At 67.1% G+C, this 55,473-nt stretch carries 52 protein-coding genes (1 of these 52 only partly in view); 30 read left to right on the top strand and 22 right to left on the bottom strand.

The window, feature by feature from the left end; all coding sequences use genetic code 11:
* The 3 genes in view from plsY to WG898_RS15080 are tightly spaced (at most 37 nt apart) and all read left to right on the top strand, a layout consistent with a single transcriptional unit that may run on beyond the window.
* A protein-coding gene (plsY, locus tag WG898_RS15090; protein ID WP_339603625.1) for a glycerol-3-phosphate 1-O-acyltransferase PlsY crosses the window boundary here: on the top strand, positions 1-326 show its 3' portion. Its footprint begins 421 nt before the window's first position; 326 of the gene's 747 nt are visible here — the last part of the coding sequence; its start codon lies beyond the left edge, outside the window; its stop codon occupies positions 324-326.
* A complete protein-coding gene (locus WG898_RS15085) occupies positions 323-667 on the top strand; it encodes a RidA family protein (protein WP_339603624.1) in 345 nt (114 codons plus the stop codon). Before plsY ends, WG898_RS15085 begins: the two co-directional genes overlap by 4 nt.
* A 37-nt stretch (positions 668-704) precedes the next feature.
* Entirely contained in the window at positions 705-1,085 is a 381-nt protein-coding gene (locus WG898_RS15080; protein WP_339603623.1) for a glutaredoxin family protein, read from the top strand.
* Here the strand turns inward: WG898_RS15080 and WG898_RS15075 are convergent, their stop codons facing one another.
* The 6 genes from WG898_RS15075 to WG898_RS15050 all read right to left on the bottom strand — a co-directional run bounded on the left by WG898_RS15075 (position 1,086) and on the right by WG898_RS15050 (position 7,329).
* On the bottom strand, positions 1,086-1,424 hold the full coding sequence (locus WG898_RS15075; protein ID WP_339603622.1) for a TonB family protein: 339 nt from the start codon (positions 1,422-1,424) through the stop codon (positions 1,086-1,088).
* Between the two features lie 40 nt (positions 1,425-1,464).
* Positions 1,465-3,012, bottom strand: a complete 1,548-nt coding sequence (locus WG898_RS15070; RefSeq protein WP_339603621.1) for a methyl-accepting chemotaxis protein — start codon at positions 3,010-3,012, stop codon at positions 1,465-1,467.
* A 126-nt stretch (positions 3,013-3,138) separates the two neighbouring features.
* Positions 3,139-3,774, bottom strand: coding sequence for an L-threonylcarbamoyladenylate synthase (locus WG898_RS15065; protein WP_339603620.1), 636 nt, complete (start codon positions 3,772-3,774; stop codon positions 3,139-3,141).
* Between the two features lie 3 nt (positions 3,775-3,777).
* Positions 3,778-4,653 (bottom strand): 3',5'-nucleoside bisphosphate phosphatase, encoded by an 876-nt coding sequence (locus tag WG898_RS15060; protein WP_444718957.1) that lies wholly within the window; start codon positions 4,651-4,653, stop codon positions 3,778-3,780.
* 31 nt (positions 4,654-4,684) lie between these two features.
* Positions 4,685-6,406: a single-stranded-DNA-specific exonuclease RecJ gene (gene recJ, locus WG898_RS15055; protein WP_339603618.1), complete on the bottom strand. Its 1,722-nt coding sequence runs from the start codon at positions 6,404-6,406 to the stop codon at positions 4,685-4,687.
* Positions 6,403-7,329: a hypothetical protein gene (locus WG898_RS15050; protein WP_339603617.1), complete on the bottom strand. Its 927-nt coding sequence runs from the start codon at positions 7,327-7,329 to the stop codon at positions 6,403-6,405. The genes recJ and WG898_RS15050 overlap by 4 nt, the downstream gene beginning before the upstream one ends.
* Before the next feature lie 78 nt (positions 7,330-7,407).
* Here WG898_RS15050 and WG898_RS15045 point away from each other — a divergent pair, with 78 nt between their 5' ends.
* Together WG898_RS15045 and ppk1 are read left to right on the top strand one after the other, a co-directional pair.
* Complete coding sequence (locus tag WG898_RS15045; RefSeq protein ID WP_339603616.1) at positions 7,408-8,274, top strand: UDP-2,3-diacylglucosamine diphosphatase; 867 nt, start codon at positions 7,408-7,410, stop codon at positions 8,272-8,274.
* On the top strand, positions 8,271-10,331 hold the full coding sequence (ppk1, locus tag WG898_RS15040; RefSeq protein WP_339603615.1) for a polyphosphate kinase 1: 2,061 nt from the start codon (positions 8,271-8,273) through the stop codon (positions 10,329-10,331). Before WG898_RS15045 ends, ppk1 begins: the two co-directional genes overlap by 4 nt.
* A gap of 13 nt (positions 10,332-10,344) precedes the next feature.
* Here ppk1 and WG898_RS15035 read toward each other — a convergent pair whose 3' ends face one another.
* Positions 10,345-11,859 (bottom strand): Ppx/GppA phosphatase family protein, encoded by a 1,515-nt coding sequence (locus WG898_RS15035; protein ID WP_339603614.1) that lies wholly within the window; start codon positions 11,857-11,859, stop codon positions 10,345-10,347.
* A gap of 141 nt (positions 11,860-12,000) precedes the next feature.
* On the opposite strand from WG898_RS15035, the gene WG898_RS15030 reads away from it, so the two are divergent.
* Positions 12,001-12,771 (top strand): ZIP family metal transporter, encoded by a 771-nt coding sequence (locus tag WG898_RS15030; protein WP_339603613.1) that lies wholly within the window; start codon positions 12,001-12,003, stop codon positions 12,769-12,771.
* 60 nt (positions 12,772-12,831) lie between these two features.
* Here WG898_RS15030 and WG898_RS15025 read toward each other — a convergent pair whose 3' ends face one another.
* From WG898_RS15025 to WG898_RS15015, 3 genes are all read right to left on the bottom strand, one after another.
* On the bottom strand, positions 12,832-13,266 hold the full coding sequence (locus WG898_RS15025; protein ID WP_339603612.1) for a universal stress protein: 435 nt from the start codon (positions 13,264-13,266) through the stop codon (positions 12,832-12,834).
* A gap of 82 nt (positions 13,267-13,348) precedes the next feature.
* On the bottom strand, positions 13,349-14,206 hold the full coding sequence (locus WG898_RS15020) for a sulfurtransferase (RefSeq protein WP_339603611.1): 858 nt from the start codon (positions 14,204-14,206) through the stop codon (positions 13,349-13,351).
* Between the two features lie 5 nt (positions 14,207-14,211).
* The gene (locus WG898_RS15015) at positions 14,212-15,318 is read right to left on the bottom strand and encodes an aromatic ring-hydroxylating oxygenase subunit alpha (RefSeq protein ID WP_339603610.1); all 1,107 of its coding nucleotides are present in this window, start codon (positions 15,316-15,318) and stop codon (positions 14,212-14,214) included.
* A 354-nt stretch (positions 15,319-15,672) separates the two neighbouring features.
* On the opposite strand from WG898_RS15015, the gene xseB reads away from it, so the two are divergent.
* The 4 genes from xseB to folE2 are packed head-to-tail and all read left to right on the top strand — an operon-like array spanning position 15,673 to position 19,579.
* Positions 15,673-15,912: an exodeoxyribonuclease VII small subunit gene (gene xseB, locus WG898_RS15010; protein WP_339603609.1), complete on the top strand. Its 240-nt coding sequence runs from the start codon at positions 15,673-15,675 to the stop codon at positions 15,910-15,912.
* 29 nt (positions 15,913-15,941) lie between these two features.
* Entirely contained in the window at positions 15,942-16,802 is an 861-nt protein-coding gene (locus tag WG898_RS15005) for a polyprenyl synthetase family protein (RefSeq protein ID WP_285235604.1), read from the top strand.
* 20 nt (positions 16,803-16,822) lie between these two features.
* Positions 16,823-18,739: a 1-deoxy-D-xylulose-5-phosphate synthase gene (gene dxs / locus WG898_RS15000; protein ID WP_339603608.1), complete on the top strand. Its 1,917-nt coding sequence runs from the start codon at positions 16,823-16,825 to the stop codon at positions 18,737-18,739.
* A 45-nt stretch (positions 18,740-18,784) separates the two neighbouring features.
* Positions 18,785-19,579: a GTP cyclohydrolase FolE2 gene (gene folE2 / locus WG898_RS14995; protein WP_339603607.1), complete on the top strand. Its 795-nt coding sequence runs from the start codon at positions 18,785-18,787 to the stop codon at positions 19,577-19,579.
* On the opposite strand, the gene WG898_RS14990 is transcribed toward folE2, so the two are convergent.
* On the bottom strand, positions 19,580-20,488 hold the full coding sequence (locus WG898_RS14990; RefSeq protein WP_339603606.1) for a LysR family transcriptional regulator: 909 nt from the start codon (positions 20,486-20,488) through the stop codon (positions 19,580-19,582).
* Positions 20,489-20,568: 80 nt separating this feature from the next.
* Here WG898_RS14990 and lysA point away from each other — a divergent pair, with 80 nt between their 5' ends.
* The 3 genes from lysA to ahpF all read left to right on the top strand — a co-directional run bounded on the left by lysA (position 20,569) and on the right by ahpF (position 24,189).
* A complete protein-coding gene (gene lysA / locus WG898_RS14985; protein WP_339603605.1) occupies positions 20,569-21,813 on the top strand; it encodes a diaminopimelate decarboxylase in 1,245 nt (414 codons plus the stop codon).
* Positions 21,814-21,915: 102 nt separating this feature from the next.
* A complete protein-coding gene (gene ahpC, locus WG898_RS14980; protein ID WP_339603604.1) occupies positions 21,916-22,482 on the top strand; it encodes an alkyl hydroperoxide reductase subunit C in 567 nt (188 codons plus the stop codon).
* A gap of 144 nt (positions 22,483-22,626) precedes the next feature.
* Positions 22,627-24,189, top strand: a complete 1,563-nt coding sequence (ahpF, locus tag WG898_RS14975; protein ID WP_339603603.1) for an alkyl hydroperoxide reductase subunit F — start codon at positions 22,627-22,629, stop codon at positions 24,187-24,189.
* A 4-nt stretch (positions 24,190-24,193) separates the two neighbouring features.
* Here the strand turns inward: ahpF and rarD are convergent, their stop codons facing one another.
* The 3 genes from rarD to WG898_RS14960 all read right to left on the bottom strand — a co-directional run bounded on the left by rarD (position 24,194) and on the right by WG898_RS14960 (position 26,280).
* Positions 24,194-25,075 (bottom strand): EamA family transporter RarD, encoded by an 882-nt coding sequence (rarD, locus tag WG898_RS14970; protein WP_339603602.1) that lies wholly within the window; start codon positions 25,073-25,075, stop codon positions 24,194-24,196.
* Between the two features lie 87 nt (positions 25,076-25,162).
* Positions 25,163-25,873, bottom strand: coding sequence for a pseudouridine synthase (locus WG898_RS14965; RefSeq protein WP_339603601.1), 711 nt, complete (start codon positions 25,871-25,873; stop codon positions 25,163-25,165).
* Between the two features lie 8 nt (positions 25,874-25,881).
* Positions 25,882-26,280, bottom strand: coding sequence for a YchJ family protein (locus tag WG898_RS14960; RefSeq protein ID WP_339603600.1), 399 nt, complete (start codon positions 26,278-26,280; stop codon positions 25,882-25,884).
* Positions 26,281-26,312: 32 nt separating this feature from the next.
* Here WG898_RS14960 and WG898_RS14955 point away from each other — a divergent pair, with 32 nt between their 5' ends.
* Positions 26,313-28,733, top strand: coding sequence for a UvrD-helicase domain-containing protein (locus tag WG898_RS14955; protein WP_339603599.1), 2,421 nt, complete (start codon positions 26,313-26,315; stop codon positions 28,731-28,733).
* 24 nt (positions 28,734-28,757) lie between these two features.
* Here WG898_RS14955 and WG898_RS14950 read toward each other — a convergent pair whose 3' ends face one another.
* The 8 genes from WG898_RS14950 to WG898_RS14915 form a co-directional block, all read right to left on the bottom strand.
* Positions 28,758-29,183, bottom strand: a complete 426-nt coding sequence (locus WG898_RS14950) for a PilZ domain-containing protein (protein WP_339603598.1) — start codon at positions 29,181-29,183, stop codon at positions 28,758-28,760.
* Between the two features lie 630 nt (positions 29,184-29,813).
* Entirely contained in the window at positions 29,814-30,182 is a 369-nt protein-coding gene (locus WG898_RS14945; protein ID WP_339603597.1) for a hypothetical protein, read from the bottom strand.
* Complete coding sequence (locus tag WG898_RS14940; protein WP_339603596.1) at positions 30,182-32,116, bottom strand: M30 family zinc metallopeptidase; 1,935 nt, start codon at positions 32,114-32,116, stop codon at positions 30,182-30,184. The genes WG898_RS14945 and WG898_RS14940 overlap by 1 nt, the downstream gene beginning before the upstream one ends.
* A gap of 220 nt (positions 32,117-32,336) precedes the next feature.
* A complete protein-coding gene (locus tag WG898_RS14935) occupies positions 32,337-32,552 on the bottom strand; it encodes a hypothetical protein (protein ID WP_339603595.1) in 216 nt (71 codons plus the stop codon).
* A gap of 75 nt (positions 32,553-32,627) precedes the next feature.
* Positions 32,628-34,601, bottom strand: coding sequence for a PhoX family protein (locus WG898_RS14930; protein ID WP_339603594.1), 1,974 nt, complete (start codon positions 34,599-34,601; stop codon positions 32,628-32,630).
* A gap of 161 nt (positions 34,602-34,762) precedes the next feature.
* Entirely contained in the window at positions 34,763-35,608 is an 846-nt protein-coding gene (locus tag WG898_RS14925) for a BPSS1780 family membrane protein (RefSeq protein ID WP_339603593.1), read from the bottom strand.
* 5 nt (positions 35,609-35,613) lie between these two features.
* On the bottom strand, positions 35,614-36,585 hold the full coding sequence (locus tag WG898_RS14920) for a homoserine kinase (RefSeq protein ID WP_339603592.1): 972 nt from the start codon (positions 36,583-36,585) through the stop codon (positions 35,614-35,616).
* A gap of 46 nt (positions 36,586-36,631) precedes the next feature.
* Complete coding sequence (locus WG898_RS14915) at positions 36,632-36,997, bottom strand: hypothetical protein (RefSeq protein ID WP_339603591.1); 366 nt, start codon at positions 36,995-36,997, stop codon at positions 36,632-36,634.
* A gap of 35 nt (positions 36,998-37,032) precedes the next feature.
* Here WG898_RS14915 and polA point away from each other — a divergent pair, with 35 nt between their 5' ends.
* The 16 genes from polA to WG898_RS14835 all read left to right on the top strand — a co-directional run bounded on the left by polA (position 37,033) and on the right by WG898_RS14835 (position 55,416).
* A complete protein-coding gene (gene polA, locus WG898_RS14910; protein WP_339603590.1) occupies positions 37,033-39,798 on the top strand; it encodes a DNA polymerase I in 2,766 nt (921 codons plus the stop codon).
* 24 nt (positions 39,799-39,822) lie between these two features.
* Positions 39,823-41,091: a lipoprotein-releasing ABC transporter permease subunit gene (locus tag WG898_RS14905; protein WP_339603589.1), complete on the top strand. Its 1,269-nt coding sequence runs from the start codon at positions 39,823-39,825 to the stop codon at positions 41,089-41,091.
* On the top strand, positions 41,084-41,773 hold the full coding sequence (locus tag WG898_RS14900) for an ABC transporter ATP-binding protein (RefSeq protein ID WP_339603588.1): 690 nt from the start codon (positions 41,084-41,086) through the stop codon (positions 41,771-41,773). Before WG898_RS14905 ends, WG898_RS14900 begins: the two co-directional genes overlap by 8 nt.
* 9 nt (positions 41,774-41,782) lie before the next feature.
* Entirely contained in the window at positions 41,783-42,646 is an 864-nt protein-coding gene (gene purU, locus WG898_RS14895; RefSeq protein WP_339603587.1) for a formyltetrahydrofolate deformylase, read from the top strand.
* Entirely contained in the window at positions 42,646-43,464 is an 819-nt protein-coding gene (locus tag WG898_RS14890; protein WP_339603586.1) for a TatD family hydrolase, read from the top strand. Before purU ends, WG898_RS14890 begins: the two co-directional genes overlap by 1 nt.
* A gap of 6 nt (positions 43,465-43,470) precedes the next feature.
* Complete coding sequence (locus WG898_RS14885) at positions 43,471-43,977, top strand: DNA-deoxyinosine glycosylase (protein ID WP_339603585.1); 507 nt, start codon at positions 43,471-43,473, stop codon at positions 43,975-43,977.
* The gene (locus WG898_RS14880; RefSeq protein WP_339603584.1) at positions 43,974-44,771 is read left to right on the top strand and encodes a class I SAM-dependent methyltransferase; all 798 of its coding nucleotides are present in this window, start codon (positions 43,974-43,976) and stop codon (positions 44,769-44,771) included. The genes WG898_RS14885 and WG898_RS14880 overlap by 4 nt, the downstream gene beginning before the upstream one ends.
* Positions 44,772-44,779: 8 nt before the next feature.
* Positions 44,780-46,597 (top strand): type IV pilus assembly ATPase TfpB, encoded by a 1,818-nt coding sequence (gene tfpB, locus WG898_RS14875; protein WP_339603583.1) that lies wholly within the window; start codon positions 44,780-44,782, stop codon positions 46,595-46,597.
* Positions 46,598-46,689: 92 nt separating this feature from the next.
* Positions 46,690-47,154, top strand: coding sequence for a tripartite tricarboxylate transporter TctB family protein (locus WG898_RS14870; RefSeq protein ID WP_339603582.1), 465 nt, complete (start codon positions 46,690-46,692; stop codon positions 47,152-47,154).
* A gap of 10 nt (positions 47,155-47,164) precedes the next feature.
* Entirely contained in the window at positions 47,165-48,673 is a 1,509-nt protein-coding gene (locus tag WG898_RS14865) for a tripartite tricarboxylate transporter permease (RefSeq protein WP_339603581.1), read from the top strand.
* Between the two features lie 85 nt (positions 48,674-48,758).
* Complete coding sequence (locus WG898_RS14860) at positions 48,759-49,634, top strand: branched-chain amino acid ABC transporter permease (RefSeq protein WP_339603580.1); 876 nt, start codon at positions 48,759-48,761, stop codon at positions 49,632-49,634.
* A 12-nt stretch (positions 49,635-49,646) separates the two neighbouring features.
* The gene (locus tag WG898_RS14855; RefSeq protein WP_339603579.1) at positions 49,647-50,735 is read left to right on the top strand and encodes a branched-chain amino acid ABC transporter permease; all 1,089 of its coding nucleotides are present in this window, start codon (positions 49,647-49,649) and stop codon (positions 50,733-50,735) included.
* Entirely contained in the window at positions 50,732-51,547 is an 816-nt protein-coding gene (locus WG898_RS14850) for an ABC transporter ATP-binding protein (RefSeq protein WP_339603578.1), read from the top strand. Before WG898_RS14855 ends, WG898_RS14850 begins: the two co-directional genes overlap by 4 nt.
* On the top strand, positions 51,544-52,329 hold the full coding sequence (locus WG898_RS14845; RefSeq protein ID WP_339603577.1) for an ABC transporter ATP-binding protein: 786 nt from the start codon (positions 51,544-51,546) through the stop codon (positions 52,327-52,329). Before WG898_RS14850 ends, WG898_RS14845 begins: the two co-directional genes overlap by 4 nt.
* 27 nt (positions 52,330-52,356) lie before the next feature.
* Positions 52,357-54,216 carry an AMP-dependent synthetase/ligase gene (locus tag WG898_RS14840; protein WP_339603576.1) on the top strand — a complete coding sequence of 620 codons (1,860 nt, stop codon included), beginning with the start codon at positions 52,357-52,359 and terminating at the stop codon, positions 54,214-54,216.
* Between the two features lie 42 nt (positions 54,217-54,258).
* Positions 54,259-55,416, top strand: a complete 1,158-nt coding sequence (locus WG898_RS14835; protein WP_339603575.1) for an ABC transporter substrate-binding protein — start codon at positions 54,259-54,261, stop codon at positions 55,414-55,416.
* Positions 55,417-55,473 lie beyond the last annotated feature (57 nt).

Below are 55,473 nucleotides of genomic sequence, written 5' to 3'. Positions count from 1 at the left end.
ACTTCTTCCGCTACTCATCGCTGGCCGCCATCGTGGCCGCGCTGTTCGCGCCCTTCTACCAGATGCTGATCTGGGGTTCGAGCCCGGTGGTGCTGAGCATTGCGCTGATGAGCCTGCTGCTGGTGTGGCGCCATGAGGCCAATATCAAGAAGCTGCTCAATGGCACCGAGAGCAAGCTGGGCCAGAAGGCGGCCGCGCCCAAGCCTGCCGAGGGCAGCAGCAAGAAGCACCCGCATGGCGAGGGCTACCAGGCCCATGGCCATTCCCACCATCACGGTGCATCGCATTCCCACAGAGCTGCCAAGAAGGGCAGGAAATCATCATGATCGAACGTTTTGAAGTCGGCGCGCGCATGTCCGAGATGGCCGTGCACAACGGCGTGGTCTACCTGGCGGGCCAGGTGGCCTCGGACGCGAGTCTGGACATCACCGGCCAGACGGCGGATGTGCTGGCCCAGATCGACCGCCTGCTCAAGCTCGCCGGCAGCGACAAGACCAAGATCCTGCGCGCCCAGATCTATATCGCCGACGTCGCCGAATTCGCCGGCATGAACAAGGCCTGGGATGCCTGGGTCGCGGCCGGCCATACACCGCCGCGTGCCACCGTCGAGGCCAAGCTGGCCAAGCCCGAGTGGAAGGTCGAGATCGTCGTTACCGCGGCGGTCTGAGGCTGCGCGCCGGGCCCGACCGGCATAGCATGGCGGCATGAGCGCGCGCATTTCGGCCCTGATGCAGGGCCCTGTCGGTCTGGTGCTGCTGGTTCTGCTGTTGCTGAGCCTGAGCCAGGCTGCGCGCCAGTGGAACGAGGCCGAGCTGGCGCAGCGACTGCGCGAACTGGCCCGGCCGGGCGACATCCTCATGCTGGCCAGCCGCAGCTGCATCTACTGCCAGCGCGCCAAGCGCTGGCTGGATGCCGAGCAGGTGCCCTACCGCATGTGTTTGATCGAGCAGGATGCGGCATGCGCGCACCGCTATGCCGCGCTGCAGGCGCCCGGCACGCCGACCTTTGTGGTGCGGGGTGCCCGGGTGATTGGCTGGGACCGGGCCGCGTTGCTCAGGGCGCTGGAGCAAGCCCCAATCAAGTAGTCAATCTTCGTTGCTGAAGACCAGCTTCACTTCGTGGCTCTGCTTCTCGCCCGTGCCTTCGAACTTCCACTCCATCAGCGCGTTGATCACGGCCTTGTCGAATACCCGCTTGGGCTCGGCCTCGACGATGGCCACCTCGCTGACTTTGCCGTCGCCCTCGATGGTCAGCTTGGCCTTCACCGTGCCCTTGTTGACACCCTTGCGCGAGGCTTCTGCCGGGAACTCGGGCGGCACCTTCTTGATCACCTTGGGCGCCGCCTGCGCGGCCGTGGCGATCAGCAGGGCGCCCAGCAGGCCCAGGGCCATGCGCGCCAGCGGGGCGCTCGAGAACTTGAACATGGTGCGGTCTCCTTCGACTCGTTTGGGTTTGTATGGGGCGTCAACGCGTGCGGAAGAAGCCGACGGCTTCCAGCAGGCGCGATGAGCTACCGGTCAGCTCCTCGGTGGAGCGGGTCAGCGCGCTGACCAGGCTGGCGTTCTGCTGGGTGCTGCGGTCCAGCTCGTTCATGGCCTGGTTCACCACGCCCACGCCGCTTGCCTGTTCCTGGGCCGAGTGCGAGATCTCCTCGATCAGCTGGCCCATATTGTTGACCTCGTCCACCACGCTGTTGATGGTGATGCCGGCGTTGTTGACCTGGGTGGTGCCATTCTCGACCTTGACCGAGGATTCCTGGATCAGCACCTTGATCTCCTTGGCGGCGGCGGCCGAGCGCGAGGCCAGCGCGCGCACCTCGGAGGCCACGACCGCGAAGCCGCGGCCATGCTCGCCGGCGCGCGCCGCTTCCACTGCGGCGTTGAGCGCCAGGATATTGGTCTGGAAGGCGATGCCGTCGATCACGCCGATGATGTCGCCGATCTTGCGCGAACTGGCGCTGATCTCCTGCATGGTGTGCACCACCTGGGCCACCACCTGGCCGCCGGCCGAGGCCGACTGGCGCGCCTTGGTGGCGATGCCTGCGGCCTTGCGGGTCAGCTCGCTGGCGCCGCTGAGGTTGGCGGCGATCTCTTCCACCGAGGCGGCGGTGGTCTGCAGGCTGGAGGCCGAACGCGCGGTGCGATCCGACAGGTCGTTGTTGCCGCCCGCGATCGCGCTGGAGCTCTGCGCCACATCGCTGGCGGCGGTGCTGACGCTGCTGACCACGCCAGCGAGCGCCTGCTGCATATCGCGCATCGCGGTGAGCATCTGGCTCAGTTCGTCGCTGCCCTCGGTGCTGATGTCGTGCGTGAGGTCGCCATCGCGGATCGCCTCGGCGGCCGAACGTGCCTTGTTCACCGGCGCCACGATGGAGCGTGCAATCGCCAGCCCGCCCACGCCGCCGATCACCACCGCGGCGATCACCAGCAGCACCGTCACCAGCACCGAGTTGCGTGCCAGCTCTCCGCCGGCGACGGCCAGGTCATGGGCGCTCTCGAACTGCAGGTCGACCAGGCCCTTGAGGCCGTCCTGGTAGGACTGCTGGGCCGGGCGCACATCGGTGATCAGGCTTTCGCGCGCCTCGTCGGGGCTGCCGTCCTTTTGCACCTTGCGGAACTTCTCCACCGCGGCGAAGAACTTGGCCTGGCGCTCCTTCACCTGGGCCAGCAGCTCGCTTTCCTTGGTGCCGTCGATGCTGCCCTGCAGGCTGCCGAGCTGCTTCTCGCTCTCCTGCAGCGCGCCGTCGATGGCGGCCTGCTGTTTCTTGATCTGGCGCGCCTCATCGAGCAAGAGCAGGTCGCGCGAGGCACGCGCCACCACATTCACATTGCCCTCCAGTGAATTCGCCGCCGCGATCTTCACTAGGCTTTGGTTGGCGGTGCGATCCAGGTCCTTGGAGAGGCGGTTGGCGCTGTAGGCGCCGTAGCTGCCGATGATGACGAGCAGAACGATCAGGAGACCGTAGCTCAATGCGAGGCGCTGGCTGATGCGCAGCCGGGTCAACAGACTCATGCTCTGCCCTTTCGGAGGCTTCTTCGTTTCCAGACGACTGTTGTTGGTACAGCGCAGGGGTGCCGTGTCAGCTCACCCCTGATCTGATGGCTATCGGCATGAGGCGGCGCGGCTTAAGGACAAAAGTCACGCTTCCTGCGAAAGGCCCAGGGTGGCCGGGTCGCCGCGGCCGCGGCGTATCAGCTGGGCGGTGTCGCCGCTGAGGTCCACCACCGTGGTGGGTTGTAGCGGGCAGGCGCCGGCGTCGACGATCACCTGCAGCACCCGGTCGAAGCGCGCGCTGATCTCGGCGGCGTCATTCAGCGCCTCGCTCTCGCCGGGCGGAATCAGGGTGGTGGCCAGCAGCGGCTCGCCCATCAGGGCCAGCAGATCCTGGCTGACCTTGTGGTCCGGCACGCGCAGGCCAATGGTGCGGCGCGAGGGGTGCGAGACGCGTCGCGGCACTTCCTTGGTGGCTTCCAGGATGAAGGTGAAGGGGCCAGGTGTTGCCAGCTTGAGCAGGCGGTACTGGCGGTTGTCGACGCGCGCGAAATTGGCCAATTCGCTGAGGTCGCGGCACAGCAGCGTCAGGTGATGCTTGTCGTCCACGCCGCGCACGCGGCGCAGCTGGTCGACCGCGGCCTTGTCGTCCAGCCGGCATACCAGGGCATAGCTGGAGTCGGTGGGGATGGCTCCGACGCCGCCGGACTGGAGGATTTGCGCGGCCTGCTTGAGGAAGCGTTGCTGCGGGTTTTCGGGGTGGACTTCGAAGAATTGCGCCATGGCTTATTGTGGTTCAAGCGGACGCAGCACACGCTGCTCCAATGCCTGCCACACGGGGGTGAGCCGGCCGGACAGGTCGGGCAGGCGGCCCAGATCGGTATGGCTCTCGCTGGGGCTGTGGAAGTCCGAGCCCCGCGAGGCCAGCAGGCCGAACTCCAGCGCCGTCTCGGTGTACTTCTGCGCCTCGGCCGCGGTGTGGCTGCCGGTCACCACCTCGATGCCACGCCCGCCATGGGCGATGAACTCGGTGATGAGGGCGTATTCCTCGGTGGGCGTGAAGTCGTAGCGGCCCGGGTGGGCGATTACCGCCAGGCCCCCGGCCTCGGTGATCCAGCGCACCGCATCGCCCAGCGCGGCCCAGCGGTGCGGCACATAGCCGGGCTTGCCCTCGGTGAGGAAGCGGCGGAACACCTCGGAGACATCGCTGCAGACACCGCTGTCGACCAGGAAGCGCGCGAAATGGGTGCGCGAGATCAGCTCGGGGTTGCCCACATACTTGCTGGCGCCCTCGAAAGCGCCCTTGATGCCCACCTGGGCCAGGCCGGCGGCCATGTCGCGGGCACGCGCCTCGCGGCCGCCGCGGGTGGTGTGCAGGCCGGCCACCAGGGCGGCGTTCTCATGGTCGAAACCCAGGCCGACGATGTGCACCACACGTCCGGCAAAGCTCACCGAGATCTCGGTGCCGGTCAGATAGGGCAGGCCCAGCGCCAGCGCGGCATCGCGGGCACGCGCCTGGCCGCCCAGCTCGTCGTGATCGGTCAGCGCCCACAGCTCCACGCCATTGGCCTTGGCGCGCGCGGCGAGCTGTTCGGGGCTGAGGGTGCCGTCCGACACCACCGAGTGGCAGTGCAGATCGGCGTTGGTACAGGCATGCAGGATAGGAGTCACCGCCCGATTCTAGGAGCCGGCCTCAGACCATGGCCTCGACCACCATTTGGATGCGCTCCTGACCCTGGTATTCGTCCAGGCTCAGGCGGTAGGCCAGGCGTGCCTGGTCGGGCAGCGGCTCACTGCGGCCGAACCAGATCGCATCGCGCAGCAGGCCGCCCTGGCGCAGGCGCAGCTTCATATGCCGCTCGCCCACCAGGCGCTGCGAGACGATCTGCACCTGATCGCAGAACAGCGGTGCCTCGAAGGCCTGGCCCCAGACCTGGGCGTCGAGCTCGCGCACCGTGGCGGCGTTGAACAGCTCGGGCGCCAGCGGGCCGTCGGTGCGCAGGGTGCGGGTGAGGGCTTGTTCGTCCAGCCACTCGGCCGCCACCTGCTGGAAGGCGCTGTTGAAGCGCTCGAACGTGCCCTCGGCCAGGGTGCAGCCGGCCGCCATCGCATGCCCGCCGAACTTGGTCAGCAGCTCGGGATGGCGCTTGCTGATCAGGTCCAGCGCGTCGCGCAGATGAAAGCCCGGGATCGAACGCCCCGAACCCTTGAGCTGGCCATCGGCGCCGCGCGCGAACACAAAGGCTGGGCGGTGCACGCGGTCCTTCAGGCGTGAGGCGACGATGCCCACCACGCCCTCGTGGAAGGCGGGGTCGAAGATGGCCAGCGCGGCGGGCGCATCGCCGGCCGGCATCAACGCCTCCAGCTGGGCCTCGGCCTGCTCGCGCATGCCGGCCTCGATCTCGCGGCGCTCGCGGTTGATGGCGTCCAGCAGCTTGGCCAGTTCCAGCGCGCGCGTGGCGTCATCGCACAGCAGGCATTCGATGCCCACCGTCATGTCCGAGAGACGGCCGGCGGCATTGATGCGCGGGCCCAGCGCAAAGCCCAGATCAAAGGCATTGGCGCGGCCGGCATCGCGGCCCGCCGCGGTGAAAAGCGCGGCGATGCCCGGTTGCATGCGGCCGGCACGCATGCGGCGCAGGCCCTGTGCCACCAGGCGGCGGTTGTTGGCATCGAGCTTGACCACATCGGCCACCGTGCCCAGGGCCACCAGATCGAGCAGGCCATCCAGCTTGGGTTGCTTGCTGGCATCGAAGCGGCCGCGCTTGCGCAGTTCGCCGCGCAAGGCCAGCAGCAGATAGAAAGCCACGCCCACGCCCGCCAGGTTCTTGCTCGCGAACTCGCAGCCGGGCTGATTGGGGTTGAGCATGGCGTGTGCGTCGGGCAGCAGCACCGCGCCGTCCACCAGGGCCGGCAGGTGGTGGTCGGTCACCAGCACCTTGAGCCCGAGCGCGCGCGCATGCGCCACGCCGGCATGGCTGGCGATGCCGTTGTCCACCGTCATCAGCAGCTGCGGCCGCAGCGGCAGCGCCAGCTCGACGATGGTGGGCGTGAGGCCATAGCCATGCACGGCGCGGTCCGGCACCACATAGTGCAGGGTGTCGGGTCTTGCCCCCAAGAGTGCCAGGCCGCGCAGCGCCACGGCGCAGGCGGTGGCGCCGTCGCAGTCGTAGTCGGCCACGATGCAGATGCGCTCGCCGGCGAGCAGGCTGTCGGCCAGCAGGCCGGCGGCCTCGGCGATGCCCTTCAGGCCCTCGGGCGGCAGCAGCCTGGCGAGCCCGTCGTCCAGCTCATCGGCCGAGCGCACGCCGCGCGCGGCGAACAGGCGTGCCAGCAAGGGCGAGATGCCGGCCTGTTCCAGCGCCCAGGCCTCGCGGGGCGGCACATCGCGGGTGACGAGGCGCGGCTGATTCATAAAGCCTCCAGTGTGAGAGCCGCGTCTGCGTTGGGCGGCAGCAGCGCCTGCCTGAGCTTGCGCCAGCCCCGGGCGGGCGTGCCAGCCCAGCTGCGCGCATGACGTTCGCCGCACAGCGTGAGGCGCAGCGGCTGCGTGGCCGAGGCGCGCAGCAGCGCCGCCAGCGGGCCGGCGTCGAGCGCGCGCCAGGCCTCCATCCATGCCGACCAGTCGGCCGTCAGCAGGGGCTCGCGCAGGCCGAACTCCTGCTGCAGCTCGGCGGGCAAGACCTGGCCCCGGCCGACGCCGCAGCCGCTGATCCAGACCGAGTTCAGCGGCAGGGCGCCGCGCGCTTCGCGCGCCTCGTTCAGTGGCAGGCCGTGCAGCATCAGCTGGATCTCGTTTTGCAAGAGACGCAGCGCGCGCGCCTCGGGCATCCAGTGGCTGACGCTGCGGTCAAGCACGCGCTCCAGGCTGGCGCATGGCAGTGCGTCGAGGCTGGGATGGGCGATCAGCCATTGATCGGGCGCCAGGAATTCGCAGGCCCAGCCCTCATCGGAGGGGAACAGCGGTGCCAGGGCCGCGAAAAAGGCGCGCGACTCGGCCTCGTCCAGGGCCAGAAGGCGCGGGCCCAGGGCGGTGACCTGGTCGGTACCCACCGAGAGATGCAGGGGCGTCAGCAGTGCCCAGGCCTGGGCGTCGCGCGCCTTCGTCTGCTCACGCAGCCAGGCAGCGGTGGGCAACGAGGTGCCTGCCGGCAGACCGCGCAGCCGCGCCAGCGCGAGCTCCTGCGGTGTATGCGGGCTGTACTCGTCCTCGCCCAGCAACTCGGGCGCGGGCGTCAGACGCCCCAGCAGGGCGCAGAGATTGGGCAGGGCCAGTTCACGCAGGCAATGCCGCGCCTCGTCGCTCACGGCGCTGGCATAGGGAATCATCAAATGCATGGGGGCATTATCCGGGCCGTCACCGGCGCGTCATGCCGGCTTGGCAATCTGGCCGTCGTGTTGACTGGCCCTAGCCCCATGCAGCCCGACTACGTGATGGCGCGCGTCGCCAGCCCCAGCGCCTTCATTGCCGAGCCTCCTGCCGTCGCCCCCGATGCGGATGGGGACGAGGGGCGGCTGCACTACCGCAGCGTCTGGATTTCCGATCTGCACCTGGGCACGCCCGGCTGCCAGGCCGGCGCCCTGCTGGAGTTCCTGCGCACGGTGGAATGCGAGCAGCTCTTTCTGGTGGGCGACATCATCGACGGCTGGCAGCTGCGCCGCAGCTGGTACTGGCCGCAGACGCACAACGATGTGGTGCAGAAGCTCTTGCGCAAGGCGCGCAAGGGTTGCCGGGTGATCTTCATCCCGGGCAATCACGATGAATTCGCACGCAAGTACCTGCAGCACAGCTTTGGTGGCATCGAGGTGGCCGAGGACTGGATCCACGAGACGGCGGATGGCCGCAAGCTCTGGATCACCCATGGCGACCTGTTCGACGGCGTAATCCAGTGCGCGCGCTGGCTCGCGCATCTGGGCGACAGCGCCTACGAATTCACCCTCAAGCTGAACCGCCACCTCAACTCGCTGCGCGCGCGCCTGGGCCTGCCCTATTGGAGCCTGTCCAAATACCTCAAGCTCAAGGTCAAGCGCGCGGTCAGCTATGTGTCGGACTTCGAGCTGGCGGTGGCGCGCGAGGCGCGCAAGCGCGGCGTGCAGGGCGTGGTGTGCGGTCATATTCACCATGCCGAGCTGCGCATGATCGACGGCATCCTCTACTGCAACGACGGCGACTGGGTGGAAAGCCTGACCGCCCTGGTCGAACATGCCGATGGCGAGCTGAAAATCCTGGACTGGGCAGCCGTCACGAATTCGTCACGAGGCGTTCATAGAATCGGCGTATGACCCTGCCAGACGTTGCCTTGCTCAATCGCGAGCAGGCCATTCTCGAGTTCAACAAACGTGTGCTGGCCCAGGCTGAACGCAGCGATGTGCCGCTGCTGGAGAGGCTGCGCTATATCTGCATCGTCTCGTCCAATCTCGACGAGTTCTTCGAGGTGCGTTTCGCCGACATGCTGGACGCCGCGCGAGACCCGGTGAATGCGGTGAGTTCGCGCGACGTGGAGCGGGTGGCACGTGCCGCCCACGACCTGATCGACGAGCAGTATGCGATCTTCAATGAGCAGGTGATGCCGGCGCTGCGCCGGGAGCGCATCGTCATCCTCAACCATGCCGATCGCAACGAGGCACAGCGCCACTGGGTGGCCAAGTTCTTCGAGCGCGAGGTGCGCCCGCTGCTGGTGCCGGTGGGTCTGGATCCCGCCCATCCCTTTCCGCAGGTAGCCAACAAGTCCCTGCATTTCATTGCCAGGCTTTCGGGCAAGGACGCGTTCGGGCGCGACAACCGCATCGCCATCGTCAAGGTGCCGCGCGTGCTGCCGCGCGTCATCAAGCTGCCGGCCACGGTCAGCGAGGGCCAGCAGGCCTTTGTGCTGCTGACCAGCGTGATTCGCGCGCATCTGGAGGAGCTGTTCCCGGGCCGCCATGTGGAGGCCTTCTCGCAGTTCCGCGTCACGCGCGACTCCGACCTGGAGGTCGACGAGGAGGAGGTGGCGAACCTGCGCCATGCGCTGCGCTCGGGCCTGACCACGCGCCACTTCGGCCGTGCGGTGCGGCTGGAGGTGGTGAACACCTGCCCGGCCGAACTCTCGAACTTCCTGCTTGAGCAGTTCGACATGCCGGCGGCGGCGCTCTACCACGTCAACGGCCCGGTGAACCTGGTGCGGCTGAACGAACTGATCGACCAGTGCGACGCGCCCGGGCTGCGCTTTGCGCCGCACGAACCGGTCTGGCCGCAGGGGCGGCTGCCGCGCCAGAAGTCCATCTTCCACCGCCTACGCAAGGGTGATGTGCTGCTGCACCATCCCTTCGAGAGCTTCGAGCCGGTGGTGCAGTTTCTGCGCGAGGCGGTCGAGGACCCCGACGTGCTGGCCATCAAGCAGACCGTCTACCGCACCGGCAGCAAGTCGGAGCTGATGGACCTGCTGATCGAGGCGGCGCGGCGCGGCAAGGAAGTGATGGTGGTGGTGGAGCTGAAGGCGCGCTTCGACGAAGAGGCCAATATCAACTGGGCCGAACGCCTGGAGGCGGTGGGCGCGCAGGTGGTGTACGGCATCGTTGGCATGAAGACCCATGCCAAGCTGCTGCTGGTGACGCGGCGCGAAGTCGGCAAGCTGGGCAAGCCCGTGCTGCGCCGCTATGCGCATCTCTCCACCGGCAACTACAACCCCAAGACCGCGCGGCTCTATACCGATCTGGGCCACCTGACGGCCGACCCCGAGCTCACCGCCGATGTCGACCTGGTGTTCCGCGAGCTGGCCGCGCTCTCCAAGTTCAAGGCGCCCAAGCGCCTGCTGCTGGCGCCCTTCAATATGCACAGCCGCATGCTCGAGCACCTGGCCCAGGTAGCGGAGGCGGCGCGCGCGGGCAAGCCGGCGCGTGTGGTGGTGAAGATCAATGCGCTCACCGATGCCGCGCTGATCGGAAGCCTGATCGCGGCCGGCCAGGCCGGCGCCAGGATCGACCTGATCGTGCGCGGCGCCTGCATGCTGCCGCCGGGCCTGCCCGGCCAGACCGACAACATCCTGGTGCGCTCGGTGGTGGGGCGCTTCCTGGAGCACACGCGCATCTGCTACTTCCGCTGGGGCGTCGCCGAAGGCGACGAGGTTCTGTACCTGTCCAGCGCCGACTGGATGAGCCGCAATATGTTCCGCCGCATCGAGGTGGCTTGGCCGGTGCTCGACCCGGCGCTGCGCCAGCGCGTCATCGACGAGGCGCTGCAGCCCTATCTGCACGACCGCCTGGACGCCTGGCAGCTCGGCCCGGACGGGCGCAGCCAGCGCGTCGCGGAGACCGGCGTGAGCTCCCAGCAGGCGCTGATGCGCCGCTATAGCGCGGGCTGATCGGTGGCCGCGCTCAGGCCTGCACGCTGAGCCCAATCAGACCGAGCTTGGCCCAGGCCTGCAGCTCTTCCTGCATCAGGTAAGACGCGCGCGGCTGGGCGGCGGCCCAGTCCGGATCGACGGCGACGCGCACGCGCCGGCCCTGGCGCTGCAGGCGCATCGGGCCGTCGGCGAGGGCACCGCGCGCGTGACAATGGATGACGGCCAGGCGCAGCGCCAGCACCTGCCACAGCAGGCTCTCGTCGCCGAGCTGAGTCTCCAGCTTGCGCAGGCCGCCGCGCTGGCCCAGCGCCAGGTCGCCGAGGCGCTTGAGCTGGTTCTGCGAGAAGCCGCTGGCGTCCACATGGGCCAGCAGGTAGGCGGTGTGGCGGTGGTGGTCGTGGTGCGAAACCATCATGCCCAGCTCGTGCAGGGCGGCGGCCCAGCCCAGCTCGCGCTGCAGCTCGCGCGGCGCGCGCGGCTGCAGCTGCTGGTAGAGCGCGAGGGCCAGGTCTTGCACGCGGGCGGCCTGCTCGCGGTCCACGCCAAAGCGCTGCTGCAGCTCGGCCACCGACTGGTCGCGCATGTCGCGGCCCTGGGCCAGTTGCGCGGCCTCCAGGCGCTCGGCCAGGTCGAAGATCACGCCCTGGCGCAGCGCCCCCTTGGCGGGCTGAAGGCGTTCGATGCCGAACTGCGTCAGCAGGGTGTAGAGGATGCACAGGCCGCCGCCCACCACGGCGCGGCGGTCCTCCTTCAGCCCTGGCAGGCTGAGTTTGTCCATATGGCCCACCGCGATGCATTGCTCGATGCACCAGCGCAGCGCCTCGGGGGTGATGCTGCCATCGGTGATGCCGGTGGCGGCGAGGATCTGCGCCACCGCGCCGACCGTGCCGGAGGAGCCTAGCGCCTCCACCCAGGCGGGCTGGGCGAGCGGGCGCGAGAACTGGCTCAGCGCCTCCTCCAGCTCGGCACCCGCGGCCACCTGGGCGGCACGGAAGGCCTCGGCGCTGAAGCGGCCCTCGGGAAAGAAGCGCATCGACAGGCTGACGCTGCCGACCTGGAAGGACTCGGCCTTCAGTGGCACGCGGCCATGGCCCAGGATCATTTCGGTGGAGCGGCCGCCGATGTCGATCACCAGGCGCGGTGTCTGCGAGGGCTGCAGGCGCGCCACGCCGGCAAAGATCAGGCGCGCTTCCTCACGGCCCGAGATCACTTCGATGGGATGGCCCAGCACCGCCTGGGCGCGTGCCAGGAATGCATTGCGGTTGCGCGCTTCGCGCAAGGTCTGCGTGGCCACCGCGCGCACCCGGCCGGGCTCGAAGCCCTGCAGGCGCTGGGCAAAACGGGCCAGGCAATCCAGGCCGCGCTGCATGGCCGCTTCGGTGAGTTCGCCATTGGCGTCAAGACCTGCCCCCAGGCGCACCGTCTCCTTCAGGTATTCCTGGCGGCGGTAGTTGCTGCGGTTGAGCTGGGCAATCTCGAGCCTGAAGCTGTTGGAGCCCATGTCGATGGCGGCAAGGGCGGCGGGGGCGGTACGAGGCACGGTCATGGGCCGCGATTGTCGCGGCTTTGTGCGTCGGTTCCTTGTACAAAAGCCGCAGCGGGGCGGGACTTGACAGGTCTGCGAGAATCAAAGCCAACAAGTCTTCGCTGCCGGCGCACCATAGTGTGCGCCTTTTGTTTGCCATCCATGACCCTGCTCTATATCGTGCTCGCGACCCTGGCCGGCGGCCTGCTGTCGGTGCTCATCGCGGCCAGCCTGACGGTGGCGCTGCTGAGTCGTGTGGTCAAGCATCTGGTGAGCCTGTCGACCGGCGTGCTGCTGGCCACCGCACTGCTGCATGTGCTGCCCGAGGCCTTCGAGAGCCAGGCCAGCCCGCACAGCCTGTTCCTGACCCTGCTGGGCGGGCTGATGTTTTTTTTCCTGCTGGAGAAGGCCGAGCTCTACCGCCATACCCACCACCACGAGGGCGACGGTCACCAGCACCACCATCATTTCGACCAGGAGCAGGCCGGGCGCGGCGGCCTGGCGGTGCTGGTGGGTGACAGTATCCACAACTTCTGCGACGGCATCATCATTGCCGCGGCCTTTCTGGCCGATCAGCATCTGGGATGGATCACCGCGCTGGCCATCATCGCGCACGAAATCCCGCAGGAGGTGGGTGACTACATCGTGCTGCTGAACGCCGGTTTCTCGCGTGCCAAGGCGCTGCTGTTCAATGCCATCTCGGGCCTGGCGGCGGTGGCCGGCGGGGTGCTGGGCTACTTCCTGGTGGGGCCCTGGGAACAGCTGTTCCCCTACCTGCTGGTGGCGGCATCGAGCAGCTTTGTCTACGTGGCGGTGGCCGACCTGATCCCGCAGCTGCAACGCCGCTTGCCCTGGCGCGAAACCGCGCTGCAGCTGCTGTGGCTGGGCGTTGGCATGGGCGTGGTGGTGCTGGCAGTGGGCAGCCGCCATTGACGCAAGAAAAAACGCCCTCGGCCTTGCGGCCGGGGCGTTCCGTAGCGGAGCGGCGAGAACTCAGCGAACCACCAGCACCGGGATATTGCTGTGCGTCAGCACCTTCTGGGTCTCGCTGCCCAGCAGCAGGGCCTGCACACCGCGGCGGCCATGCGAGGCCATCACCACCAGGTCGCCGTCCACGCGCTTGGCATGCTCGATGATGGCTTCCCAGGCGTGCAGGGCTTCGATGCTGTGCGCCTCGCAAGGCACGCCGGCGGCTTCGGCCGCGCTCAGCACACTCTTCAGACGGCTCTGGGCAATGCGCTCCTGTGCGTCGAAGAACTCCTGCGGCGGCGTCGGCTGCATCTCGGACACCGCGCTGTAGGGGAAGGGCTCCTTGACGCTCACGGCAAAGAGCTTGGCGCCATGCACCTTGGCCAGTGCCACGGCGGTGCTGATGGCGTTGCTGGTGATGTCCGAGCCGTCGGTCGGGACGATGATGCGTTTGAACATGGCGATCCTCCAGTCTCAGGTGGGGTTTTGATGCACCCAGTGTGGCGCCCTGATCTTCCGCCTGCCTTGTGTTATGTCAAGGCTAGCCCTGCGCCACCGGCCGCGCCGGGTCGGACGACCACTCACTCCAGGAGCCAGGGTAGAGCTGCGAGCCCGCGAGCCCGGCTACTTCCATCGCCAGCAGGTTGTGGCAGGCGGTGACACCCGAGCCGCATTGATGCACCACGGCCTCGGCCGCATAGGGGGCCAGCAGGGGGGCGAACTCGGCGCGCAGGGTGTCGGCGCTCTTGAAGCAGCCGTCGGCCCGCAGGTTGTCCTTGAAGAAGCGGTTGCTGGCGCCCGGAATATGGCCGGCCCGCGCGTCCAGCGGTTCGATCTCGCCGCGGAAGCGCTCGCCGGCGCGCGCGTCGATCAGGCGCACCCGCCCAAGCTGGGCCTGCAGGGCGTCGGCGTCGAGGCTGGGGGCCAGCGTCGGACCGGGCACGAAGCCGCTGGGCCGGGGCGCGGGTGTGGGCTCGGTGACGAGGCTGCCGCCGGCCGCGACCCATGCCGCCAGGCCGCCGTCCAGCACGGCCACGGCCTCATGGCCCAGCCAGCGCAGCATCCACCAGAGCCGCGCCGCATACATGCCGCCCTGGGCGTCGTAGGCCACCACCTGGGTCTTGGGCGAGAGGCCCAGCGCGGCCATGCGCGCGGCAAAGGCGCCGCGCTCGGGCAGGGGATGGCGGCCATTGGCTCCTGTCTTGGCACCGCTCAGGTCGCGGTCCAGGTGCAGGTAATGGGCGCCGGGCAGATGGCCCTGCGCATGGGCGCGCGTGCCGGCTTCGGTATCGGCCAGGTCGAAGCCGGCATCGACGATCAGCAAGTCCGGAGCCCGCGCTTGCACAAGCTCGCGCAGTTCATGGCTGGCGATCAGGGTGCGGTAGATTGGCTTGCTCATGCTGCTCAGAGCCCCATCTCGCGGCGGTACCACTCGTGGAAATGCTGCATGCCGTCCTCCATCGGGCTCTGGTAGGGCCCGACCTCGTTGTCGCCGCGCTCCATCAAGGCCTTGCGGCCCCAGTCCATGCGCAGTGCGATCTCGTCGTCCTCGATGCAGGTCTCCATATAGGCGGCCTGGTTGGCCTCGACGAACTCGCGCTCGAAGGCGGCGATCTCCTCGGGGTAGTAGAACTCCACCACATTGGTGGTCTGCTGCGGGCCCTTGGGGAACAGCGTCGACACCACCAGCACATGCGGATACCACTCCACCATGATGTGCGGGTAATAGGTCAGCCAGATCGCGCCCTGCTTGGGCGGCTCGCCGCCGCGGAACTGCAGCACCTGCTGGTGCCACTTGCTGTAGACCTCGGAGCCGGGCTTTTGCAGCGCCTTGTGGATGCCCACGGTCTGCACCGAGTGGTGCTTTCCGAATTCCCAGGCCAGATCGTCGCAGGTGACGAACTTGCCCAGTCCGGGGTGGAAGGGGCCGACGTGGTAGTCCTCCAGATAGACCTCGATAAAGGTCTTCCAGTTGTAGTCGCACTCGTGCACATGGATCTTGTCGAGCACATAGCCGCTGAAGTCCAGCTCGGCGCGCTGGCCCATGGCCGCCAGTTCGGCTGCGATGTCGCGCCCGTTGTCCTCGAACAGCAGGCCGTTCCAGTCCCTGAGCTTGTAGCGGTTCAGGTTCAGGCAGGGGTCCTGCTCGAAATGCGGCGCGCCGACCAATTGGCCCTTCAGGTCGTAGGTCCATCGGTGCAGCGGGCACACCACATTGCTTTTGGTGTTGCCGCGGCCGCGCAGCATCACCGCCTGGCGGTGCCGGCAGACATTGGAGATCAGCTCCAGACCCGTGGGCGTGCGCACGATGGCGCGGCCCTCGCCCTCCTGGGGCAGTGCATAGAAGTCGCCTACCTCGGGCACGGCCAGGGCGTGCCCCAGGTAGCGCGGCCCAGGCTGGAAGATCAGTTCCTGTTCCTTGCGGAACAGGCCCTCATCGAAATAGGAAGTGACAGGCAGCTGCGTGTTGCTGCGTTCAAGCGCCGAGAGAGGAATGCTCAGGTCGGACATGATCCAAGAGGGTCTCCAAGAAACCAATGTCAACCCCCCGAGTCCGCTGCCGTCGGGCGCCAACAAAGCTTGACGCCTGGGCGCGGAGCCGGGTTTGTGTCAAAAAGCCCGGCCAGAAGGTTGCTTCCAGGCCGGGCTCCCAAACGCCGCACCAGCGTCGCAAGGGCGGTGGGCAGCGAGGGCGGGATTGTACCCATGCCGCGGTCTTCCGGGCAGGGTCTTGGCAATGGCTGTCATCGCCATCCTCCCTGCGGGGGATGTGGTGGGTGTGTGACAAGGTGTGGGTGCTCTAAGCCCGGCCTTACGCCGGTGACTACAATCCCGCTTTCGCATTTCTACATGAGCAAGCCTCCCATGCCCACCAGCAAAGCCGCGCCACCAGCGGCAGTTCCGGCCAGTTACGAGCTTGCGCTCGACGAGCTGGAGCGCTTGGTCGCATCCATGGAGGCCGGGGCATTGCCGCTGGACCAATTGCTGGACAGCTACCGCCGCGGTGCGGAGCTGCTGGGTTTTTGCCGCGCGCGCCTGCAGGCCGTCGAGCAGCAGGTCAAGGTGCTGGAGGGCGGCGAGATGAAAACCTGGGAGGAGTCCTGAGCGTGGATGCAGGCGTATTTGAACAATGGATGCAGCGCGCTCTGCTGGCTTACGAGCGCGCGCTGGACGAATGGGTGCCTGCGGATGCGCCCGCCGGACTGGGCGAGGCGATGCGCTATGGCGTGTTGGGTGCCGGCAAGCGCCTGCGTCCGCTGTTGGTGCTGGCGGCCTGCGAGGCGGTGGACGGCGACGCCCCGGCTGCCCTGCGTGCTGGCACGGCAGTGGAGCTGATCCATGCCTACTCCCTGATCCATGACGACATGCCCTGCATGGACAACGATGTGCTGCGCCGTGGCAAGCCCACCGTGCATGTGCAATTCGGCGAGGCCCAGGCCATGCTGGCGGGCGATGCCATGCAGGCCCTGGCCTTCGAGGTGCTGACGCCGGAGGCCGGCATCGCGCCGGCCCTGCAGGCGCGCCTGTGTGCGCTGCTGGCGCGCGCCTCGGGCCATGCCGGCATGGCCGGCGGCCAGGCCATCGATCTGGCCAGCGTGGGCAAGGACCTGGACGAGGCCACGCTGCGCGACATGCACCGCCGCAAGACCGGCGTGCTGCTGCAGGGCAGCGTGCTGATGGGCGCGGCCTGTGGCGAGACCACGCCCGCGACCTGGGCCGCGCTGACCGACTACGGCGCCGCCATCGGCCTGGCCTTCCAGGTGGTGGACGACATTCTGGACGTGACCCAGGACTCTGCCGTGCTGGGCAAGACCGCCGGCAAGGACCAGGAGGCCAACAAGCCCACCTATGTGAGCCTGATGGGCCTGGATGGCGCGCGCCGCTACGCCGACGAACTGCGCGCGCAAGCCCATGCGGCGCTGGCACGCTCGGGGCTCACCAACACCGCCTGGCTCAGCCTGCTGGCCGACCGCGTGGTGGACCGGGACAACTGACAGCTCGGAATGCATCGCACATGAATTTCTCGCTCCTGCGCACCATCAACAGCCCGGCCGATCTGCGCCGGCTGCCGCGCACCGATCTGGCCAAGCTGGCCGACGAGCTGCGCGCCTATGTGCTGGAGAGTGTCTCCAAGACCGGCGGCCACCTGGGCTCCAACCTGGGCGCGGTGGAACTGACGGTGGCGCTGCACTATGTGTTCAACACCCCGCACGACCGCCTGGTCTGGGACGTGGGCCACCAGACCTATCCGCACAAGGTGCTGACCGGCCGCCGCGAGGGCATGGCGGGCCTGCGCCAGCTGGGCGGTATCAGCGGTTTTCCGCGCCGCGACGAGAGCGAGTACGACACCTTCGGCACCGGCCATTCGTCCACCTCGATCTCGGCCGCGCATGGCATGGCCATGGCCGCCAAGCTCAAGGGCGAGCACCGCAAGGCCGTGGCCATCATCGGCGACGGCGCGATGACCGCAGGCATGGCCTTCGAGGCACTCAACAATGCCGGCGTTTCGCATGGCGGCCTGATGGGCGATGTGCTGGTGATACTGAACGACAACGATATGTCGATCAGCCCGCCGGTGGGCGCGCTCAACAAGTATCTGGCGCGTCTGATGAGCGGCAAGTTCTACGGCGCCGCGCGAGAGGGCGCCAAGAACGTCTTGAAGAACACGCCGCTGTACGAGTTCGCGCGCCGCTTCGAGGAGCACACCAAGGGCATGGTGGTGCCCGGCACGATCTTCGAGGAGTTCGGCTTCAACTACGTGGGCCCGATCGACGGCCATGACCTCGACGCGCTGATCCCCACGCTGGAGAACCTACGCAGCCGCTCGGGCCCGCAGTTCCTGCATGTGGTGACCAAGAAGGGTCAGGGCTACAAGCTGGCCGAGGCCGATCCGGTCAAGTACCACGCCGCCTCGGGCAAGTTCGATCCGGCTGTGGGCTTTGTCAAGCCGGCCACGCCGCCCAAGCCCACCTTCACCCAGATCTTCGGCGACTGGCTGTGCGATATGGCCGAGGCCGACACGCGCCTGGTGGGCATCACGCCCGCGATGCGCGAGGGCTCGGGCATGGTGGACTTCCACAAGCGCTTCCCGACCCGCTATCACGACGTCGGTATTGCCGAGCAGCATGCGGTGACCTTTGGCGCGGGTCTGGCCTGCGAAGGCCTCAAGCCGGTGGTGGCGATCTACTCCACCTTCTTGCAGCGCGCCTACGACCAGATGGTGCACGACGTGGCGATCCAGAACCTGCCGGTGCTGTTCGCGCTCGATCGCGCCGGCCTGGTGGGTGCCGACGGCGCCACCCATGCCGGCAACTACGACATCGCCTACACCCGCTGCATTCCGAACATGGCGGTGCTGACGCCGGCGGACGAGAACGAATGCCGCCAGGCGCTCTACACCGGCTTCCAGCACGATGGCCCGGCCACGGTGCGCTATCCGCGCGGTGCCGGCGTGGGCGTGCCAGTGCAAAAGCAGATGTCGGCCCTGCCATGGGGCAAGGGCGAGCTGCGGCGCGAAAGCGGCCGCGCGCAGGGCCAGGGGCCACGCATCGCAATCCTGGCCTTCGGCACCTTGCTCTTTCCCTGCCTGCAGGCGGCCGAGCAGCTCGACGCCACAGTCGCGAATATGCGCTTCGTGAAGCCGCTGGACGACGCCCTGGTGGCCGAGCTGGCGCGCACCCATGACGCCCTGGTGACGGTGGAAGACGGCTGCGTGATGGGCGGCGCCGGCAGCGCGGTGCTGGAGTCCTTGCAGGCCGCCGGCCTGAACCTGCCGGTGCTGCAGCTGGGCCTGCCCGATGTGTTCGTCGAGCATGGCGACCCGGCCAAGCTGATGTCGCAATGCGGCCTGGACGCCGCGGGCATCGAGCAATCCATCTTCAAGCGCTTTGGCGGCCGTCCGGCCCTGCTGCGCGCCGCCGCAAACCAGTAAGCCCCGGCCGAGGCAAGGTTCCTCGGTTGGTGCGATGCTCCCCCTATGAATCAATTGACGAGCGCCCTGCACATTCCCGACACCCAAAGCGAGCGCGACGAGCGTCATCTGGTGATCCAGCGTGTCGGCGTGAAGGATGTGCGCTATCCCCTGCAGCTGCGCATCGCCGGCAAGGCGCAGCCGACCGTGGGCCAGTGGACCCTGGACGTGGCGCTGCCGGCGGAGAAAAAGGGCACGCATATGTCGCGCTTCGTGGCCTGGCTGGATGCCTTGCACGAACCGCTGGACGCGGCCGGCCTGCGCGCATTGCATGGCCAGATGCTCGCCAGGCTGGAGGCGCTGGAGGGGCGCATCGAGGTGCGCTTTGCCTTCTTCGTGCGCAAGCGCGCGCCGGTCTCGGGCATCGAGAGCATGCTGGACTACCAGGGCGCGCTGATCTCCGAGACGCGTGCAGGCAAGACCACGGTGCGCGCCGAGGTGGCGGTGCCGGTGAAGAGCCTGTGCCCCTGCTCCAAGGAAATCTCGGACTACGGCGCCCACAACCAGCGCTCGCTGGTCACCATCAGCGCCGAGCTGAAGGACGATGCCCTGGGCTGGCAGGAGCTGGTGCGCTTTGCCGAGGAAAGCGCCTCCAGCGAGATATGGCCCCTGCTCAAGCGCAGCGATGAAAAGTGGATCACCGAGCGCGCCTACGAGAACCCCAAGTTCGTCGAGGACCTGGTGCGCGACGTGGCGCTGCGTCTGAATGCCGACGCGCGCATTGGCGCCTACACGGTGGATGTGGAGAACTTTGAATCCATACACAACCATTCAGCTTACGCCCGCATTGAGCGTGCGTGATCAGCCAGCGGCCAGCCTCTTGGCAATGCCGCTGAGTTCGCGCTTCACGAGCGCTAGGTAGTCCGCGGTGAGCGCCTGCACCGGCCGATGCTCCGGCAGCAAGGCATTCAGCTCGAAGGGCAGGGACACCGCAAAGCGCCGCCATTGCAGGCGCTCGCCCGCACAGGCGAGTGCGGTGAGCGGGTTCACGATCGCCAGACCCAGCCCCGCCTCGACCATGGCGCATACCGCCACCGCGCTGTGCGTCTCCAGCTGCAGGCGGCGCTGCACGCCCGCCTCGGCAAAGATGCGGTCCAGCTCGACGCGGTAGGGGTCCTCGGCCGCCAGGCTGACGAAGCGCTCTCCCTCGAAGTCCGCCGGGCTGAGCACCGGCTTGGCCAGCAGGGCGTGGCCGGCGGGCAGCACGCATACCTCGTCCAGGCTGGCGAGCCGCTCCAGGCGCGTGCCGGCCGTTGCCTGGCGCTGTTCGCTCAGGCCCAGGTCGAAACGCTGCGCGCTCATCCATTCCTCCAGCAGCGGCGACTCCTGTGGCGTGATGCTCAGTTGGGCCGCGGGATGGCGCGCCAGAAAGTTTTCACTCACCGCCGGCAGCAGGGCATGGGCCAGTGCCGGCAGACAGAGGATGTTGAGCCTTTCCTGCTCGGCGCGCCCCAGCTCGTGGGCACGGCCGATGACGCGCTCCAGGCCCTGGAAGGAGCGCTGCACCTCGTCAAACAGCTGCAGGGCGCGGGCCGTGGCCTTGAGCCTTCCGCGCTGGCGCTCGAACAGGGCATAGCCCAGCAACTGCTCCAGGCGCGCCAGCTCGCGGCTGATGGTGGGCTGGGAGCTGTGCAAGGCGCGGGCGGCCTCGGTCACGCTGCCGGCATGCATGACGGCGCGGAACACCTCGATATGGCGGTGGCTGATCATGCTTAGACCATATCAGAAGTGGATTGCATGGCGAAACAAAAGCATTTGAATGAATGCCGGAGGGCTGGCACGATGCCGCCATGCCTCAACAAGAACCGAACCCCTCAATCCCGCTGCGCTCGCTGGCGCAGCGCTTCGGCACCCCGCTGTGGGTCTACGACGCCGCCGTAATACGCGCGCGCATCGCCGCGCTGCAGGCCTTCGACACGGTGCGCTTTGCCCAGAAGGCCTGCTCCAACACCCATATCCTGCGCCTGATGCGCGAGCAGGGCGTGAAGGTCGATGCGGTCTCGCGCGGCGAGATTCTGCGGGCGCTGGCGGCCGGCTATGAGGCGGGTGGCGACGAGATTGTCTTCACCGCCGACCTGCTGGATCGCGAGACCCTGGCCACCGTAGTCGAGCATCGCATCCCGGTGAATGCCGGCTCGATCGACATGCTGCGCCAGCTCGCGGCCGTTTCCAAGGGCCACAAGGTCTGGCTGCGCATCAACCCCGGTTTCGGCCATGGCCACAGCAACAAGACCAATACCGGCGGCGAGCACAGCAAGCATGGCATCTGGCACAGCGAGCTCGCCGAGGCGCTGGCCGTCGTCAAGTCCCATGGCCTGCAACTGCTGGGCCTGCACATGCACATCGGCTCGGGCGTGGACTATGCTCATCTGAGCCAGGTCTGCGGCGCCATGGTGGGCCTGGTACGCGAGGTCAAGGCGGCCGGCATGGACCTGCAGGCGATCTCGGCCGGCGGCGGCCTCTCCATCCCCTACCGCGAGGGCGAAGCCAGCATAGACACCGCGCATTACTTCGGCCTCTGGGATGCCGCCCGCAAGGAGGCCGAGGCGCTGCTGGGCCACCGGCTGCAGCTGGAGATCGAGCCGGGCCGCTTCCTGGTAGCCGAGTCCGGCCTGCTGCTGGCCGAGGTGCGTGCCACCAAGAATGCCGGCAGCAACCATTTCGTGCTGGTCGACGCCGGCTTCAACGAGTTGATGCGCCCGGCCATGTATGGCGCCTTCCATGCGATGAGCCTCTTGCCGCAGGACGGTAGCCAACGCCCCAGCCGCCCCACCGTGGTGGCCGGGCCGCTGTGCGAATCGGGCGATGTGTTCACCCAGGAGGACGGCGGCGTGGTGGTGCCGCGCGAGCTGATGGCGGCCGAGGTCGGCGACCTCTTGGTGATCCACGACACCGGCGCCTACGGCGCCTCGATGTCCAGCAACTACAACAGCCGTCCCCTGATTGCCGAGGTGCTGGTCGATGGCAAGGCCGAGCCGCGCCTGATCCGCCGCCGCCAGACGGTCGAGGAGCTGCTGGCGCTGGAGGAAGGCTGATAGGGAATTCCAATAAGGGTGATTTGATTAACCAAAACTAACGGCACGCTTGTGTCGATATAGTTCGGTCATTCCATCAACCACCCTAGCAAGGAAGCCCCGATGTCCTCTTTGATCAACACCCAAGTCCAGCCCTTCAAGACCGAAGCTTTTCACAACGGCAAGTTCATCACCGTCACCGAAGAGTCGCTGAAGGGTAAGTGGTCCGTGCTGATCTTCATGCCGGCCGCTTTTACCTTCAACTGCCCGACCGAAGTTGAAGACGCGGCCGACCATTACGCCGAATTCCAGAAGGCCGAGACCGAGGTCTACATCGTCACCACCGACACGCATTTCGCGCACAAGGTCTGGCACGAAACCTCGCCGGCCGTCAGCAAGGCCAAGTTCCCCCTGGTCGGCGACCCGACCCACCAGCTGACCAATGCCTTCGGCGTGCACATCCCCGAAGAAGGCCTGGCCCTGCGCGGCACCTTCGTGATCAACCCGGAAGGCGTGATCAAGACGGCCGAGATCCACTCCAATGAGATCGCCCGCGACGTCAAGGAAACCCTGCGCAAGCTCAAGGCGGCCCAGTACACCGCCAAGAACCCTGGCCAGGTCTGCCCGGCCAAGTGGAACGAAGGCGCCAAGACCATCGCCCCCTCGCTGGATCTGGTTGGAAAAATCTAAGCAATGAGCCAGCTTGCTGCAAGCCCGGGAGGGTTTGCAGCATCCCCCAGAGAGCCGCGCAAGCGACTCTGAGAGCGTCTGTTCCGACGGGTGCTCTCAGAGTGGCTGACCACGCCACGCCTGAACCGCAAAGGAAGCAGCACCATGTTGGACGACACCCTCAAATCCCAGCTCAAGAGCTATCTCGAGCGCGTCACCCAGCCCTTCGAGATCGAAGCCGCGCTGGACGACAGCGACAGCGCTCGGGAACTGCTGGCGCTGCTGCAGGACATCGCCGCGATGTCCGACAAGATCACCCTCAAGACCGACGGCCAGGATGCGCGCAAGCCGTCCTTCAGCCTGCGTCGCAATGGCAGCGAGCAAAGCCTGCCAAACCTTCGATTTGCCGCCATCCCGCTGGGCCATGAGTTCACCTCGCTGGTGCTGGCCCTGCTGTGGACCGGCGGCCATCCGCCCAAGGTTGAGCAGGAGGTGATCGAGCGGATCTTGGGCCTGGACGGCGAGTTCAGCTTCGAGGTCTATATGTCCCTCAGCTGCCATAACTGCCCGGATGTGGTGCAGGCCTTGAGCCTGATGTCCGTGCTCAACCCCAGGGTCAAGACCGTCGTCATCGACGGCGCGCTGTTCCAGGACGAGGTCAATGCCCGCGAGGTCATGGCCGTGCCCAGCGTCTACCTGAACGGCCAGCCCTTTGGCTCGGGTCGCATGACGGTGGAAGAAATCGTCGCCAAGCTCGACACCGGCGCCGCGGACAAGGACGCCGCCAAGCTCTCGGCCAAGGCGCCTTTCGATGTGCTGGTGGTGGGTGGCGGCCCCGCCGGCGCTGCCGCGGCGGTGTACGCGGCCCGCAAGGGCATACGCACGGGCATCGCGGCCGAGCGCTTCGGCGGCCAGGTCAACGACACCCTGGCGATCGAGAACTACATCTCGGTGCTGGAGACCGACGGCCCCAAGTTCGCGATGAGCCTGGAGGCCCATGTGAAGACCTATGGCGTCGAGGTGATGAATCTGCAGCGTGGCGAGGCCTTGGTCCCGGCCGCCGAGCCGGGTGGCCTGATCGAGCTGCGCCTGGCCAATGGCGGCACGCTCAGGAGCAAGACCGTGATCCTCTCCACCGGCGCGCGCTGGCGCAATGTGAACGTGCCCGGCGAGCAGGAATACAAGAACAAGGGCGTGGCCTACTGCCCGCATTGCGACGGCCCGCTCTTCAAGGGCAAACGCGTGGCGGTGATAGGCGGCGGCAACTCCGGCGTGGAGGCGGCCATAGACCTGGCCGGCATCGTGGCCCATGTGACCCTGATCGAGTTCGGCGAGGCCCTGCGTGCCGATGCGGTGCTGGTCAGCAAGCTCAAGAGCCTGCCCAACGTCAGCATCCACACCCAGGCCCAGACCACCGAGCTGAGCGGCGATGGCCACAAGCTGAACGGCCTGAGCTATACCGACCGTGCCACGGGCGAGTCACGCCACATCGAGTTGGAGGGCGTGTTCGTGCAGATCGGCCTGGTGCCCAATTCCGAATGGCTGCGCGGTGTGGTCGAGCTCTCCAAGCAGGGCGAGATCATCGTCGATGCCAGGGGCCAGACCTCGGTGCCGGGCGTGTTTGCCGCCGGCGACGCCACCACCGTGCCCTTCAAGCAGATCATCATCGCGGCTGGCGATGGCGCGAAGGCGGCGCTGGGCGCCTTTGACCATCTGATGCGCAACTGATGGATCAGCGGGCGCGGCCGTTCAGCCAACCCTCCAGGCTGTAGACCAGCAGGGCCGCCCAGATCAGCCCAAAGCCCACCACCCGGGCCGCGGCAAAGGGCTCGTGGTACAGCCACACGCCCAGCATGAACTGGATGCTGGGCGAGATGTATTGCAAGAGGCCCAGCGTCGTCATCGGGATGCGGCGCGCGCCAGCGGCGAACAGCAGCAGGGGCAGGGCGGTGAGCGGGCCGGCGAACAGCAGCCATGTGATCAGGCCGGCGTCGCCCTGCGCCAGCGCGCTGCTGCCCTGGCTGGTCCACCAAGCCAGCGCCGCCGCGGCCACCGGCGTCAGCAGCATGGTCTCTAAGGCCAGGCCTTCCAGCGCGCCCAGGCTGGCCACCTTGCGCAGCAGGCCGTAGGCGCCGAAGCTGGCCGCCAGCACCAGCGCCACCCAGGGCAGGCGGCCGGTCTGCAGGGTCAGCCACAGCACGCCGGCCGCCGCCAGGGCCACCGCCAGCCATTGCAGGCGGCGCGGCCGCTCGTGCAGGAACACATAGCCCAGCGCCACATTCACCAGCGGGTTGATGAAGTAACCCAGGCTGGCGTCCAGCACATGGTCGTGCTGCACCGCCCACACATAGGTGAGCCAGTTGGCCGAGAGCAGCAGGGCCGAGAGCGCAAACGCGCCCAGCACCTTGGGCTGGCGCAGCAGCGGGCCCAGCCAGGCCCAGCGTTTCAGCGCTGCCAGCACGAGCAGCATGAAGACCATGCACCAGACCGTGCGGTGCGCCACCACCTCCAGCGAGGGCACGCCGGCCAGTTGCTTGAAGTAGAGCGGGAACAGGCCCCAGGCCGCGTAGGCCAGGGCGGCGTAGATGACGCCTTTGGAAGAATCGCGATGCATCGCCCGCATTGTCCCCATGGCGGGTGGGGCGTGCTGGCCAAAGGTCAATGGCCAATGACCATTCTCGGCGGCGCGCCCACGCGCGCTCTATGTCTGACCGTCGGCCTGCAGTTCCAGCAGCGCCCATTCGGGCCCCAGCGGCGCCTCGATGCGCAGCGGCCGGCCGGTCAGCGGGTGCGCGATCTCCAGCGCCATGGCGTGCAGCCACAGGCGCTGCAGGCCCAGGTGGGCCGCCACGGCACGGTTCAGCGGCCCCTTGCCATGGGTGGCGTCGCCGATGATGGGATGGGCGATGTGCTTGAAGTGGCGGCGTATCTGGTGGCGCCGGCCCGTCAGCGGGCTTGCCTCCAGCAGCGCCAGGCGGCTGCTGGCGTGGCGCGGGTCGGTCTGCACGGGCCATTCCAGGCGGCGCAGGCAGCGCCAATCGGTGCGCGCCTCCAGCAAGACCTGACCCTGCGAGGGCAGCTCGGGGTCCTTGGCCAGCGCGTGCGTGATGCTGCCGGCGTTCTCGGCGGGCCAGCCGCGCACCAAGGCCTGGTAGCGCTTCTTCGCCAGCCCCTGCTCGAAGGCCTGGCCCAGCAGGCTGGCGCTGTCGGCGTCCAGCGCGAACAGCAGCACGCCCGAGGTGCCCTTGTCGAGCCGGTGCAGCGGCCAGACATGGCGGCCGAGCTGGTCGCGCAGCAGCTGCAGCGCAAATACCTCCTCGCGCGCGTCCAGGGCGCTGCGATGCACCAGCAGGCCGGCGGGCTTGTTGATGGCGACCAGCTGTTCGTCGGCGTAGAGGATGGGCAGTAGCATCACCATCGTCAGCCGAGATCGCCGTCGAGGTAGTACCAGGCGCCCTGCTCGCGCACGAAGCGGCTGGTTTCATGCAGGCGCTGGGCGCGGCCGCCGAGCTTGCTGCGCGCCACGAACTCCACCGTGGCGTGGTCGGCGTCCTGCTGCCGGTGGCGCCGCACTTCCAGCCCCAGCCATTTCAGGCCTTGCTCATTGGGCTGCAGGCTGGCCGGGCGGGTGCTGGCATGCCAGCTGGCGAGCAGGTAGTCGCGCAGCTCCAGCACATAGGCGCTGTAACGCGAGCGCATCAGGGCCTCGGCGCTGGGCGCGCTGAGCTCGCCGCTTTGCGCAAAACGCAGGTGGATGGCGCCGCAGCAGCCAGCGTAGGGCTTGGCGCTGCCGCAGGGGCAAGAATCGTCGTTCTTCATGGCCGCATGATGCCAGTCTCTAAAATGCCGCAATGAGTCAGCCCCCCTTCGAAGATGATCCCGCGTTCACGCCGCCCAGCACAGGCCTGCTGAAGAACCTCAACCCCGAGCAATACGCCGCCGTCACCCTGGGCCAGGAGCCTGCGCTGATACTGGCCGGCGCCGGTTCGGGCAAGACCCGGGTGCTGACCACGCGCATCGCCTGGCTGATGAGCCAGGGCCTGGTAGCGCCGGGTGGGGTGATGGCCGTGACCTTCACCAACAAGGCCGCCAAGGAGATGGTGACGCGCCTGACCGCCATGCTGCCGGTGAATGTGCGCGGCATGTGGATAGGCACCTTCCACGGTTTGTGCAACCGTTTTCTGCGCGCGCATTGGAAGCTGGCGGGCCTGCCGCAGGGCTTCCAGATCTTGGACGCGAGCGACACGGTCTCGGCCATCAAGCGTGTCATCAGGGCCATGAAGCTGGACGAAGAGCGCTTCGTGCCCAAGCAGGTGAGCTGGTTCATTGCCGGTGCCAAGGAGGACGGCCTGCGCCCCAAGGACATCGAGCAGCGCGACGAGCAAGCGCGCACCATGGTGACGATCTACCAGGCCTACCAGGACCAATGCGAGCGCGAGGGCGTGGTGGACTTCGCCGAGCTGATGCTGCGCACCTACGAGCTGCTGCGCGACCACGCCGAGCTGCGCGCGCATTACCAGCAGCGCTTCAAATACATCCTGGTGGACGAGTTCCAGGACACCAACAAGCTGCAATACGCCTGGCTGAAGATGTTCGCGCCGCCAGGCGCGGGCCAGGGCGTGTTCGCGGTGGGCGACGACGACCAGAGCATCTATGCCTTCCGCGGCGCGCGCGTCGGCAATATGGCCGATTTCGAGCGCGAGTACCGCGTCAAGAAGGTGGTCAAGCTGGAGCAGAACTACCGCAGCTTCGGCAACATCCTGGACGCCGCCAACGAGCTCATCAGCCGCAACAGCCACCGCCTGGGCAAGAACCTGCGCACCGAGGCCGGCCCCGGCGAGCCGGTGCGGGTGAACGAATCGGCCAGCGATTTCGCCGAGGCGCAATGGCTGCTGGAGGAGGCCCAGGCCCTGCATCGCCAGGGCATGCCGCGCCAGGAGATCGCGATTCTCTACCGCAGCAATGCGCAGTCGCGCGTGCTGGAGTCGGCGCTCTTCAATGCCGGCGTGCCCTACCGCGTCTACGGCGGCCTGCGCTTCTTCGAGCGTGCCGAGGTCAAGCATGCGCTGGCCTATCTGCGCCTGATCGAGAACGCCAACGATGACACCAGCTTCCTGCGCGTGGTGAACTTCCCGGCGCGCGGCATCGGCGCGCGCACCATCGAACTGCTGCAGGACGCCGCGCGTGTGAGCGGCCGCAGCCTTTACCAGAGCGTGGGTGCGGTGGCGGGTAAGGGTGGCAGCAATCTGGCCGGCTTCGTGAACCTGGTCGAGTCCATGCGCAATCTCACGCAAGGCCTGACCCTGCGCGAGATCATCTCGCAGATGTTAGAGAGCTCGGGCCTGGCCGAGTTCTACCGCAACGACAAGGACGGCGCCGAGCGCCTGGAGAACCTGGACGAGCTGATCAACGCCGCCGAGGCCTTTGTGACCCAGGAGGGCTTTGGCAAGGATGCCGTTGCCTTGCCTGTTGATGAGCTTGCGCCGGGTGCGATCGCCGAGGGCTTGCCCAATGCGGTGGCATCAGCCGCGGCGGTGACGCCGGATGCCGAGACTGGCGAGATCATGTCGCCCTTGGCGGCCTTCCTGACCCATGCCTCGCTGGAGGCCGGCGACAACCAGGCCCAGGCCGGCCAGGACGCGATCCAGCTGATGACCGTGCATTCGGCCAAAGGCCTGGAGTTCGACGCGGTCTTCATCACCGGCCTGGAAGAGGGCCTGTTCCCGCATGAGAACGCGCTGGCCGATGGCGACGGCCTGGAGGAAGAGCGCCGCCTGATGTATGTGGCGATCACGCGCGCGCGCCAGCGCTTGTACCTGAGCTTCAGCCAGACCCGCATGCTGCACGGGCAGACGCGCTACAACGTGAAGAGCCGCTTCCTGGAGGAGCTGCCCGAGGCCTCATTGAAGTGGCTGACGCCGCGCAACCAGGGCTTCGGCTCGGGCTTTGCGCGCGAGTACCAGAGCGCCTGGGAGCGCGGCTCCGGCCTCAAGTCCATGGTGGGCGCGGGCCGTGTCGAGACATCAACGGCAGCCAGGGCGCCCTATGTGCCGCCGGTGCCGCAGACCATGAAGCAGGCGGCGGCGCAGAAGGTCGGCAAGGAGTACGGCGGCCTGCGCGTCGGAAAGGGCGTGTTCCACAACAAATTCGGCGAGGGCGTGCTGGTGACGCTGGAAGGTAGCGGCCAGGACGCGCGCGCCCAAGTCAACTTCGGCCGCCACGGCATGAAGTGGCTGGCGCTGGCGGTGGCGAAGCTGACGCCGATTGATTGACGCTCTCGGTGAGCGCCGCGCCGCTCAATGCAAGGCCGGGCCCGTGTATTGCGCCAGCCATTCGTTGGCGGCCTCTTCGTGCGACAGCCGCCGCCCGCTGCTGCGCAGCGTGGCGAATCGGTAGTCCTCGATCTGGCACAGTTGCTCAACCATTTGCGCCAGCAAGCCCAACTCGACATCTTCGACAAAGCTGAGGCCCAGCGCATAGCCTTCGTCGGCGGTGTCCGCCGGACGGCACCAGGCCACGCGGGCCTGCGCCTCCAGCCGCGGCGCCAGATAGTCGATGCTCAGCGCCACCTGCCGCCCAGGCAGCACCGGTTGGGCCACATGCAGGGCAAGCCCGCCTGCGCTGATGTCCCGAGTACGGCAGGCATTGGCGCCCCAGGCCGCATCCTGCTCGATATGAAGCTCCACCGGTACGGCGACCGGATGCCGAAGAAATTGCCGCATAGACGACCCCGCTCGCGCCGCACTGGCGCCGGTCGCGGCAGGATACGCCTGCCTGGGTCTAGCCGCCAAGCGGGGAACTCGGGGTCACGGCGTAAGCTTCCCCTGAAAACAGACAGCGCATAACTGGAGAATGCGGCCTCAAGAGAGAAGACGAGGCCGGCGCAAGCCGTCAGTTGGGCCAGCAGCAGCAGCACCAGCAGGGTGGCCATGCCGGCGCCGCGCAAGTGCATCAGCGCAAGGCCCGGGGTCACGCAAGGCCCGGCGGGCCCGGGGTCAGGCGGGCCCGGAGGCGGGCCCGGGGTCAGGCCTTTAATCTGAACCCCTACCCACCTGATCCGCACTATCGTCCGCAATGAGCCGTCCGCTCCGCGAGCAGGGAATGGAAGTGTTTGACGCCGGCGTGCTTGCCTACCGCCTGATAGGAACGGCCCGGGGTCACGGAACGGCCCGAACGGCCCGGGGTCAGGCCTTTAATCTGAACCCCTACCCACCTGATCCGTACTATCGTCCGCAATGAGCCGTCCGCTCCGCGGGCAGGGAATGGAAGTGTTTGACGCCGGCGTGCTTGCCTACCGCCTGACAAGCAGTCGCTCGAGCCAAGACCTGATTCGGGCTTTGTTCGGGCGCCGTTCAGGGCGAGGGCCGAATCTGCTCCAGCGAGAAGCGCCGCTCGGGTTCCAGTGCGACCACCGTGCCCAGCGCCTCCACCTGGCGCTGCTGCAACTCTTGCAACTGCGCCAGCAACTGCGCTTGCGGGCTCTCGCATCGCCAGATCAGGCCTTCGGCATCGGTGATGGCCCAATAGCTGTCACCGGCGGGGCCCTTGCGGCTCAGCAGGCCGCGCAGCCGCAATAGCGATTTTGACGAGAGGTTCTGGCCCGAGCCGGTGCTTGCCGCCGAGTGCGCGGCCAAAGGCTCGGTCTGGCCGGCGCAGGCCGTCAGCTGGGCCAGCAGCAGCAGCACCAGCAGGGCGGCCATGCCAGCGCCGCGCAAATGCATCAGCGCACCACCACGGTCAGCGTCGTAGCGGGCGGGACCTGCACGCCGCGGCGCACATAGCGGCTGGCGCCCAGGGCCACGGTGTCGGCTTGGTAGCTATGGCTGGTCATGCCGAAATTGCTCAGCTGCCCCAGCACCTCGCTCCTGCGCTTGGCGCCCAGCGCGGCGGTGTCCACGGCATTGAGCAGGTAGTCGCCGGCCTGGACCTTGCGGAAACCATAGCCCCAGGGTTGACCGTGCGAGGGCATGCCGCCAAAGACGCTGGCGCCCATGCGTGCGAATTCGTCGGCGAAGCCACCGCCACCGTTTTTGCGAATGATGGCGTCGAGGCAGGCGTAGCTGGACTGGGTCGGCGTGCAGTCGGTGATCAACTGCTGGGCCACGGCCAGGCCGTAGCGTCGGTTCAGGAAGGCTCCGAAGCTGCCACCCAGGTTGTAGTGGTCGTCGTCGAGCTCCGTCCACTTGAGCAGCGATACGCCCGCACCCGAGGCCAGGTAGCTCGGCAAGCGAGTCTGGGTGATCTTGTGATAACCGGGCGTGGCCGTGGTGGCCATGATGTCCTCGCTCATCATGGCCGAGGTTTCCTCCAGCCAGCTGTCGTGATCGAGGCCGCGGCTCACCCAACGCTGGTAGTAGTTGATCAGATGAGTCAGCTCATGCACCAGGGTCGAGACATAGTAGGGCGGGTTCTTGATCAGCCCGGAGCCCTTGATGAAGAAGGCCAGCGCCTCATTGGAATTCGCGAAGTTGCCACCGGCCGCGCGCAGGATATTGTTCCTGGGGCTGAAATAGCCCGCCCAGTCGCTGCTGCTGGGCGTGTTCAGGATCACCATGTTCACGTCCTGCAACTGCTCCGCTGTCTCCTTGATCCAGTACCACCTGCGATCGGCTGCGCTGCCCCAGACGTCGCCCAGCAGGGCGACAGTGCGCGACATGGTGCCGTTGTCGCCGCAGAAGCTGTCTTGCAGCTGCGCCATGGTGCTGTCGCTGAGACCGGTGAGCTGCTCATCGACCCAGAACACCACGCGGCGCCCCTTGGCCACGGTGCAACTGGCATAGGCCCTGGTGCTATAGGGCGTTGGCGCGCTGGCGCTGTCGTGAAGGTCGTTCCAAATGCGCGTCGTGCCGTTCGCAACCGGCAGCGCTGCCGCACTGCGTGCCGATTGAATCAGGCGGCGCTCGCCGCCGGGCGGCTGCTCGGGGAGCCGGCGCATGTCGGAGATGGCTTGCGCATTGGCCGCCAGCGCGCGCGCGTGGGCGCGGTCTTCCAAACGAGCCAGCGATGATCCGCCTGCGGCTGCTTCGGCATGTGCGCTCGCCAACGCGTTGGCGACACCGGCCCGCGGTGGCGTTGCTTGGTCGATGCTGCCGCCGTTGCTGAAGGTGAGCGTGACGTCCTGACCCGGGCGCACGCCCGCGATGTCGATATCGACGCTGGCGCTTTGCGCCGTCGCATTGCTGTAGCGCCATACGCCGATACCGCTGCCGCTGTACCGGCCATTGGCGTCGATGCCGCAGATCGCGCCGCTGCAGTCGGCCAGGAGTTGGCCGTCAGGCCGAGGCACTGCCGCCGGTACGGACTGCACCTGCACGACCACGCTGCCCTTGCTGACCGTCCCCTGGCTGCTTTGCGCGGTGATCGAAGCCGTGTAGCTGCCGGGCTTGCTGAATTGACGCTCCACGGCATTGCCGCTCAGGGTCTGGCCGTCGCTGAATTCCCAGCGATAGCTGACGCCCGACTCGTTGGCGCCGGCATTGAAGGCGACGAAATCGTTCACATAGGCCGAGGCGTCGGAGGCGGAGGCCGCCAACAGAGGATCCGGTGTCTTGACCGGCGCCGGTGCATCGCCACCGCCACCACCACCGCCGCAAGCCGTTACGGCGACAGCCGCCATCATTGCCGCAAGCCGCAGCATCTGTTGTTTGCGCTTCAATGCGCCTCCCTGGATCCTCTGGGGATCTGTGTTTTGTTTATTGAGTATCGGCGCCGGGTAGCAAGGGCCTGGACGAAGCCAGCCATGCGACGCCCATCGTGCATGCCGGATGGGGCATGCCCCATCCGGCAGCCTGGGGATTATTGCCGCGCCGGCATGACGTCCAGAGTGAGGGTATTTGCCGGCTTGATCGAGCGCGGGCGCTGCCCTGGTCGGCGACCTACTTCGCCGCCTCCGCCCCGCTCCCCGTCACCACATCCACCGTCTTCTCTACCACCTTGCCGGTGACCTTGACCCCGGTGGTGACCACGGTGGAGGCCACCGAGACGGTGGTGCTCACCACCGTGCCGGCCACGCTGACGACGGCGCAGCCGCTCAATGCCAAGCATGCGGCGAGGCTGGGCGCGAGCAGGGCGAGCGTGAGGCTGCTTTTCATGGCGACGAACACTTGAATGACAAGGGGCGCCCATTATGGGCGCCCGCTCGCGTCATGTGGCAGCCTAAGCCTTACTTAGAGCTTGTTCAGCTTCACGCTGGTGGCCTCGGCGGTCAGGTAGCCGACGGCGGCGCCGAAGCGGTCCTTGTAATTGGCGCGCACCAGCGGGTCCAGGGTGTCCCGGACCTTGCCATGCAGGCTGCCGATCCAGTCGCCGGGATGCTGGAAGTTGCTGGTGATATAGGTCCAGCCATTCAGATCGTCCACCACGCCCAGGCCGGTGGCCTCGGCGCCCGCGGGCATCGAGGCCAGGCGGCTCAGGGTCTTGGTGTCGACGTTGTAGGCCCACACGAAGTTGTTGACGTGGTAGCTGCTGTCCTCGCCGATGAAAAGGGTGCGCAGCTTTTCCGAGAACTTGAGGTTGTCGGGCGCGCCGATCTTGTCGGGGTGGGCCAGGTTGCCCAGCGCGTCGGCGGCGATGTCCTCGCCCACCAGCAGGGTCTTGGTCTGTGAGGGCACCCATTCGCTCGCGATGGCGGCGCCGGCCGTGTCCTTCTGGCCCGCGCTGAGCGTGTGGGCCAGCACGCCGCCGGCGTTGACTGCCTTGTCCAGCGTGATGCCATAGGCCTCGTTCCAGGCGGCATGGCCCTTGACCATGGAGCTCTGCATGTTCTGCAGCGCCGAGTAGGCGATCTTGTCCTTGATGTTGACCGTCGTGCCTTCCATCTTGGTGAAGGCCATGGTGCCACCCATCAGGGCCGCGTAGCGGTGCGTCTCCAGGAAGGCGGCGGCCTTTTCCATGCCGGGCTTGAGCTTGACCCATTGCTGCTTGCCGCCCAGATAGATCTTGCTGAAGCTGGCGTCCTTGGGGTCGCTGGTGGAGACCTCCATGATGTCGCTGGGCTTGAGCGTGTCGGCGAGCTTCTCGATCTCGGCGCTGCTGGCGGCGCCGAGCTTGATCCATGCGAGCGGCGCACCGGCGGCGGCCGGGTCGATGGAGAAGCCGGCGCCGAACCTGGCCACATACAGGCTGCCGGCGGAAAGGTCTTTTTCCTTGTCGGCCACGAACATGAAGAAGCCGCCGTTGGTGGCGTCGTCGCCCATGATGGCGGTGCGCATATCGGGCATCACCTGGATCAACTCGTGCGAGATGCGGCCCAGGCAGTAATGCTTCTTGATCGTGCCGCTGCCGTCAGGGTTGACGCTGACTTCGGGCAGGTGGCCGTAGTGGTAGGGATTGGCCTTGCTCTCGTCGCCGAAGAGGTTTTTGCTGAAGGCCTTGAACATCGTGTTGCCGGCGATCGTGAAGGCGTCGGGCTCGTACTCTTCGCTGGAGAGATGGGTGCCCCAGGGCGAGAGGCTGGAGCCGCAGGTGATCCACAGGCCATGCGCCGGGGCGGTGTCGACGTTGTGGTATTTCACCAGGCTCAGCTTGCCGCTGGCCGGGTCCTGGTCCAGCGTCAGCACGGCGATGGGCGAGGGCAGCTTGCCGTACATATCGGTCTTGCCGTCCTGCGCCCAGGTGGTGTATTCGAACTGCACCACGGCGAACACCGGCTTGCCCTTGATGCCCGTCACCGAGGCGTTAGGCAGGCTCAGCAGCGAGGTGCCGTCGGGCGAGTCGGAGAAGAACTGGCGCTCCTTGCCGGCCACCGTGGTGTCGATGATGGGCTTGTTGTTGATGTCGAAGTAGGCGCCGGCCTGGATCTGGCCGCCCTTGCCGTCCGGCAGCAGGTCGCCGGTCAGGAAGAAGGCCTGGTAGGCCAGCTTGAAGCTCTGCTTGCTGCCGTCGCTGAGCGTCACGTCCAGGCTGGAGGCCACCAGGGTCTTGGCCATGTCGGCCGGCACAGCCAGGCTGGGCGCGGCCATGGCGGTGAAACTGGCCGAGCTGAAGATCACCGGCGCCGGCGTGGGCGTGGGCGCGACGTCATCGTCGCCACCGCCGCAGGCGCTCAGGCTGGCGGCGGTGATGCCGCCCAGCGGCAGCATCAACGGGGTGCCCAGGAACTTCAGGGCCTGGCGGCGGGTGGGATGGGTGGGCTTGGACATGGTCGGCGTGCTTTCCGATGCTGGAGTCGTTTGGATGCCGGAGCTCAGAGCTCCGGCCGCGGCGCGACTGTAGGAAGGCGGTATGTCAGGACGATGAAGGCGCCCACCATGAAAAGAAACGGCCCCGGGCTTGCCGGGGCCGTTGCGCAAGCCAGGCTGGCTCAGCGCTGCTTGTCGCTGAGCAGATCGCGCGGTGCGCCGAACATGAAGCAGTCGACAAAGGTGAAGTACAGCGAGCTGTAGAACATGGTCGAGAGCATCAGGCCGGCCGGCAGCATCAGCATGGGCAGCAGCTTGCCCAGGCCCAGCAGCGAGAGCGTCAGGGTCAGCAGCGAGCTGAAGCCCAGCGCCAGGGCACCCCAGCAGGCCGCGCTGAGCGCAAACGCGTTCTTGTTGCGCCACACGCCCAGGGTGCTGGAAAACAGCGCCTGCAGCGCGCCCTGGCCGCCCCAGTGCACCAGGGCCGGTGCGTGCCAGAAGGGAATCGAAAGCAGGGTGGCCAGGCCCAGGCGCGTCAGCGCGCCCCACAGCAGGCGCGGCTCGGCCAGTGCGGCCTCCAGCGCCTTCTCGTCCACATCGCCGCCCTTGCCCAGCAACTCCTGCAGGGCGGCGAAGCTGCCGCCGTCGACCCAGTCGCTGAAGAACATGATGGCCACGGTGGCCAGTGCATAGGCAAGACCCAGCGCAAGCTGGGTGCGGCGGCGTTCCGGCGTGAGCTGCAGCGGCGCAAGAAACACCGCCACGGTGGGGGTCTGCGCCTGCAGCACCTGGTGGGTGGCCAGCATGAAGCCCAGCGACACCAGCGGCAGCGTGGCCAGCAGCAGCAGCGGGCCCAGCGCCGGGATCAGCATCAGCGCAAAGCCCATGAACATGAAGATGCCGAACAGGCCGGTGAGCGCGAGCGGCTTGCGCTGGAACACCTTCAGGCCATGCCGCACCCATAGCGCGCCGTTGCGTGCCGGCACGGTCTGCAGATGCAGAATCATCGAGGACGAGGAAGCACTCAAGGTCATCAATCCTTCAAGGCGTGCCAGGGTTCGGCAATGCGCGCGCGCAGTACCCGCTCGAAATGCGTGGGGTCATGGGGCTTGAGCAGGGCGGCATCGCGCGGCAGGTAAAAGTCCCACAGCCGCGAGATCCAGAAGCGCAGCGCGGCGGCACGCAGCATGCCCGGCAACAGGCGGCGCTCGGCGCCGCTTAGCGGCCGCACGCCCTCGTAGGCGTTCACAAAGGCCTGGGCGCGCTGCGTGTCGAGGCGGCCGCTGGCCAGGTCTATGCACCAGTCGTTGATGCATACCGAGAGGTCGAAGGCAAAGCTGTCGACGCCGGCAAAGTAGAAATCGAAGAAGCCGCTCAGGCGCTCGCGGCCGGGCAGGCCGTCGAACATGACGTTGTCGCGGAACAGGTCGGCATGGATGGGGCCGCGCGGCAGCTCGGCATGGTCGGCGGAGGCGGCCAGCGCGTTCTGGAAGGCCAGCTCGACGCTGATCAGCTCGGCCTGCGAGGCGTCCAGAAACGGCAGCACCACCGGCACGGTCTCGCGCCACCAGGCCAGGCCGCGCAGATTGGCCTGCTGCAGCGGGAAGTCCTGACCTGCCAGATGCATGCGCGCCAGCGCCGCGCCCACCTGCTCGCAATGGAACAGGTCGGGAGCCAGTTGATGGCCGCCGCGCAGGCGGTTCACCACCGCCGCGGGCTTGCCCTGGATGCTGTGCAGGATCTCGCCCGCGGCGTCGGCCTGCGGGTCGGGCACGATCACGCCCTTGCGCGCCAGATGCTGCATCAGGCGCAGATAGAAGGGCAGTTGCGCAAAGGACAGGCGCTCGAACACCGTCAGCACATAGTCGCCACGCTCGCTGCTGACGAAATAGTTGGTGTTCTCGATGCCGGCACTGATGCCACGCAGCGAGGTGAGGGTGCCCAGGTCCAGCCGGCTCAGCAGGGCTTGCGCCTCGGCATGCGTGACTTCGGTGAATACAGCCATGAAGGAGAAAAAAGAAATAGGTTTGAGCCGCGCGGCGCGCGCCGGCTCAGAAGTCCAGCAGGCGCCAGACGCGCTGCCCGGTGGCGCCGCGCGTCGAGCCCGGGCCCTGCGAGAGATCGCGGCTGCCATCGCCCATCAGGATCTCGTAGGCGGGGGCCTTGCTGCCCTTGTTGTGCACCGTGACCTGGCGCGTCTGGCCGCGCTCGCGCAGCTCTTCCACGCGCACCGCATCGTCTTCGATGACGCTGCGCTCGACCTTGGCATCGGGGGCCGGCTCGGCATGCAGCGCGGTAGCGCCCAGCAATGCCAGCAGGCCCGCTAACACCGCGACGCAGGCCTGATGGGCTGCGCTGTGCCACCCCTGGCTGTGGTCGGGGCGCGTGGCGGTGTTGTGCTGAGGGGCGGTGCTCATGCAGCGATTCTAGAGCCTGCGTGACAATGCCTCCTATGAGCGACAAACCCATCCTGCTGCTGGTCGACGGTTCCAGCTTCCTCTACCGTGCCTACCACGCCATGCCCGATCTGCGCGGCCCCGAGGGCCAGCCCACCGGGGCGGTGCACGGCCTGGTGGCGATGATGAAGAAGCTGCGCGAGGACATGGGCGCCGAGCATGCGGCCTGCGTCTTCGATGCCAAGGGCCCGACCTTTCGCGACGAGTGGTACCCCGAGTACAAGGCCCAGCGCGCACCGATGCCGGATGCCTTGCGCGCGCAGATCGCGCCCATCCACGAGGTGGTGAAGCTGCTGGGCTGGCCGGTGCTGGAAGTGCCCGGCATCGAGGCCGACGACGCCATCGGTACGCTCGCCCGCGTGGGCGCGGCGAGCGGCCACCGCGTGGTGATCGCCACCGGCGACAAGGACCTGGCCCAGCTGGTGAACCCCGACGTCAGCCTCATCAACACCATGAGCAAGCCGCCCGAGCGTCTGGACGAGGCCGGCGTGCTGGCCAAGTTCGGTGTGGCGCCGGACCGCATCATCGACTACCTCAGCCTGATGGGCGACACGGTGGACAACGTGCCCGGCGTGGAGAAGGTGGGCCCCAAGACCGCCGCCAAATGGATTGCCGAGTACGGCTCGCTGGATGGCGTGATCGCCGCCGCCGGCCAGATCAAGGGCGTGGCCGGCGAGAACCTGCGCAAGGCCCTGGACTGGCTGCCGCTGGGCCGCAAGCTCGTCACCGTGCTGCTGGACTGCGATCTGAGCGGCCATGTGCCCGGCTGGCCGGCGCTGGACGCGCTGGCGCTGCAAGCGGTGGACCAAGCGGCGCTGCAGGATTTTTATCGCCGCAACGGCTTCAAGACCTGGTTGCGTGAGCTGGAGGGGGGGGCTGCCAAACCGGTGCCGTCACGTACACAGGCTACGGAGGACATGTTTGCCGAAGCCCCGGTGCCGCAGGAGGCCACTGCCGCCAAGGCCTACGAGACGGTGCTGAGCTGGCCCCAGTTCGACGCCTGGCTGGCCAAGCTGGACAGCGCCGCGCTCACCGCGCTCGATACCGAGACCGACAGCCTGGACGGCATGCAGGCACGCATCGTCGGTCTCTCGTTCAGCGTCAAGGCGGGCGAGGCCTGCTACATCCCCTTGCGCCATGCCGGGCCGGATGCGCCCGCGCAGCTGCCGCTGGACGAGGTGCTGGCGCGGCTCAAGCCCTGGTTCGAGGATGCCGGCAAGAAGAAGCTGGGCCAGAACATCAAGTACGACACGCATGTGCTGGCCAACCACGGCATCGCGGTGGCCGGTTGCGTGCATGACACGATGTTGGAAAGTTATGTGCTGGAGGCGCACAAGAGCCATGGCCTGGGTGCACTGGGCGAGCGCTGGCTGGGCCGCGCCGGCCTGAGCTACGAAGATCTGTGCGGCAAGGGCGTGCACCAGATCCCCTTTGCCCAGGTGGATGTGGCCAAGGCCGCCGAATACAGCAGCGAAGACTCGGACATGTGCTTGCAGGTGCATGAGCTGCTCTACCCCAGGCTGCAGGCCGACGCCGGGCTGAGCTTTGTGTACGAGCAGATCGAGATGCCCGTCTCGGCCCTGCTGGCGCGCATCGAGCGCAACGGCGTGCTGATCGACGCCGCGCGCCTGCAGGCGCAAAGCCATGAGCTGGCGCAGCGCCTGGTGCTGATCGAGCAGGAGGCCTACACCATCGCCGGCCAGCCCTTCAATATGGGCAGCCCCAAGCAGATCGGCGAGATCCTGTTCAACAAGCTGGGCCTGCCGGTGCAGAAGAAGACCGCCACCGGCGCGCCCTCCACCGACGAAGAGGTGCTGGACAAGCTGGCGGCCGACTACCCGCTGCCGGCCAAGATTCTTGAATACCGCGGCCTGGCCAAGCTCAAGAGCACCTACACCGACAAGCTGCCGCTGATGGTCAACCCCGCCACCGGCCGCGTGCACACCAACTATGCGCAGGCGGTGGCGGTGACGGGTCGGCTCTCCAGCAACGATCCGAATCTGCAGAACATTCCCATCCGCACCGCCGAGGGCCGGCGCGTGCGCGAGGCCTTTGTGGCGCCCGCCGGGCATCACATCGTGAGCGCCGACTATTCGCAGATCGAGCTGCGCATCATGGCCCATATCAGCGAGGACCCGGGCCTCTTGCGCGCCTTCGGTGAGGGCATGGACGTGCACCGCGCCACCGCCAGCGAGGTGTTCGGCACGCCGGTGAATGAGGTCAGCACCGAACAGCGCCGCTATGCCAAGACCATCAACTTCGGCCTCATCTACGGCATGGGCGCCTTCGGTCTGGCGCAATCGCTGGGCATTGAGCAGAAGGCCGCCAAGGACTATATCGAACGCTACTTCACCCGCTTTGCCGGCGTGAAGCGCTATATGGACGACACCAAGGCGCGCGCCGCCGAGCTCGGCTATGTCGAGACCCTGTTCGGCCGCCGCATCTATCTGCCCGAGATCAAGGGCGGCAACGGCCCGCGCAAGGCCGGCGCCGAGCGTCAGTCGATCAACGCGCCCATGCAGGGCACGGCGGCCGACCTCATCAAGCTCGCCATGATCGCGGTGCAGGCGGCGCTGGATGAGCAGGGCAAGCAGACCCGCATCGTCATGCAGGTGCACGACGAGCTGGTGTTCGAGGTGCCCGACGCCGAGCTGGACTGGGTGAAGGCCCAGGTGCCCGCGCTGATGGCCGGCGTGGCCCAGCTCAAGGTGCCGCTGCTGGCCGAGGTAGGCGTGGGCAGCAACTGGGACGAGGCGCACTGACCCGTCAGTTAGCATCCGCCCTCTATGAACTGGCCTTATGAACTGCAAGTCGGCTGGCGCTACACCCGCGCCGGCCGCGGCGGGCGGCGCAACCGCTTTATTTCCTTCATCTCCGGCGTCTCGGTGCTGGGCATCGCGCTCGGGGTGGCGGCCCTCATCATCGTGCTCTCGGTGATGAACGGCTTTCAGAAAGAGGTGCGCGACCGCATGCTCTCGGTGATCTCGCATGTGGAGCTGCTGTCCTACACCGGCGAAGGCCTGGCCGACTGGCAGGCCACGGCGGCGAAGGCGCGCGAGAACCCGACCCTTGGATCACAAATCGCCGCGGCGGCGCCCTTCATCGCCTCGCAGGTGCTGATCGCGCGTGGCGAGGACATGCGCGGCGCCATCGTGCGCGGCATCTCGCCCACCGAGGAGGCCGGCGTCACCCCGCTGGCGGCGCAGCTCAAGGACGGCGCGCTGGCGCGCCTGAAGCCGGGCGCCTGGGGCATCGTGCTGGGCATCGAGCTGGCGCGCCAGCTGGGCGTGGTGGAGGGCGACAAGATCACCGTGGTGGCGCCCAGCGGCGATGTCTCGCCGGTGGGCGTGACGCCGCGGCTCAAGCAGTTCACCCTGGTCGGCGTGTTCAACGCCGGGCACTACGAATACGACAGCGGTATGGCGCTGATCCATGTGGCCGACGCCGCCAAGTTCTTCAAGGTGGCCGGGCCCAGCGGCGTGCAGCTCAGGCTGCAGGACGTGCACCAGGCACGTCAGGTGGCAGACCAGCTAGCGCGCAGCATGGGCCCCGAGATCCGCGTGCGCGACTGGACCCGCACCAATGCCAACTGGTACGACGCGGTGCAGGTCGAGAAGCGCATGATGGGCATCATCCTGACCCTGATCGTCGCGGTGGCGGCCTTCAACCTGGTCTCCACCCTGGTGATGACGGTGACCGACAAGCAGGCCGACATCGCCATCCTGCGCACCCTGGGCGCCAGCCCGCGCTCCATCATGGGCATCTTCATGGTGCAGGGCGCGGCCTCGGGCGTGATAGGCACACTCTCGGGCGTGGGCCTGGGCCTGCTGGTGGCCTTCAATCTGGATGTCATCGTGCCGACCATCGAGCGCCTGCTCAACACCCAGTTCCTGCCCGGCAGCATCTACATGATCACCCGCATGCCCAGCGATCCGCAGTCGGGCGACATCGTGCCGATTGCCATCACCTCCCTGATCCTGGCCTTTTTGGCCACGCTCTACCCGAGCTGGCGCGCCAGCCGGGTGCAACCCGCCGAGGCCCTTCGTTATGAATGAGGCTGTGGTTCTTCAGGGCGAAGGCCTGACAAGGCGCTTCAGCGAAGGCGGCCTGAACGTGCAGGTGCTGTCGGGCGTGGACCTGACGGTGAAGCGTGGCCAGACCCTGGCCATCGTGGGCGCCTCGGGTTCGGGTAAGAGCACCTTGCTGCACCTGCTTGGCGGCCTGGACCAGCCCAGCGCCGGCCGGGTCAGCCTGATGGGTGAGGACCTGGCACGCCTGAGTGAAAAGGCGCGTGGCGATTGGCGCAACCTGCATCTGGGCTTTGTCTACCAGTTCCACCACCTGCTGCCCGAGTTCAGCGCGCTGGACAATGTGGCCATGCCGCTGCGCATACGCCGCATGCCGCTGGGCCAGGCGCGCGAGGTGGCCGCGGCGATGCTGGCGCGCGTGGGCCTGGGCGCGCGTGTGGCCCACCGGCCCGGCGAGCTCTCGGGCGGCGAGCGCCAGCGCGTGGCAATCGCCCGCGCCCTGGTCACCAAGCCCGCCTGCGTGCTGGCCGACGAACCCACCGGCAATCTGGACCGCGGCACCGCGCAGGCGGTGTTCGAGCTCATGCTGGCGATGGCGCGCGAGCAGGGCACGGCCTTTGTGATGGTCACCCACGACCAGGGCCTTGCGGCCCAATGTGAAACCCGCCTGAACCTGGCCGGAGGGCTGGCCGAGGCGGGCGTGCAGTAGCATCGCCGCATGACCTCTACCCGCTTCATCCTCAAGCTCAGCTGCCCCGATCAACCCGGCATCGTCCATGCTGTCACCGGCTTTCTGCTGGAGCAGGGCGGCAACATCCTGACCTCGGCCCAGCATGGCGACGCGGCGCACCAGCGCTTTTTCATGCGCATCGAGTTCGAATGCGCGAAACCGGTGCAGGTCCAGGCGCTGCGCCAGGCCTTTGCCGGCCATGCCGAGCGGCTGAAGATGGACTGGGAACTGGTGGCCAGCGCCGCCAAGACGCGCGTGCTGCTGCTGGTTTCCAAACTGGGCCATTGCCTCAACGACCTGCTGTTCCGCGTGCAGACCAACCATCTGCCGATCGAGATCCCGGCCATCGTCTCGAATCACCGCGACTTCTACCAACTCGCGGCCTCGCACAACATCCCGTTTCACCACTTCCCGCTGCTCAATGCCAGCGAGGAACAGAAGCAGGCCCAGGAGCGCAAGATCCGCGAGGTGATAGCGGAGAACCAGATCGACCTGGTGGTGCTGGCGCGCTATATGCAAATCCTCTCGCCCGAGTTGTGCGAATTCCTCTCGGGCCGGGCCATCAATATCCACCACAGTTTTCTGCCCAGCTTCAAGGGTGCCAGGCCTTATCACCAGGCGCATGAGCGCGGCGTGAAGCTGATCGGCGCCACCGCCCACTACGTGACCTCGCACCTCGACGAAGGCCCCATCATCGAGCAGGAGGTGGCGCGCATCGACCACAGCATGCCGCCCGAGCAGTTGGTGGCGATAGGCCGCGATGTGGAATGCGTGACCCTGGCACGCGCCATCCAGTGGCATGCCGAGCATCGCGTGCTGATGAACGGCAACCGTACCGTCGTGTTTCGCTAGTGTGGATAGATAGCCATTGTCATTTGGACGCGCCGGAGTTCGACGCGGATCGTGAGGCGGTGGTGGCGCGTGCGCACGCCGCGGGTGTGGCGCAGATGGTGATTCCGGCCGTTGCAGCTGCGAATTTCGAGACCGTGCGCGAGCTTGCCCATCGTCACGGTTTCGCCTATGCGCTGGGCATCCATCCCCTGTATGTGATGCGGACCGGCGAGCAAGACCTGGCCCTGTTGGCCGAGGCGCTGAAGCAGCATCACGGCGACCCTCGCCTGGTGGCGGTGGGCGAGATTGGGCTGGACTTCTTCGTGCCTGGCCTGGACGCGCAGCGCCAGCAGCACTTCTATCTGGAGCAGTTGAAGCTGGCGCGCAGCTTTGAGCTGCCGGTGCTGTTGCATGTGCGGCGCAGCGCCGACCAGCTGCTGGCGGGCTTGCGCCGCGTGCCGGTGGCCGGCGGCATCGCCCATGCCTTCAATGGCAGCGAGCAGCAGGCGGCCGCTTTTGTCGGGCTGGGCTTCAAGCTCGGTTTCGGCGGCACGCTCACCTATGAGCGCTCGCTGCAAATCCGCCGCCTGGCCCAGAGCGTGCTGGAGACGGCGCTGGTGCTGGAGACCGATGCGCCCGACATCCCGCCGCATTGGCTGTACAAGACGGCAGAGCAACGCGCCGCCGGCGAGGCCATGGGCCGCAACGAGCCGGCCGAGCTGCCGCGCATCGCCCAGAACCTGGCGGCGCTGCGTGGCTGGACGCTGGAGCAGGCCGCGGCCATCACCAGTGCGAATGTGCGCCAGGCCCTGCCGCGGCTGGCCATGCTTGGCGGATGACCGCTGATGCCCGCTGACGCGCTTCGTCTGCAAGGCCTGGCGCCGATCTGGTCGCCAGCCGCGCGCCTGCTGGTGCTGGGCAGCTTTCCCAGTGTCGCCTCGCTGCGGGCGCAGCAGTATTACGGCCACCCGCGCAACCAGTTCTGGCGCATCCTGGGCCAGCTCTGGGGTCAGGACTTGCCTGCCATGCCCTATGCGCAGCGGGTTGCGGCGGCAGGGGCGCATGGCCTGGCGATCTGGGATGTCTACGCCAGCTGTGAGCGCGCGGGCAGCCTGGACACCGCCATCCGCGCCGCCCAGCCCAACGATCTGCCGGCCCTGGTTTCCCAGCTGCCCGATCTGCAGGCCATCGCCCACAATGGGGGTGAATCGGCGCGTAGCCTGCGCGTCACCGCGGCACTCGGCCTGCCCGTCTACCGCTTGCCCTCCACCAGCCCGGCGAACGCCAGCTGGTCTTTCGAACGCAAGCTGGCGGCCTGGGGCGAGGTATTCGCACGACATGGATTGATATGAGCAGCAAGAACAACAACAAGAAGTCCCGTCCCGCATGGGCGCCCGCTACTCTCTCGGAATTCGACGGCGTGCGCTTTCTGCACCTGGACAGCATCTGGGTGCAGGGTGCCATGCGCATCCGCAAGCCCCAGGCCCTGGAGCTGGAATATGTGCAGCGCATGATGGCCTGGATGCTGTGGCGCGACAGCGCCGAGCTGCGCCAGGGCCATGCGGTGCAGCTGGGCCTGGGGGCGGCCGCGATCACGCGCTTTTGCCACAAGGTGCTGCGCATGCAGACCAGCGCGGTGGAAATCAACCCGACGGTGATCTCGGCCTGCCGCGCCTGGTTCCACCTGCCCGAGGACGATGCGCGCCTGACCGTCTACAACGAGGACGCCGCGCGCTGGGTGGCCGAGCCCGAACGCCTGCAGACGGTGCAGGTGCTGAATGTGGACCTCTACGACCACGACGCCGCCTCGCCGGTGCTGGACGACGAGGCCTTTTACGCGCATTGCCGCGGCCTGCTGGCCGATGGCGGGCTGATGACGGTGAACCTGTTCGGCCGCGATGCCAGCTTTGCGCGCAGCGCGCTGCGCATCGCCAAGGTGTTCGGCAGCGATCAGGTGTGGAGCCTGGCGCCCACCAAGGAGGGCAATACCATCGTGGTGGCGGCGCGCGGCGTGCAGGTGCCGGAGCGCGAGGAACTTGAGCGCCGAGCGGCTACCATCGAGTCGCAGTACGACCTGCCGGCGCGCAAATGGCTGCGCCTGGTGAGGCCGCTGCCCCTGTCCATCATCAACCAGCTCGTGGACTAGCCTTATACATGAACAGCAACAAGCAAAGCAGCAGCAAGAGCGGCAGCGAGGTGGGCACGGCCGCTGCGGCCCCGCCGGCCGGGCGTCTGGAGTGGCGCCGGCTGCTGCACTGGTTGCGCGAGGATGGCGTGATCGACGAGGCCCAGGTGCTGCGCACCGAGCAGCGCTTCGCCGCGGGCGACAGCTCCCTGCATCCGCTGGTGCGGCTGGGTCATGCGGGGCTGACGCGGGTGGCCAATGGCAAGCCGCTGGACGTGGACGCGCTCTCCGAATGGCTGGCCGCACACCTGAAGCTGCCCTATTTGCGCATCGACCCGCTCAAGGTCGACGTGGGCCGCATCGCCGACGTGATGTCGGTGGGCTATGCCGAGGCCAAGCGCTGCCTGCCGGTGATGGTGGGCCTGACCGACGTCACCATCGCCACCTCCGAGCCCTTCGATACCGCCTGGGTGGCGCAGATCGAGTCGCACACGCGCAAGAGCATCAAGCTGGTGATCGCCAGCCCGCTGGAGATCGCGCGCTACACCACCGAGTTCTTCACGCTGGCGCGCTCGGTGCGCGCCGCCACCAAGACCGGCGAGGTCACCCAGGTCTCCAGCTTCGAGCAGTTGGTGGAGCTGGGGCGCAGCAACAAACAGCTCGATGCCAACGACCAGGGCGTGGTGCAGGTGGTGGACTGGCTGTGGCAATACGCCTTCGACCAGCGCGCCAGCGACATCCATCTGGAGCCGCGCCGCGAGATGGGTGTGATCCGTTTCCGCATCGACGGCGTGCTGCACACCGTCTACCAGCTGCCACCCTCGGTGATGAGTGCGATGACCTCGCGCATCAAGCTGCTGGGCCGCATGGACGTGGTGGAACGCCGCCGCCCGCTGGACGGCCGCATCAAGACGCGCAACCCCGCCGGCGACGAAGTTGAAATGCGGCTCTCGACCCTGCCCACCGCCTTCGGCGAGAAGATGGTGATGCGCATCTTCGACCCCGATACCGCCGTCAAGGACCTCGACCAGCTCGGCTTCACCGCCCACGACGCCGAGCGCTGGAACCGCCTCACGGCCCAGCCGCACGGCATCATCCTGGTGACCGGCCCGACCGGCAGCGGCAAGACCAGCACCCTGTACTCGACGCTCAAGCGCCTTGCAACCGAGGAGGTCAACGTCTGCACCGTGGAGGATCCGATCGAGATGATCGAGCCGGCCTTCAACCAGACCCAGGTGCAGAACGCGCTGGATTTCGGCTTTGCCGAAGGCCTGCGTGCGCTGATGCGGCAGGACCCGGACATCATCATGGTGGGCGAGATCCGCGACCTGGAGACGGCCGAGATGGCGATCCAGGCCTCGCTGACCGGCCACCTGGTGTTCAGCACCCTGCACACCAACGACGCGGTCTCGGCCATCACGCGGCTGACCGACCTGGGCGTGCCCAGCTACCTGATCAATGCCACCGTGATCGGCGTGCTGGCGCAGCGCCTGGTGCGCACCCTGTGCGTGCATTGCAAGAAGCCCGATCCGGCGGTGACGCGCGACACGCTCAACGACATGCTCAAGCATTGGCGCATGAATGGCGGCGTCAAGCCCTACCAGCCGGTGGGCTGCCTGGAATGCCGCAACACCGGCTTCCGCGGCCGCGCCGGTCTGTACGAGCTGCTGACGCTGAGCGAAGGCGTGAAGGCGCATCTGCATCCGGTCACCGACACCTCGGCGATGCGCCGCGTGGCGGTGCAGGAGGGCCTGCGCCCGCTGCGCCTGGCCGGTGCGATGAAGGTCGCCGAAGGCTTGACCACCCTGGACGAGGTGCTGCGCAGCACCCCGCAATGGGAAGGCTGAGGGGCTGTTTGTCCTTACGTGGTAACCACACAGGGCCGGGCACCCCGGCTGCCTAGAATCGCGCGTCAACGACATCCACGCAAGGGTTCGCTATGAAGATCAAGAGCCAGAGAGACTTCTGGTCGGGGCTGATGTTCGTGCTGGTGGGCATTGCCTTCGCCTGGGGTTCCAGCGAATACAGCTTTGGCTCCTCGGCCCGCCCCGGCCCTGGCTACTTCCCCTTCGGCCTGGGCGTGCTGCTGGCCCTGCTGGGCGCGCTGGTGTTGTTCAAGTCGCTGACGATCGAATCGGCCGGCGGCGACCCGATCGGCAGCATTGCCTGGAAGCCGCTGCTGCTGATCGTCGGCGCGATCGTGATGTTCGGGCTGGCGCTGCCCAGGCTGGGCCTGGTGCTGACACTGCCACTGCTGATCTTCATCTCCGCTCTGGCCGGTGACGAGTTCCACTGGAAGGATGCGCTGCTCAACAGCGTGATCCTGACCTTGGGCAGCTGGGTCGTCTTCATCTGGGGTTTGAAGCTGGTGATCCCCGTGTGGCCCACCTTGCTGGTCAACTGAGGAGCGCGCCATGGATCTCTTGAGCAATCTGGCGCTGGGCTTTCATACCGCGCTGACGCTGCAGAACCTGCTGTACTGCCTGGGCGGCGCCTTGCTGGGCACCCTGATCGGCGTGCTGCCCGGCCTGGGGCCGGTGGCCACCATCGCGATGCTGCTGCCCTCGATCTATGCGCTGGACGCCACGCCCGCGCTGATCATGCTGGCGGGCATCTATTACGGCGCGCAGTACGGCGGTTCCACCACCGCCATCCTGATCAATGTGCCGGGCGAGTCGAGCTCGGTGGTGACCGCGATCGACGGCTACCAGATGGCGCGCCAGGGGCGCGCCGGTGCGGCGCTGGCGGCGGCCGGTCTGGGCTCCTTCTTCGCCGGTTGCGTGGGCACGGTGATCATCGCCGCCTTTGCGCCGCCGCTCACCGAGCTGGCCTTCAAGTTCGGCCCGGCCGAGTACTTCTCGCTGATGGTGCTGGGCCTGATCGGCGCGGTGGTGCTGGCCTCGGGTTCGCTGATCAAGGCGATCTCGATGATTCTGCTGGGCCTCTTGCTGGGCCAGATCAACACCGATGTGATCTCGGGTACGCCGCGCTTTTCTTTCGACATTCCCGAGCTCACCGACGGCATCGGCTTCGTCGTGATCGCGATGGGCGTGTTCGGCTTTGGCGAGATCATCGCGAACCTGGGCCAGCCGGCCGAGCACCGCGAGGTCTTCACCAAGGATGTGAAGGGGCTGTGGCCCACCAAGGAGGACTTCAAGGAGGCCTGGCCCTCGGTGCTGCGCGGCACGGCCTTGGGTTCCATCCTCGGTGTGCTGCCTGGCGGCGGCGCGCTGTTGGCCTCGTTCGCTTCCTACACGCTGGAGAAGAAGGCCGTGCGCAACCCGCGCATCCCCTTCGGCAAGGGCGCCATCCAGGGCGTGGCCGGGCCCGAATCGGCCAACAACGCCGGCGCGCAGACCAGCTTTATCCCGATGTTGACCCTGGGCATACCGCCCAACGCGGTGATGGCGCTGATGGTGGGCGCGATGACCATCAAGGGCATACAGCCCGGCCCGCAGGTGATGACCAGCAACCCCGAGCTGTTCTGGGGCCTGATCGCTTCGATGTGGGTCGGCAATCTGATGCTGATCGTGCTGAACCTGCCGCTCATCGGCATCTGGATCAAGTTGCTGACGGTGCCCTACCGCTTCCTGTTCCCGGCCATCGTGACCTTCTGCTGCATAGGTACCTACACGCTCAACAACAGTGCCTTCGACGTCTACATGACGGCGGCCTGCGCGGTGGTGGGCTATGCGTTCTACAAGCTGAGCTGCGAGCCGGCGCCGCTGCTGCTGGGCTTCATTCTCGGCCCCATGATGGAAGAGAACCTGCGCCGCGCGCTGCTGCTGTCGCGCGGCGACTGGGGTACCTTCTTCACGCGGCCGCTGTCGGCCGGCCTGCTGGCGGCCGCCCTGCTGCTGGTGGTGATCGTGATGCTGCCCTCGATCAAGAGCAAGCGCGAGGAAGCCTTCCAGGAAGAGTAGGCGCCGACGCACGGGTTTTCTCGGGCATACAGGCTGGCGAAGCCTGGTTAAAACTGCGGGCACAACAAGCTGGAGACATGCCTCAATGCAGGTCCTGCAAGTGCTGGTCGGCGGGGTTGCCCAGGGTTGCATTTACGGCCTGATCGCGCTGGGCTTTGTGCTCATCTACAAGGCCACCGAGACGGTCAGCTTCGCGCAGGGCGATCTGATGATGCTGGGCGCCTTCATGGGGCTGGCCCTGTTGTCGGGCCTGGGCCTGCCGGCCTGGGTGGCCGTGCCAGCGGTGATCGCCGCGATGGCGCTGTTCGGGCTGGCGCTGGAGCGCCTGGTGATCAGCCCCATCCTGGGCCAGCCGGCGTTTTCCATCGTCATGCTGACGCTGGGCCTGGGTTATGTGGCGCGCGGCGCCATCACCATGATTCCCGGCATCGGCACCGAGACGCATGCGCTGGAGCTGCCCTACCGCGGCGAGCTGCTGCAGCTGGGTGGGCTGGTGCTGGCGCTGGAGCAGCTGGTGATCATTGCCGTGACGTCGCTGTTGTGCGCCGGCCTCTACCTGCTGTTCAAGCGCAGCAAGGTGGGCATCGCTATGCAGGCCGCCTCGCAGAACCAGCTCGCCGCCTACTACATGGGCATCCCGGTGCGCCGGCTCAACAGCCTGGTCTGGGGCCTGGCCTCGGCGGTGGCGGCGATTGCCGGCCTGTTGCTGGCGCCCATCACCTTCGTGCACGCGAACATGGGGCTGATAGGCCTGAAGGCCTTTCCGGCCGCGGTGGTGGGTGGCTTCGGCAGCCTGCCCGGCGCCATCGTCGGCGGCCTGGTGATCGGCGTGGTGGAGGCGTTGGCGGGCTTCTATCTGCCCGAGGGCTTCAAGGACGTGACGCCTTATGTGGTGGTGCTGCTGATGCTGATGGCCAGGCCCAACGGACTGTTCGGCGAGCAGCTGCGCAAGAAGGTCTAGGGGCCGGCAGCGATGCGCTTCATCTTCAAGACCAGCTACGACCAGGACATCGACCTGTTCAAACATGGCGGCCAGCGCTTCTGGTACGGCCTGCTCCTGCTTGCCTTGCTGGCGGCGCCCTGGGGCGTGGATGATTACTGGCTGGCGCAGCTCACCTTCATCCTGATCTACGGCATCGTCGGCCTGGGGCTGATGCTGCTGGCCGGCTTCACCGGCCTGTTCTCTATGGGGCACGCGGCCTTTCTGGGCGTGGGCGCCTACACGCAGGCGGTGCTGGCGGCGCAGGGCTGGCCCTTTCCGCTCTCGATCGCCGTGGCGGCCCTGCTGTCCGCCGCGGTGGGCGCGGTGGTGGGGCTGCCGGCGCTGCGTGTGAAGGGCATCTACCTGGGCATCGCGACCCTGTCCTTTGGCTTCATCGTCGAGGAGCTACTGGCGCGCTGGGAGAGCGTCACCGGCGGCAATGCCGGCAAGATGGTGGGGGCGCTGCAGCTCCAGCTGGGTGGCTGGCGCTGGGCCGCGGATACCGACGCGTCCTTCTACTTCGTGTGCCTGCTGCTGGCCGTGGCCTGCACCCTGGGGGTGCTGAACCTGCTGCGCTCGCCCACCGGCCGCGCCTTCGTGGCGATCCGCGATTCCGAGATCTCGGCGCAGAGCATGGGCATCCACCTGGCCTATTACAAGACCCTGTCCTTTGCGATCTCGGCGGCGCTGGCAGGGGTGGGCGGGGCGCTGTATGCGCACAAGATCCGCTTTCTCTCGCCCGACCAGTTCAACATCCTGCAGAGCATAGACCTGCTGCTGATGATCGTGATCGGCGGCCTGGGCTCGGTGCATGGCGCCTTTCTGGGCGCGATCTTCCTGATCACGATGCCGCAGCTGATCGCGCTGATGAAGGACGGCCTGCCCGCCGCCATCGGCCAGGCGCCGGGCCTGCAGGCCGCGGTCTATGGCCTGGTGCTGATCGCCTTCGTGCTCTTCGAGCCGCTGGGCTTGTACGGCCGCTGGCTGAAGGCGCGCACCTGGCTGCAGCTGTTTCCCTTTTACCGCCGCGGCCTGTTCAAGCGCCAGAAGGCCTTCCAGAAATCGGACCGGCTGAAATGAGCGCACGCACCGAAGCCGACGTCCTGCTCGCCGCGCATGGGCTGAGCCTGCGCTTTGGCGGCGTGCTGGCGGTCAACCAGGTCAGCTTCGAGCTGCGGCGCGGCGAGGTGTTCACGCTGATCGGCCCGAATGGTGCCGGCAAGACTACGGTTTTCAACCTGATCAGCCGCATCTACCAGCCCAGCAGCGGCGAGATCCGCTACAAGGGTCAGGTCTTGACCCAGGTGGCGCCGCATCGGGTGGCGCGCCTGGGCATTGCGCGCACCTTCCAGAACATCGAGCTGTTCGAGCATGCCAGCGTGCTTCAGAACCTCTTGATCGGCCGCCATGTGCACCATCGCCGCAGCCTCTGGCGCGAATGGCTGTTCACCGCGCGCGTGCGCGAGGCCGAGCGGCAGACGCGCCGCAAGGTGGAGGAGGTGATCGACTTCCTGGACCTGCAGCATTACCGCGACACCCTGGTGGCGGGCCTGCCCTACGGGGTGCGCAAGGTGGTGGAGCTGGCACGCGCGCTGGCCACCGAGCCCGAGCTGCTGCTGCTGGACGAACCCTCCTCGGGCCTGAACGTGGAGGAGACCGGCGACATGGCGTTCTGGATCGAGGACATCCAGCGCGACCTGGGCATCACGGTGCTGATGGTGGAGCACGACATGGGCCTGGTCTCCAAGGTTTCGGACCGCGTGCTGGCGATGAACCAGGGCGAGGTGCTGGCGCTGGGCACGCCGGCCGAGGTGCAGGCGCACCCGGGGGTGGTCGAGGCCTATCTGGGCAGCGCCGCCGCTGCCAGCTCGCTGCGGAGGCCCAGGCCATGAGCAGCACGAGCGCCGAGCCCATCCTCACGCTTGCCAATGTGGAGAGCGCCTACGGCCCCATCAAGGCGATACGCGGCGTGAGCCTGCAGGTGCGTGCGGGCGAGATCGCCACCGTGCTGGGGCCCAATGGCGCGGGCAAGAGCACGATTCTGAAGACCATCTCGGGCATCCTCGATCCGCGCAAGGGCAGCATCAGCTTCCTGGGCCACGACATCACGGCGCAGGACCCGGCGGCCATCGTGCGCGCCGGTCTCAGCCATGTGCCCGAGGGCCGCGAGGTGTTTGCGCTGCTGAGCGTGCGCGACAACCTGCTGATGGGCGCCTACACGCGCAGCGACCGCGACGGCGTGGCGCGCGATCTGGAAGTGGTGTGCGGCTACTTCCCCATCCTGCGCGAGCGCATGGCGCAGCCGGCCGGCCTGCTCTCGGGCGGCCAGCAGCAGATGCTGGCGATCTCGCGTGCACTGATGGCCAGGCCGCAGCTGATGCTGCTGGACGAGCCCAGCCTGGGCCTTTCGCCCAAGCTGACCAAGGAGATCTTCGAGATCGTGGTGCGTATCAACCGCGAGCGCGGCACCACCGTGCTGCTGGTGGAGCAGAACGCCAATATGGCGCTGAACGCGGCCGACTACGGCTATGTGCTGGAGAACGGCCGCATCGTGATGGAAGACGCTTGTGAGAACCTGCGTGAGAAGGACGACATCAAGGAGTTCTACCTCGGCATGAAGGAAGGCGGCGCGCGTGGCGAGCGGCGTTGGAAGAAGAAGAAGACCTGGCGCTAGCCCGGATACCTATTGAGGCGAGCGAGCATGAGCAATCTCTGGGACGCAATGCAGCCGGTGGAGCGCCAAGCGGTGTCGGTGGCGGGCGAGACCCTGCCCCAGCTGTTCTGGAATGCCTGTGCCGAGCGCGGCGCCAGGGTGTTTCTGCGCGAGAAGAAGCTGGGCCTGTGGGCGGCCTGGAGCTGGGCGCAGACCGGCGTGGCGGTGCGCGAGATCGCGATGGGGCTGGCGGCGCTGGGCTTCAGGCCGGGCGATTGCGCTTCCATCCTGGCCAACACGGTGCTGCCCTGGCTGCTGGCCGATCTGGGCATCCAGACGGCAGGCGGCGTCACCAACGGCATCTACCCCACCGATGCGGCCAGCCAGGTGCAGTATCTGTGCGCGGATTCATCGACCACGATCCTGTTCGTGGAGGACGAGGAGCAACTCGACAAGGCCCTGGAGGTGCGCGCCGCGCTGCCGCTGCTGCGCCACATCGTCGTGTTCGACATGGCCGGGCTGCAGCGCTTTGCCGATCCGATGGTGATGAGCCTGGCGGCGCTGCGCGAACTGGGGCGATCCTATGACGCCATGCACCCGCAGCTGTTTGCCGAGCGCCTGGCATCGCGCCATGGCGGCGATCTGGCCATTCTGGTCTATACCTCGGGCACGACAGGCAAACCCAAGGGCGCCATGCACAGCCATGCCGGCCTGGTCTACAGCATGCGCATGGTGGTGCGTGGCCTGCCGCAGGATGGGCGCGACGAGCGCATGTGCTTTCTGCCGCTGTGCCATATCGCCGAACGCTTGGTGGGTGCCTACGCCTCGCTGTACGCCGGCGCGGTGCTGAACTTCGTGGAGAACCCGGCCACCGTGGCCGAGAACGTGCGCGAGATCGCCCCGACGCTGTTCTTCGCGGTGCCGCGGGTGTGGGAGAAGTTCTACTCGGGTGTCGCGATCGCGATCAAGGAGGCGTCGCCTTTGCAGCAGGCCGTGTACGCCTGGGGCCTGGGCGTGGGCACGCGCGTGGCCGAGTTGGTGCTCGCCGGGCGGCCCGTGCCGGCGGGCTTGAAGCTGGAGTTCCGGCTGGCACGCCTGCTCGCTTTGGACAATGTGCGCAAGATGCTGGGCATCCATCGCTGCCGGGCCCTGCTCACCGGCGCGGCACCGATCTCGCCGGAGCTGATCCGCTGGTATCTCTCGCTGGGCGTGCCGATGCTGGAGGGCTGGGCCCAGACCGAGTCTTGCGCGCTGGGCACCATCATGCGGCCCGACGCGATGCGGCCGGGCACCATCGGTGTGGCGGCCGACGGCGTGGAGCTCAGGCTGGATCCGCAGACGCAGGAGTTGCTGATGCGCGGCCCGAATGTCTTCATGGGCTATCTGAACCAGCCCGAGAAGACCGCCGAGACGATAGACAGGGAAGGCTGGCTGCATACCGGTGACGTGGGCACGGTAGACGCGCAGGGCTTCTTCCGCATCACCGACCGCATGAAGGACATCATCATCACTGCCGGCGGCAAGAACATCACGCCCAGCGAATGGGAGAACGAGCTGAAGTTCTCGCCCTACATCACCGACGCGGTGGTGATCGGTGACAAGCGCCCCTATCTCAGCGTGTTGATCATGATCGACCAGGAGAACGTCGAGAAGTTCGCCCAGGATCGCGATGTGCCCTTCTCCAACTACGCCAGCCTGACCCGTGCACCGGCGGTGCGCGAGCTGGTGCAGGGCGAGATCGACAAGGTCAACAAGCAGTTCGCCCGCGTGGAGCAGATCAAGCAGTTCCGCCTGCTGGAGACCCAACTTGGCGCCGAGGACGATGAACTGACGCCCACCATGAAACTCAAGCGCGCCTTTGTGCAGCGCAAGTACGCCGACTTGATTGAATCCATGTACCGCAGCTAGCCTTAGCTTCCATCCTCACAGGCCAAACCAGGAGACACCACCATGAAGAAACGCCTGTTCCTCCTTGCCAGCCTTGCGCTGGCCGCCGGCATGGCTCAGTCGCAGACGCAGGGCGTCAGCAAGACCGAGATCACCGTGGGTTCGATCCAGGACTTGTCCGGGCCGCTGGCGGGCTACGGCAAGCAGGTGAGGGCGGGCATGCAGCTGCGCGTGGACGAGCTCAACGAGCAGGGCGGTGTGCACGGGCGCCGCATCGTGCTGAAGATCGAGGATTCCGGCTACGACCCCAAGAAGGCGGTGCTGGCGGCGCAGAAACTCGTCAATCAGGACAAGATCTTCATCATGGCCGGCCATATCGGTACCGCGCAGAACCTGGCGGCCATGCCGGTGCAGTTTGAGAAGAACGTCATTAACTTCTGGCCGCTCACCGCCGCGCGCGAGATGTACGAGCCCTTCCACAAGCTCAAGTACTCGTTCGCCGTGCCCTATTACGAGCAGATTCGTCTGATGGCGCCCAAGCTGGCGAGCGAGAAGGGCCTCAAGCGCGTTTGCACCATCTACCAGGACGACGACTTCGGCCTGGAGGTGCTGCGTGGCGCCGAGGCCGGCATCAAGGGCATGGGCATGGAGCTGGCCGAGAAGACCAGCTTCAAGCGCGGCGCCACCGAGTTCTCCTCGCAAGTGGCCAAGCTCAAGGCCGCCAATTGCGAGATGGTGGTGCTGGGCACCATCATCCGCGAGACCATAGGAACCATTGCGGAGTCCCGCAAGACGGGCTTCAATCCGGTCTTCCTGGGCTCCAGCGCGGCCTATACCGACCTGATCCACAAGCTCGGCGGCAAGGCGATGGACGGCATGTATGCGGCCATGGCCACGCAACATCCCTATCTGGACGAGGCCTCGCAGCCGATCCGCTTCTGGGCCACCAAGTACAAGACCAAGTTCGGCGACGATCCGACGGTGTTCTCGGTCTATGGCTATCTGATCATCGATGGCTTCATCCGCGTCGCCCAGAAGGTCGGGCCGAATCTGACGGTAGAGGGCTTCATCAAGGCCATGGACGGCATGACCTTCCCTCCCGATATCTTTGGTAGCGCCGAAGGCAGCTATACGGCCACCAAACGCTTGGGCAGCAATGCGGCCCGCCTGTCCCAGATCCAGGATGGGCGCTGGAAGGTGGTGTCCGACTATGTGAAGTAAGCGCAGCGCATGGCGCGAGACAGGGGCGGCGCAGCCGCCCCTGTCAATTTCTTCGCC

Source organism: Paucibacter soli, assembly GCF_037482845.1.
In the GTDB taxonomy this organism is placed as follows: Bacteria; Pseudomonadota; Gammaproteobacteria; order Burkholderiales; family Burkholderiaceae_C; genus Paucibacter_B; species Paucibacter_B soli.
The sequence above is the reverse complement of the archived record's forward strand: the minus strand, read 5'-3'. Positions and strand labels throughout refer to the sequence as shown.

Excerpts from the sequence above, each read along its gene's own strand:
- WG898_RS15085 (WP_339603624.1), top strand. The coding sequence starts at position 323 with ATGATCGAACGTTTTGAAGTCGGCGCGCGCATGTCCGAGATGGCCGTG.
- WG898_RS15080 (WP_339603623.1), top strand. The coding sequence starts at position 705 with ATGAGCGCGCGCATTTCGGCCCTGATGCAGGGCCCTGTCGGTCTGGTG.
- WG898_RS15075 (WP_339603622.1), bottom strand. The coding sequence starts at position 1,424 with ATGTTCAAGTTCTCGAGCGCCCCGCTGGCGCGCATGGCCCTGGGCCTG.
- WG898_RS15070 (WP_339603621.1), bottom strand. The coding sequence starts at position 3,012 with ATGAGTCTGTTGACCCGGCTGCGCATCAGCCAGCGCCTCGCATTGAGC.
- WG898_RS15065 (WP_339603620.1), bottom strand. The coding sequence starts at position 3,774 with ATGGCGCAATTCTTCGAAGTCCACCCCGAAAACCCGCAGCAACGCTTC.
- recJ (WP_339603618.1), bottom strand. The coding sequence starts at position 6,406 with ATGAATCAGCCGCGCCTCGTCACCCGCGATGTGCCGCCCCGCGAGGCC.
- WG898_RS15050 (WP_339603617.1), bottom strand. The coding sequence starts at position 7,329 with ATGCATTTGATGATTCCCTATGCCAGCGCCGTGAGCGACGAGGCGCGG.
- WG898_RS15045 (WP_339603616.1), top strand. The coding sequence starts at position 7,408 with ATGCAGCCCGACTACGTGATGGCGCGCGTCGCCAGCCCCAGCGCCTTC.
- ppk1 (WP_339603615.1), top strand. The coding sequence starts at position 8,271 with ATGACCCTGCCAGACGTTGCCTTGCTCAATCGCGAGCAGGCCATTCTC.
- WG898_RS15035 (WP_339603614.1), bottom strand. The coding sequence starts at position 11,859 with ATGACCGTGCCTCGTACCGCCCCCGCCGCCCTTGCCGCCATCGACATG.
- WG898_RS15030 (WP_339603613.1), top strand. The coding sequence starts at position 12,001 with ATGACCCTGCTCTATATCGTGCTCGCGACCCTGGCCGGCGGCCTGCTG.
- WG898_RS15025 (WP_339603612.1), bottom strand. The coding sequence starts at position 13,266 with ATGTTCAAACGCATCATCGTCCCGACCGACGGCTCGGACATCACCAGC.
- WG898_RS15020 (WP_339603611.1), bottom strand. The coding sequence starts at position 14,206 with ATGAGCAAGCCAATCTACCGCACCCTGATCGCCAGCCATGAACTGCGC.
- WG898_RS15015 (WP_339603610.1), bottom strand. The coding sequence starts at position 15,318 with ATGTCCGACCTGAGCATTCCTCTCTCGGCGCTTGAACGCAGCAACACG.
- xseB (WP_339603609.1), top strand. The coding sequence starts at position 15,673 with ATGCCCACCAGCAAAGCCGCGCCACCAGCGGCAGTTCCGGCCAGTTAC.
- WG898_RS15005 (WP_285235604.1), top strand. The coding sequence starts at position 15,942 with ATGCAGCGCGCTCTGCTGGCTTACGAGCGCGCGCTGGACGAATGGGTG.
- dxs (WP_339603608.1), top strand. The coding sequence starts at position 16,823 with ATGAATTTCTCGCTCCTGCGCACCATCAACAGCCCGGCCGATCTGCGC.
- folE2 (WP_339603607.1), top strand. The coding sequence starts at position 18,785 with ATGAATCAATTGACGAGCGCCCTGCACATTCCCGACACCCAAAGCGAG.
- WG898_RS14990 (WP_339603606.1), bottom strand. The coding sequence starts at position 20,488 with ATGATCAGCCACCGCCATATCGAGGTGTTCCGCGCCGTCATGCATGCC.
- lysA (WP_339603605.1), top strand. The coding sequence starts at position 20,569 with ATGCCTCAACAAGAACCGAACCCCTCAATCCCGCTGCGCTCGCTGGCG.
- ahpC (WP_339603604.1), top strand. The coding sequence starts at position 21,916 with ATGTCCTCTTTGATCAACACCCAAGTCCAGCCCTTCAAGACCGAAGCT.
- ahpF (WP_339603603.1), top strand. The coding sequence starts at position 22,627 with ATGTTGGACGACACCCTCAAATCCCAGCTCAAGAGCTATCTCGAGCGC.
- rarD (WP_339603602.1), bottom strand. The coding sequence starts at position 25,075 with ATGCATCGCGATTCTTCCAAAGGCGTCATCTACGCCGCCCTGGCCTAC.
- WG898_RS14965 (WP_339603601.1), bottom strand. The coding sequence starts at position 25,873 with ATGCTACTGCCCATCCTCTACGCCGACGAACAGCTGGTCGCCATCAAC.
- WG898_RS14960 (WP_339603600.1), bottom strand. The coding sequence starts at position 26,280 with ATGAAGAACGACGATTCTTGCCCCTGCGGCAGCGCCAAGCCCTACGCT.
- WG898_RS14955 (WP_339603599.1), top strand. The coding sequence starts at position 26,313 with ATGAGTCAGCCCCCCTTCGAAGATGATCCCGCGTTCACGCCGCCCAGC.
- WG898_RS14950 (WP_339603598.1), bottom strand. The coding sequence starts at position 29,183 with ATGCGGCAATTTCTTCGGCATCCGGTCGCCGTACCGGTGGAGCTTCAT.
- WG898_RS14945 (WP_339603597.1), bottom strand. The coding sequence starts at position 30,182 with ATGCATTTGCGCGGCGCTGGCATGGCCGCCCTGCTGGTGCTGCTGCTG.
- WG898_RS14935 (WP_339603595.1), bottom strand. The coding sequence starts at position 32,552 with ATGAAAAGCAGCCTCACGCTCGCCCTGCTCGCGCCCAGCCTCGCCGCA.
- WG898_RS14930 (WP_339603594.1), bottom strand. The coding sequence starts at position 34,601 with ATGTCCAAGCCCACCCATCCCACCCGCCGCCAGGCCCTGAAGTTCCTG.
- WG898_RS14920 (WP_339603592.1), bottom strand. The coding sequence starts at position 36,585 with ATGGCTGTATTCACCGAAGTCACGCATGCCGAGGCGCAAGCCCTGCTG.
- WG898_RS14915 (WP_339603591.1), bottom strand. The coding sequence starts at position 36,997 with ATGAGCACCGCCCCTCAGCACAACACCGCCACGCGCCCCGACCACAGC.
- polA (WP_339603590.1), top strand. The coding sequence starts at position 37,033 with ATGAGCGACAAACCCATCCTGCTGCTGGTCGACGGTTCCAGCTTCCTC.
- WG898_RS14905 (WP_339603589.1), top strand. The coding sequence starts at position 39,823 with ATGAACTGGCCTTATGAACTGCAAGTCGGCTGGCGCTACACCCGCGCC.
- WG898_RS14900 (WP_339603588.1), top strand. The coding sequence starts at position 41,084 with ATGAATGAGGCTGTGGTTCTTCAGGGCGAAGGCCTGACAAGGCGCTTC.
- purU (WP_339603587.1), top strand. The coding sequence starts at position 41,783 with ATGACCTCTACCCGCTTCATCCTCAAGCTCAGCTGCCCCGATCAACCC.
- WG898_RS14885 (WP_339603585.1), top strand. The coding sequence starts at position 43,471 with ATGCCCGCTGACGCGCTTCGTCTGCAAGGCCTGGCGCCGATCTGGTCG.
- WG898_RS14880 (WP_339603584.1), top strand. The coding sequence starts at position 43,974 with ATGAGCAGCAAGAACAACAACAAGAAGTCCCGTCCCGCATGGGCGCCC.
- tfpB (WP_339603583.1), top strand. The coding sequence starts at position 44,780 with ATGAACAGCAACAAGCAAAGCAGCAGCAAGAGCGGCAGCGAGGTGGGC.
- WG898_RS14870 (WP_339603582.1), top strand. The coding sequence starts at position 46,690 with ATGAAGATCAAGAGCCAGAGAGACTTCTGGTCGGGGCTGATGTTCGTG.
- WG898_RS14865 (WP_339603581.1), top strand. The coding sequence starts at position 47,165 with ATGGATCTCTTGAGCAATCTGGCGCTGGGCTTTCATACCGCGCTGACG.
- WG898_RS14860 (WP_339603580.1), top strand. The coding sequence starts at position 48,759 with ATGCAGGTCCTGCAAGTGCTGGTCGGCGGGGTTGCCCAGGGTTGCATT.
- WG898_RS14855 (WP_339603579.1), top strand. The coding sequence starts at position 49,647 with ATGCGCTTCATCTTCAAGACCAGCTACGACCAGGACATCGACCTGTTC.
- WG898_RS14850 (WP_339603578.1), top strand. The coding sequence starts at position 50,732 with ATGAGCGCACGCACCGAAGCCGACGTCCTGCTCGCCGCGCATGGGCTG.
- WG898_RS14845 (WP_339603577.1), top strand. The coding sequence starts at position 51,544 with ATGAGCAGCACGAGCGCCGAGCCCATCCTCACGCTTGCCAATGTGGAG.
- WG898_RS14840 (WP_339603576.1), top strand. The coding sequence starts at position 52,357 with ATGAGCAATCTCTGGGACGCAATGCAGCCGGTGGAGCGCCAAGCGGTG.
- WG898_RS14835 (WP_339603575.1), top strand. The coding sequence starts at position 54,259 with ATGAAGAAACGCCTGTTCCTCCTTGCCAGCCTTGCGCTGGCCGCCGGC.